54 protein-coding genes and 5 pseudogenes (1 of these 59 running past the window's edge) are annotated in these 57,671 nt (G+C 41.1%); 28 read left to right on the top strand and 31 right to left on the bottom strand.

Annotated elements, in window-relative coordinates; all coding sequences use genetic code 11:
- Window positions 1–16: 16 nt before the first annotated feature.
- The 5 genes from NSMS1_RS32290 to NSMS1_RS32275 all read left to right on the top strand — a co-directional run bounded on the left by NSMS1_RS32290 (window position 17) and on the right by NSMS1_RS32275 (window position 2,684).
- Window positions 17–955, top strand: coding sequence for a ParM/StbA family protein (locus tag NSMS1_RS32290; protein WP_224095555.1), 939 nt, complete (start codon window positions 17–19; stop codon window positions 953–955).
- A gap of 23 nt (window positions 956–978) precedes the next feature.
- Complete coding sequence (locus NSMS1_RS32285) at window positions 979–1,296, top strand: hypothetical protein (protein ID WP_224095554.1); 318 nt, start codon at window positions 979–981, stop codon at window positions 1,294–1,296.
- A gap of 30 nt (window positions 1,297–1,326) precedes the next feature.
- Window positions 1,327–1,449, top strand: coding sequence for a hypothetical protein (locus NSMS1_RS35230; RefSeq protein ID WP_263432600.1), 123 nt, complete (start codon window positions 1,327–1,329; stop codon window positions 1,447–1,449).
- Window positions 1,450–1,586: 137 nt separating this feature from the next.
- Window positions 1,587–1,952: a hypothetical protein gene (locus NSMS1_RS32280; protein WP_224095553.1), complete on the top strand. Its 366-nt coding sequence runs from the start codon at window positions 1,587–1,589 to the stop codon at window positions 1,950–1,952.
- Window positions 1,953–2,273: 321 nt separating this feature from the next.
- Entirely contained in the window at window positions 2,274–2,684 is a 411-nt protein-coding gene (locus tag NSMS1_RS32275) for a BON domain-containing protein (RefSeq protein ID WP_224095552.1), read from the top strand.
- Between the two features lie 89 nt (window positions 2,685–2,773).
- Here NSMS1_RS32275 and NSMS1_RS32270 read toward each other — a convergent pair whose 3' ends face one another.
- The 12 genes and pseudogenes from NSMS1_RS32270 to NSMS1_RS32215 form a co-directional block, all read right to left on the bottom strand.
- Window positions 2,774–2,962: a hypothetical protein gene (locus NSMS1_RS32270; protein WP_224095551.1), complete on the bottom strand. Its 189-nt coding sequence runs from the start codon at window positions 2,960–2,962 to the stop codon at window positions 2,774–2,776.
- Window positions 2,959–3,795, bottom strand: a complete 837-nt coding sequence (locus NSMS1_RS32265; RefSeq protein ID WP_224095550.1) for an alpha/beta fold hydrolase — start codon at window positions 3,793–3,795, stop codon at window positions 2,959–2,961. Before NSMS1_RS32265 ends, NSMS1_RS32270 begins: the two co-directional genes overlap by 4 nt.
- Before the next feature lie 692 nt (window positions 3,796–4,487).
- Entirely contained in the window at window positions 4,488–5,189 is a 702-nt protein-coding gene (locus NSMS1_RS32260; RefSeq protein ID WP_224095549.1) for a hypothetical protein, read from the bottom strand.
- A 220-nt stretch (window positions 5,190–5,409) separates the two neighbouring features.
- A complete protein-coding gene (locus NSMS1_RS32255) occupies window positions 5,410–6,228 on the bottom strand; it encodes a hypothetical protein (RefSeq protein ID WP_224095548.1) in 819 nt (272 codons plus the stop codon).
- Window positions 6,229–6,282: 54 nt separating this feature from the next.
- Window positions 6,283–6,957, bottom strand: coding sequence for a hypothetical protein (locus tag NSMS1_RS32250; RefSeq protein WP_224095547.1), 675 nt, complete (start codon window positions 6,955–6,957; stop codon window positions 6,283–6,285).
- A 117-nt stretch (window positions 6,958–7,074) separates the two neighbouring features.
- Complete coding sequence (locus NSMS1_RS32245) at window positions 7,075–7,416, bottom strand: hypothetical protein (protein ID WP_224095546.1); 342 nt, start codon at window positions 7,414–7,416, stop codon at window positions 7,075–7,077.
- 71 nt (window positions 7,417–7,487) lie between these two features.
- Window positions 7,488–8,840 carry a hypothetical protein gene (locus NSMS1_RS32240; protein ID WP_224095545.1) on the bottom strand — a complete coding sequence of 451 codons (1,353 nt, stop codon included), beginning with the start codon at window positions 8,838–8,840 and terminating at the stop codon, window positions 7,488–7,490.
- A gap of 137 nt (window positions 8,841–8,977) precedes the next feature.
- Window positions 8,978–9,356 (bottom strand): annotated as a pseudogene (locus tag NSMS1_RS32235) (hypothetical protein); the annotation flags it as partial.
- A gap of 21 nt (window positions 9,357–9,377) precedes the next feature.
- Window positions 9,378–9,992, bottom strand: a complete 615-nt coding sequence (locus tag NSMS1_RS32230) for a hypothetical protein (RefSeq protein WP_224095544.1) — start codon at window positions 9,990–9,992, stop codon at window positions 9,378–9,380.
- 40 nt (window positions 9,993–10,032) lie between these two features.
- Entirely contained in the window at window positions 10,033–11,073 is a 1,041-nt protein-coding gene (locus NSMS1_RS32225; RefSeq protein WP_224095704.1) for a tyrosine-type recombinase/integrase, read from the bottom strand.
- Window positions 11,074–11,560: 487 nt separating this feature from the next.
- Window positions 11,561–12,433, bottom strand: a complete 873-nt coding sequence (locus NSMS1_RS32220; RefSeq protein ID WP_224095543.1) for a hypothetical protein — start codon at window positions 12,431–12,433, stop codon at window positions 11,561–11,563.
- A 139-nt stretch (window positions 12,434–12,572) separates the two neighbouring features.
- A protein-coding gene (locus tag NSMS1_RS32215; RefSeq protein WP_263432530.1) for an IS630 family transposase occupies window positions 12,573–13,528 on the bottom strand; the annotation gives its coding sequence in 2 pieces (ribosomal slippage) (window positions 12,573–13,186 and window positions 13,186–13,528; 957 coding nt in all).
- Between the two features lie 238 nt (window positions 13,529–13,766).
- Here NSMS1_RS32215 and NSMS1_RS32210 point away from each other — a divergent pair.
- Window positions 13,767–15,134, top strand: coding sequence for a serine hydrolase (locus tag NSMS1_RS32210; protein WP_224095542.1), 1,368 nt, complete (start codon window positions 13,767–13,769; stop codon window positions 15,132–15,134).
- A 243-nt stretch (window positions 15,135–15,377) separates the two neighbouring features.
- Here NSMS1_RS32210 and NSMS1_RS32205 read toward each other — a convergent pair whose 3' ends face one another.
- A complete protein-coding gene (locus NSMS1_RS32205) occupies window positions 15,378–16,310 on the bottom strand; it encodes an SRPBCC family protein (protein ID WP_224095703.1) in 933 nt (310 codons plus the stop codon).
- On the opposite strand from NSMS1_RS32205, the gene NSMS1_RS32200 reads away from it, so the two are divergent.
- Window positions 16,245–16,394, top strand: coding sequence for a hypothetical protein (locus NSMS1_RS32200; RefSeq protein ID WP_224095708.1), 150 nt, complete (start codon window positions 16,245–16,247; stop codon window positions 16,392–16,394). The genes NSMS1_RS32205 and NSMS1_RS32200 overlap by 66 nt on opposite strands.
- Here the strand turns inward: NSMS1_RS32200 and NSMS1_RS32195 are convergent.
- Window positions 16,382–16,726 carry an ArsR/SmtB family transcription factor gene (locus tag NSMS1_RS32195; RefSeq protein ID WP_224095702.1) on the bottom strand — a complete coding sequence of 115 codons (345 nt, stop codon included), beginning with the start codon at window positions 16,724–16,726 and terminating at the stop codon, window positions 16,382–16,384. The genes NSMS1_RS32200 and NSMS1_RS32195 overlap by 13 nt on opposite strands.
- A 1,214-nt stretch (window positions 16,727–17,940) precedes the next feature.
- Here NSMS1_RS32195 and NSMS1_RS32190 point away from each other — a divergent pair.
- The 9 genes from NSMS1_RS32190 to pglX (NSMS1_RS32150) all read left to right on the top strand — a co-directional run bounded on the left by NSMS1_RS32190 (window position 17,941) and on the right by pglX (NSMS1_RS32150) (window position 31,047).
- A protein-coding gene (locus NSMS1_RS32190) for a transposase (RefSeq protein ID WP_224095446.1) occupies window positions 17,941–19,435 on the top strand; the annotation gives its coding sequence in 2 pieces (ribosomal slippage) (window positions 17,941–18,627 and window positions 18,629–19,435; 1,494 coding nt in all).
- Between the two features lie 402 nt (window positions 19,436–19,837).
- Window positions 19,838–20,767, top strand: coding sequence for a hypothetical protein (locus tag NSMS1_RS32185; RefSeq protein WP_224095541.1), 930 nt, complete (start codon window positions 19,838–19,840; stop codon window positions 20,765–20,767).
- Between the two features lie 424 nt (window positions 20,768–21,191).
- On the top strand, window positions 21,192–21,329 hold the full coding sequence (locus tag NSMS1_RS32180; RefSeq protein ID WP_224095540.1) for a hypothetical protein: 138 nt from the start codon (window positions 21,192–21,194) through the stop codon (window positions 21,327–21,329).
- Window positions 21,330–21,664: 335 nt separating this feature from the next.
- Window positions 21,665–22,258: a DUF1788 domain-containing protein gene (locus NSMS1_RS32175; protein ID WP_224095539.1), complete on the top strand. Its 594-nt coding sequence runs from the start codon at window positions 21,665–21,667 to the stop codon at window positions 22,256–22,258.
- On the top strand, window positions 22,255–25,791 hold the full coding sequence (brxC, locus tag NSMS1_RS32170) for a BREX system P-loop protein BrxC (RefSeq protein ID WP_224095538.1): 3,537 nt from the start codon (window positions 22,255–22,257) through the stop codon (window positions 25,789–25,791). Before NSMS1_RS32175 ends, brxC begins: the two co-directional genes overlap by 4 nt.
- Before the next feature lie 64 nt (window positions 25,792–25,855).
- Window positions 25,856–26,314: a BREX-1 system adenine-specific DNA-methyltransferase PglX gene (locus tag NSMS1_RS32165; RefSeq protein WP_224095537.1), complete on the top strand. Its 459-nt coding sequence runs from the start codon at window positions 25,856–25,858 to the stop codon at window positions 26,312–26,314.
- Window positions 26,315–26,737: 423 nt separating this feature from the next.
- Window positions 26,738–28,192 carry a BREX-1 system adenine-specific DNA-methyltransferase PglX gene (pglX, locus tag NSMS1_RS32160; protein ID WP_224095536.1) on the top strand — a complete coding sequence of 485 codons (1,455 nt, stop codon included), beginning with the start codon at window positions 26,738–26,740 and terminating at the stop codon, window positions 28,190–28,192.
- Window positions 28,193–28,264: 72 nt separating this feature from the next.
- Window positions 28,265–29,190, top strand: a protein-coding gene (locus NSMS1_RS32155) for an IS630 family transposase (RefSeq protein ID WP_224095535.1) whose coding sequence is annotated in 2 segments (ribosomal slippage) — window positions 28,265–29,054 and window positions 29,054–29,190 — 927 coding nt in all. Because the reading frame shifts where the segments join, the coding sequence is not laid out codon by codon here.
- A 129-nt stretch (window positions 29,191–29,319) separates the two neighbouring features.
- On the top strand, window positions 29,320–31,047 hold the full coding sequence (gene pglX / locus NSMS1_RS32150) for a BREX-1 system adenine-specific DNA-methyltransferase PglX (protein WP_317986624.1): 1,728 nt from the start codon (window positions 29,320–29,322) through the stop codon (window positions 31,045–31,047).
- A 65-nt stretch (window positions 31,048–31,112) separates the two neighbouring features.
- On the opposite strand, the gene NSMS1_RS32145 is transcribed toward pglX (NSMS1_RS32150), so the two are convergent.
- Window positions 31,113–31,481: a clan AA aspartic protease gene (locus tag NSMS1_RS32145; protein ID WP_224095534.1), complete on the bottom strand. Its 369-nt coding sequence runs from the start codon at window positions 31,479–31,481 to the stop codon at window positions 31,113–31,115.
- Window positions 31,478–31,750: a hypothetical protein gene (locus NSMS1_RS32140; protein ID WP_224095533.1), complete on the bottom strand. Its 273-nt coding sequence runs from the start codon at window positions 31,748–31,750 to the stop codon at window positions 31,478–31,480. The genes NSMS1_RS32145 and NSMS1_RS32140 overlap by 4 nt, the downstream gene beginning before the upstream one ends.
- Window positions 31,751–32,065: 315 nt before the next feature.
- Here NSMS1_RS32140 and pglZ point away from each other — a divergent pair, with 315 nt between their 5' ends.
- Window positions 32,066–34,630 carry a BREX-1 system phosphatase PglZ type A gene (gene pglZ / locus NSMS1_RS32135; protein ID WP_224095532.1) on the top strand — a complete coding sequence of 855 codons (2,565 nt, stop codon included), beginning with the start codon at window positions 32,066–32,068 and terminating at the stop codon, window positions 34,628–34,630.
- A 45-nt stretch (window positions 34,631–34,675) separates the two neighbouring features.
- Entirely contained in the window at window positions 34,676–36,694 is a 2,019-nt protein-coding gene (gene brxL / locus NSMS1_RS32130; protein WP_224095531.1) for a protease Lon-related BREX system protein BrxL, read from the top strand.
- Here brxL and NSMS1_RS32125 read toward each other — a convergent pair.
- Window positions 36,691–37,293 carry a BrxA family protein gene (locus NSMS1_RS32125; RefSeq protein ID WP_224095530.1) on the bottom strand — a complete coding sequence of 201 codons (603 nt, stop codon included), beginning with the start codon at window positions 37,291–37,293 and terminating at the stop codon, window positions 36,691–36,693. The genes brxL and NSMS1_RS32125 overlap by 4 nt on opposite strands.
- 517 nt (window positions 37,294–37,810) lie before the next feature.
- On the opposite strand from NSMS1_RS32125, the gene NSMS1_RS32120 reads away from it, so the two are divergent.
- The 6 genes and pseudogenes from NSMS1_RS32120 (at window position 37,811) to NSMS1_RS32095 (ending at window position 44,767) form a co-directional block, all read left to right on the top strand.
- A complete protein-coding gene (locus NSMS1_RS32120) occupies window positions 37,811–38,587 on the top strand; it encodes a hypothetical protein (RefSeq protein WP_224095529.1) in 777 nt (258 codons plus the stop codon).
- A gap of 82 nt (window positions 38,588–38,669) precedes the next feature.
- Complete coding sequence (locus NSMS1_RS32115; RefSeq protein WP_224095528.1) at window positions 38,670–40,916, top strand: ATP-dependent RecD-like DNA helicase; 2,247 nt, start codon at window positions 38,670–38,672, stop codon at window positions 40,914–40,916.
- Window positions 40,917–41,299: 383 nt separating this feature from the next.
- Entirely contained in the window at window positions 41,300–42,127 is an 828-nt protein-coding gene (locus NSMS1_RS32110) for a formylglycine-generating enzyme family protein (RefSeq protein WP_224095527.1), read from the top strand.
- Between the two features lie 282 nt (window positions 42,128–42,409).
- Complete coding sequence (locus tag NSMS1_RS32105) at window positions 42,410–42,613, top strand: hypothetical protein (protein ID WP_224095526.1); 204 nt, start codon at window positions 42,410–42,412, stop codon at window positions 42,611–42,613.
- 288 nt (window positions 42,614–42,901) lie between these two features.
- A pseudogene (locus tag NSMS1_RS32100) lies at window positions 42,902–43,975 on the top strand (transposase); the annotation flags it as partial.
- Between the two features lie 18 nt (window positions 43,976–43,993).
- On the top strand, window positions 43,994–44,767 hold the full coding sequence (locus tag NSMS1_RS32095; RefSeq protein WP_224087847.1) for a pentapeptide repeat-containing protein: 774 nt from the start codon (window positions 43,994–43,996) through the stop codon (window positions 44,765–44,767).
- Window positions 44,768–45,189: 422 nt separating this feature from the next.
- Here the strand turns inward: NSMS1_RS32095 and NSMS1_RS32090 are convergent, their stop codons facing one another.
- Window positions 45,190–45,426: a hypothetical protein gene (locus NSMS1_RS32090; protein ID WP_224095525.1), complete on the bottom strand. Its 237-nt coding sequence runs from the start codon at window positions 45,424–45,426 to the stop codon at window positions 45,190–45,192.
- Between the two features lie 35 nt (window positions 45,427–45,461).
- Between NSMS1_RS32090 and NSMS1_RS32085 the strand changes: the two are divergent.
- Window positions 45,462–45,720 (top strand): annotated as a pseudogene (locus NSMS1_RS32085) (transposase family protein); the annotation flags it as partial.
- Between the two features lie 163 nt (window positions 45,721–45,883).
- Window positions 45,884–46,106 (top strand): annotated as a pseudogene (locus tag NSMS1_RS32080) (ATP-binding domain-containing protein); the annotation flags it as partial.
- 333 nt (window positions 46,107–46,439) lie between these two features.
- On the opposite strand, the gene NSMS1_RS32075 reads toward NSMS1_RS32080, so the two are convergent.
- Entirely contained in the window at window positions 46,440–47,228 is a 789-nt protein-coding gene (locus tag NSMS1_RS32075) for a DeoR/GlpR family DNA-binding transcription regulator (protein WP_224095699.1), read from the bottom strand.
- A 335-nt stretch (window positions 47,229–47,563) separates the two neighbouring features.
- Between NSMS1_RS32075 and NSMS1_RS32070 the strand changes: the two genes are divergently transcribed.
- Window positions 47,564–49,477 (top strand): transketolase C-terminal domain-containing protein, encoded by a 1,914-nt coding sequence (locus tag NSMS1_RS32070; RefSeq protein WP_224095478.1) that lies wholly within the window; start codon window positions 47,564–47,566, stop codon window positions 49,475–49,477.
- Between the two features lie 718 nt (window positions 49,478–50,195).
- On the opposite strand, the gene NSMS1_RS32065 is transcribed toward NSMS1_RS32070, so the two are convergent.
- From NSMS1_RS32065 to NSMS1_RS32020, 10 genes are all read right to left on the bottom strand, one after another.
- Complete coding sequence (locus tag NSMS1_RS32065; RefSeq protein WP_224095524.1) at window positions 50,196–50,570, bottom strand: hypothetical protein; 375 nt, start codon at window positions 50,568–50,570, stop codon at window positions 50,196–50,198.
- Window positions 50,571–50,615: 45 nt separating this feature from the next.
- Window positions 50,616–50,849: a hypothetical protein gene (locus NSMS1_RS32060; RefSeq protein WP_224095523.1), complete on the bottom strand. Its 234-nt coding sequence runs from the start codon at window positions 50,847–50,849 to the stop codon at window positions 50,616–50,618.
- Window positions 50,850–50,872: 23 nt separating this feature from the next.
- A complete protein-coding gene (locus NSMS1_RS32055) occupies window positions 50,873–51,043 on the bottom strand; it encodes a hypothetical protein (RefSeq protein WP_224095522.1) in 171 nt (56 codons plus the stop codon).
- A gap of 338 nt (window positions 51,044–51,381) precedes the next feature.
- Window positions 51,382–51,996, bottom strand: coding sequence for a Uma2 family endonuclease (locus NSMS1_RS32050; protein ID WP_224095521.1), 615 nt, complete (start codon window positions 51,994–51,996; stop codon window positions 51,382–51,384).
- A gap of 64 nt (window positions 51,997–52,060) precedes the next feature.
- Window positions 52,061–53,527, bottom strand: a complete 1,467-nt coding sequence (locus tag NSMS1_RS32045; RefSeq protein WP_224095520.1) for a hypothetical protein — start codon at window positions 53,525–53,527, stop codon at window positions 52,061–52,063.
- Between the two features lie 13 nt (window positions 53,528–53,540).
- Window positions 53,541–53,879: a hypothetical protein gene (locus NSMS1_RS32040; RefSeq protein ID WP_224095519.1), complete on the bottom strand. Its 339-nt coding sequence runs from the start codon at window positions 53,877–53,879 to the stop codon at window positions 53,541–53,543.
- A gap of 85 nt (window positions 53,880–53,964) precedes the next feature.
- Window positions 53,965–54,594, bottom strand: coding sequence for a hypothetical protein (locus tag NSMS1_RS32035; protein ID WP_224095518.1), 630 nt, complete (start codon window positions 54,592–54,594; stop codon window positions 53,965–53,967).
- Entirely contained in the window at window positions 54,591–54,791 is a 201-nt protein-coding gene (locus NSMS1_RS32030; protein WP_224095517.1) for a hypothetical protein, read from the bottom strand. Before NSMS1_RS32030 ends, NSMS1_RS32035 begins: the two co-directional genes overlap by 4 nt.
- A 29-nt stretch (window positions 54,792–54,820) precedes the next feature.
- On the bottom strand, window positions 54,821–54,967 hold the full coding sequence (locus NSMS1_RS32025; RefSeq protein ID WP_224095516.1) for a hypothetical protein: 147 nt from the start codon (window positions 54,965–54,967) through the stop codon (window positions 54,821–54,823).
- A gap of 47 nt (window positions 54,968–55,014) precedes the next feature.
- Window positions 55,015–55,167, bottom strand: a complete 153-nt coding sequence (locus NSMS1_RS32020; RefSeq protein ID WP_224095515.1) for a hypothetical protein — start codon at window positions 55,165–55,167, stop codon at window positions 55,015–55,017.
- Between the two features lie 163 nt (window positions 55,168–55,330).
- On the opposite strand from NSMS1_RS32020, the gene NSMS1_RS32015 reads away from it, so the two are divergent.
- The gene (locus NSMS1_RS32015) at window positions 55,331–55,483 is read left to right on the top strand and encodes a hypothetical protein (protein ID WP_224095514.1); all 153 of its coding nucleotides are present in this window, start codon (window positions 55,331–55,333) and stop codon (window positions 55,481–55,483) included.
- On the opposite strand, the pseudogene NSMS1_RS32010 reads toward NSMS1_RS32015, so the two are convergent.
- Both NSMS1_RS32010 and NSMS1_RS32005 read right to left on the bottom strand, forming a co-directional pair.
- Window positions 55,461–56,797: pseudogene (locus NSMS1_RS32010) on the bottom strand (transposase). The gene NSMS1_RS32015 and the pseudogene NSMS1_RS32010 overlap by 23 nt on opposite strands.
- A 295-nt stretch (window positions 56,798–57,092) precedes the next feature.
- On the bottom strand, window positions 57,093–57,671 hold the 3' portion of the coding sequence (locus tag NSMS1_RS32005) for a hypothetical protein (RefSeq protein ID WP_224095513.1). It continues 138 nt past the right edge of the window; 579 of the gene's 717 nt are visible here — the last part of the coding sequence; its start codon lies off the right edge, out of view — the gene reads right to left on this strand; it ends in the stop codon at window positions 57,093–57,095.

Here is a 57,671-nt window from a genome sequence, read left to right as displayed (position 1 = left end):
ATCGTATTTAACATTCATGACCAGTATTCACGGTTTACAAAAAATCTTCCCCGCAGGTTTTGACAATGGCTATGGAAATCTGAAACTTCTGGTTGAGGGCTTTGATGTCGTCCGCATCCCCAGCTATATCTCTACAGCCGACATGGAAGATGTACCAGGAAGAGTTGAGTTTGAAGGCAAGGCTTACACTGTTGGCGAATCAGCTTTCCGTGCTGGAACACATTTTGAACGCAACACCGACAGCAACGAAAACAAAGTCAAGAATGCACTGACGACTTTGCTGGGAGCATTAGCACATCTGCCACACCGCAAAGCATGGCATTTGAAGATGGTGGTCAGCTTACACGATGTTGGTCTAGCAGAAGAATTGAAACAAATACTTAATGGAGAATATCAGCCGATACTAGCGGGTAAACCATCCGAGGTTAAGGTGGAAGTGCTGAAGGTGATACCTGAAGGAATGGGAGCATTATTCGGACAGCCACTACCCAAAAAGTTAACTGTACTGGACTTTGGCAACGGTACAACTTTGTTTTCGCGTTACAACCAAGGAAAGCGGGAAGTACATACCCCCTACCCAACAGGAGTAGAAGTTCTCATTGACGATATTGCCCAAAAGATGAAGCATCTCAATGGGGGTAAGGTAGGAGATCCAGCCAAGATTCGCTACTGCTTGGAGATGGGGCATACCAAGTATAGTCGTGATATCGACATTAAAGAGATTTACATCTCATGTTTGAAAGACTGGTACGAAAAATATTTAAAGAAGGCTGTGAATCTGGCACTTGATGCCAAGCACTCTGGAGATGAACTCTGGGCAATAGGTGGTGGTTGTCTGTTACCGGGATTTACAAAGCTGCTAGAGAAAAACGGTTTCAAAGTTTTGGACAATCCGGTAGAGGCCAATGCCGTAGGGCTTCTAGAAATGGCGAAAACCATTGCCAGCAAGAACTAGTAAGCCCAGTGTGAGGAAAGACAATGCTTGATGATCATGACAAAGCACCAGAGAGAGTTCGCATCCGAGACAGCTACCGCAAACGTATATTTCTTGAATCGCAAAACCTGGACAAAAGTTACTTGGAAACGCTGTACTTCATTATTGATTGCTACTTTGCCTTAAAGAAAGGCGCATTTCCTATGCAACTAGGAGGCGTACAAACACAAGTTTCCTCCCATCTAACGCTCAACCAACACCAACCACAAGTGCAACAGCCAGAACCAGAGCCAGTTAACGTGACACCCCAAACACCAGAAAAACCCGATGAAGATATATTTACACTGGATTTTGATTTGTGAGTGATGGTCAGGCTAGTTGGTGGGTAATGTGTGGTAAAAGCTAGTGTCTGCACGATGGGATTATGCCAGCCAGGAGCGATCGCTACGTCTATACTGATGCGATGGGCTTACGCCTCGCCTTCTTGCGATGGCATAACCGCCCAGCGTAGCTGATCGCCGACAGTAGCAGAATCTTTCTGCCGTCCCGGTCATTGCGTGAGTCGCACCAAGCCCTTACAAGTCGGGGCATTATTTTGAATCAATCTCTGTGTTAAGTACGACAGCAATTTGAAATATTTTAGGTCAAAACCATGACACAAAACGGCGGCTCTAACAGACTAGAACGACTCGAAGCAATGCTGACAAATCATGCCGAAATGTTAAATCAGCTAACCCCTCTGATAGCGCAAGTGGCACAAATTGCAACTACTACATCAGAAACATTGAGCCGTCACAATGAAGTGCTGACACAGCTTGAGGAACAAACTCGGCAAAATGCCATACAGCAAGCCACTAATACTCAAGCTCTCGCCCAGTTAACCGAAGATGTTGCCAGTTTGGCTGATGTGGTAACAAATGCGATAGAAATTCTTGAGAGTGATCGGGAAGCTTTCAGAGAAGAAATCCGGCGTATTTGGGAATATCTTTTAAAGTCAAACGGTCATGGTGGCGTATAGGTGCTGGGGTGCGATCTAAAGTGGTACGTTCGCCTGAAGGCAGGGCAGAGCATCGTTGCATCTACTTTTTTAGTTTCTACCTGTAGACATTGGTGTACAAATGTTGTGATAAATAAAAAACCCTTTCTTTGAGTAGAAGTTATTAACAGTAGTGGCAGTTATCCTAAAAAGAAATACTCGCTTATAAAAGATGAAGCTTTAGGTATTGCAACGATTCCCAATTCATTGCCTTATCACTGTAAGAATTTGCGGTTTGGAAAATAAAAAATCAACAGCGAAAGCGAGTATAAGGGTACAAACTACGCTAAGTAGGTAACAGTCATGAGTTGGCTAAAAAGAGTTTGTGAAGAAGAAACTATCAGCTTAATAAAGACAATGGACTCTGGGCAATCGGAAACGTGCATGAGTCCTGGGCTGACTGGTGAGTACGATCTCTCACGGCGCGAGAAGGCAGGAGAGCGTCAACCTCCTCCACCTCCTGAATATATGGGGCTTGAGGGTGAATACGATCAACTCGGTTTAGCTAAACGTGTAGCTGAAGCTTTCGAGCAAGCACCACATATCAATGAAATTGAAACTCTACAAATTGGTCAAGATGGTAGCACTATTGTCCTCAAGGGTTCTGTGCCAAGCCAGGAAATCCTAAATCATCTCGAAGATATAGCTGCCAAAGTAGATGGCACTAAGCAAGTTGACACGACCCAGGTTACGATTGCCGCCTCCTCAGCTTAGACGGTGCGTGTTGCCTTAATCCTTAGCTGAATGCCATAAATTCGGTGCTTTCACCCCAATGTCGTCAAACCCTCAAAAAACGACATGGGCTAGGCGATCGCAGTTTCCCCCCAGCCGCCCCAACTTCCTTGCTCGACCGAGCAAGGAAGTTGCACGTAAGCTATTGCCCCGTCCCCGCACCGCAAGAGTTGAGCCGTGTTGCGACAACGAGTTCGTCTTTCAACACGGCTCATCGACTTGTTAGCTGGCTGACAACCGTTAACCAATTCAAAAATCACGATAGAAACTCTAGAACTAGCTGATTAAATTTTTGTGGATGCTCAATCGGACTCCAATGACCGCACTCCTCAATAATCTCCAACTGAGCATGAGAAATAATCTTAACGGCATTCTGAGCATGGGTTACAGGAACCATCGGATCTTGTCTGCCCCAAATAATTAGGGTCGGAGCCTCGATAGTATGCAATCTGTCAGCAATTGACTGATAGAATTGCCCCCAGATATTAAAATTTGAACGACCTAGATTTAATGTTGCTTCTGCTGCTCCTGGAAGCGTTGCCATTTGATAAAACTCTTCGACAATTTCATCAGTGATTAGTTTTGAGTCGTACACTGCCTGTTTACACAACATCGCTACACCTGATTTGCTTGGTGAACTAAACAACTTAGCTAAACCAGGAATTGTGGTAACTCGAAGCAGAAAATTAAGTTCTTTCCCTAGACCCGCACTGCCAACCAGAATTAGTCGCTCAACTAATTGTGGGAAGTTCAACGTTAAAGTGAGTGCTACTCCACCGCCCGCAGAAGTTCCAATCAAATTTGCCTTGGGTATCTCTAAAACCTTCATAAAATCTCGCGTGAACTGAGCCATGAAGTCAAAGGTGTAATGAGCAGCATCGGGTTTATCGGAACGACCTGCACCCACCATATCAAACGCATAAACGCGATGATGTTTGGCTAATTCAAGGATATTGTACTTCCACAACTCAATGTAGCCGCCACCACCATGAAGCAAAATGACCGTGCTGCCTTTTTCTCCCGCTTGCCAATATCGGATATTTACAGAGCCGACTTTGACATACTGATCTTGCAATTGTTCAGCTTGATTCATCTCAACCTTACCAAACTGTAACTTAGACTTCAAATTTCAACTTTTAGCGATCTCTTCAAAATTATCTTAGGCTCAAACATGGGGTCATCGTGCCAAAACGGGAAAACTGTACGTTAAGGAATATATCCTTACCGCCAAATCGTTATTATAACTGGGTTATAGCCTCAGTCCCCTGAAAATTTTCAATTATGGATCTAAATCAGGCTCCAAAACCAACTTGCCCATAAACGATGCTTGGATGCTGTGAATTTGGGTACGGTAGAATCAACTTTTCAGACTACTCCATGTCAAGAACTTGTCCATAAATGATTGTTATCTTGAGGTAAATGGCTACAGCATAGATTCAGTAAGTAATTCAACCTTGTTTATGCTTTCTACAAAGTACAGAAATTTTACATTTTGTGACGGATATTTCGGTAACAGCCAGTTTTATTGATTTGGTTAGTTTTGTAGAAAGGCTGCATGATAAATTTCTACTAAGTTTGAAAATACTGTGTTTTGTTGTTGTTGTTTACTTTGTAGAAAGTAAAAATACACCCCAAGATAATGGTTATTTTTGGACATGATCAACGCCGCTTCAGAGCTTCAAACCTTAAAAATCATAAATTTTTCAATATACAAGCGTACAATTTTCCCCTTTTGGCACGATGACCCCTTTTTCCCCATTATCCATTACCCATTCCTACTGGGGTTTAAGTTGCTGGATGATAAAAACCTGTTTCTTCGTTAAATTCCCACCCCATGCTCGAACTATCCTTGCCCTTGCACCATGCCACAAAAAGCGGTGGTGGCAACTTTACTGTCTGTTCACGCAGAGTTTCCACGTTAACACCAAGGCGAGAAGCCAAACCAACTTCTGTTAAGGGCTTCATCCGGGGAGTAGAAGCTTGAGCATATGAGCTTCTACCATATGATTTACCGCGCTGCTTCGGTTGATTGTTCAGGTAGATTTGAATTTTTCTAATCGCATCAGCCAACTGTTCTATACGGGAGGCCATTGATTCAAATTTTTGCTCTAATTCATTCTGTTGAGGATGAGATTGTATTTCGATACTAGTTGACTTATTTTCAATTTGAGTTTCAATCTCGTCAAGTCGAGAGTAAATGGTTGATATCGCTTCTGAATCACCATTACTGGGATTGTCAGTTAGATTGTGGCGTAAGTATTCCTCAACAATCTCTTTTATCCTAGAGTCCAGCCCGTTGTTATCCAAATCATGATGAGCAACTTGATCAAGGTTATCAAAGGAACCGTCAAGGTACAACTGGATAAAACGAGTCAGTGTCGCTGTGGCTGTTGTTCCCTGAGACTGACAGCGAAGAATAAAACGCTCCCACATCTTTTGGTCGCAGTTGAAAGATGCTAATTTCTTCCCCTTGCCAGTGTTGCTCATGTCGTTTGTCTAGGTAGCTTTTGGCTTACTAATAAAAGCTCTTAAGTTACTTACCTTTATAGCCACCTTGACAATATCATTATCTGTAGAGCAATTGTAATATCAGGCGATGGCGCAAGCGCTCATAGCGTAGCTGATCGCTTTATTAGCGGGCGGTTCCGCAATCGCCTACAAAATTCGCCCTCAATACCAGTAAACGCAGCAAACAATTCTTCACCTTTCACACGGTTTTCTTTTTAGGCTTGGGTTTTGGGCTATCACCCTGAGCTGGAGTATTTTTGTTTTGTTGTCGTTTTTGCTTGCTTACCTGTACTTTATCTCCCTTACGAGCGCTCAGAAACCGAGGAGCATTTTCACTAGGTAAACCCAACATTGATTCAAAATGAAACACATTCTCTTGCGGTGAAAATTTGGCTTTCACTTGCACAAAATATCTTTTACCTTGTTCTTCTTTTGGCAAATTAGGGTTAAATCGAAAGGGAGGAACCACTGGTTCATGCCAAATTACAGGCAGGTGTGCTGCTTTCATAAAATTTACTCTCTGCTCAGAATCGGCTGATTTTATATAATCAAGTCGTTCTTGATTCAGATTTTTAAATATACTAATACAGGGAACTTTCGACACTCTAATAAACTGCCATAGTCCTAAGAGCTTAAATTCTAAATCTTGGCACTCTGAAAACATCCCTTTGTCAGAATTTTCTGATTTAAAATTAACTAATTCAAAATCAATGATGTGTGGCTGTTGGCGACGAGGAAAGTGCGTTGCTTTAGGATATACCATTAATGTTTGAAATGTCGTGCCTGTATTCTTCATCCGATATTTCAAAGCGGTGAATAGTTGATGATTCTTGCGCTGGCATCTTAACTTGTACTCGCGCCCTTGAATGGTGATGGTAGCCAGCAAATTACCTGTGATGTTAACCTCTCCACTGATCACACCGATCGCTTGGAAAAAATTACTATTCTCTGATTTTTGGCTAGACTGTTCTTGGCTGTTGTGAGTTTGAGTGTCGATAGATTGCATCTGATCAGTCATGGGTTTTTATTTCAGTGTAGCGTCGGTAATATGTGAAGCACGATGACATCTTTATCAAACTCCAGAACCATCTTTCATCACCCAAATTTTGTCATTATCATAAAATTCCCCCCGTTGTTCTAGTGTAAACCCACCGAGCAGCAAACCCAGCCACACCTCCACCATCGGCATTTTCAACTTGCGTTGCAGTTTCGGCAGAGGAATTTCATCTTTTACCTGCACCAGATATTGAGCGATCGCACTCCGCCACTTATCAACATCCTCATCCCCTGCAAGACGATGCACGTCCTCTACAGTCTGAATCTCCAGCATCGCCAGCACATTCTCTTTCTCCACAGGTGCGGCTACTGAATCATCTCTAGTAATAGGATGAGTGAACTGATGCGGCCCATGTGGTCTAAAGCTTTGCGTTGGTGGTTCTTCGATTAAGTCATCCAAGTCAAGCTGCATGGTTGTTCTCACCAAACCAGCAAAGATATCTGTGCTGATGACTGGCCCATCAGTATCCGTTTGTGCGCGGACATCCTCTAACAACAATTGGGCGCGGGTTTTGAGGATATCCGCGATTTGGGAGAAAGCGGCGGCGGCGATCGCTAATTGTGCTTCTACTGATAAATCCTCTAACTCAGTGTCTAAACATGACCACACCGCAGCGAGTGAAGAGGTGGGTGGCGCTTCGGATATTTCATCAAGAATGTCCCAGATTGTCATCTGTCGGTATGCGGTCATACTTGGGGGTGCAATGGGCAGGGTCTTACTGGGCAGTGAGTAGGACTGATTTCAAACAATTCTTTATATTGGTAAAGCGTAACATTATATCTCACCGTTCGCGTAATAGAATTTGACTTACGAGGAATTATCCACAAGATTGCTATAAATATCAGGTGAAAGCCCAAGTAAACTAATGATTTCCTGCTGTAGAGGGTTTAAAGGAGGAACATAACCAAAACGCTGACCACGGGCTTCAATAATCGTCAAAGTGATATTAGAAAAAGCACGTAACAACCGTTCAGCAGTAGGTTGGGCAGTTCGTTTGTTTGGATGTTCGGGATAAAGTCCAGCAAGAGAGTTGACTGACTGTACAGTCAGTTGTCGTCTGACAACAAACTCAATGATTGTCAGCAAACGGAGGGCGAGACTCAGTAAATTAATCAGACCTGTAACTTGGTCATCACGTTGCACAAACATTGGGGCAATCGAAAGTGACGCACCCTTAAGGCGATGAAAACCACGTTCAGCAATCCATTCGTCTCTATAAGTCAGAACACCTTGTTCGAGAGATAAGTGACTCTTTGGAGCATTGCTGACAAAAGCCCTCCAGCCAAAAGTTTTTGAGCTTGGGCAATAGCACTTTCATTGCGGATAACGGTCTGGATTTGATACCTAATTTTGTGTGTAATTTGCTTGGGGCGGGATGTGGGACGACCTCGACCAATGTAGGTTTGTTCAACAGTTTCCTGGCACTCATAATCGAAACTCAGTAAGCCTTCGACTCGATGAAGGCGCAGAATTTGTGTTGCTTTTTGTAATAAAACCTGTAGGTCGTTGATTTGTCGTTTACCGCGACCTTTTTGTGGAGTTAACGCCATCAACTTCTGCTGTGCGTTGTGAAGTCGTGTCTCTAATCCTTGAATTTGTTGTTTTGCAAGTGTCTGTGAATGAATCACAAACACCCTTTCTTGCCAGCATAGTAATGGCAATTGTTCATCAACCACCTCGACATGACGACACACCTCATAGCCAGTGGCGATAGTAGTTTCAAGGACATCTAAGTCTTGGCTGGTTTCACTGTTGTGATGAACACTGGTTCGCTTGATATCCACAAGTGGAAATTTACCAGCAACAGCATCATCTATCCAGCCAGCAAGAAGTTCTGGAGTTTTACCAACTAAGGATAATGGGCATAGGTAGTAATCTCCCTGAATATGTATGTTGCAGCGTGTTGATAGTGAACTCATTTTACAGTCACCAACAAACAACAACCCTTTTTTGTTCAACGTGGCAGCAATTTGTTGGTAGGCGGGAATGTACAACCCATCATCTGCTTGTTCTCCAGATACCACCTGGGTGACAAGGGGCATCCCCAATGGGTCAATCATCCCCATCATTAGTTTTACCTGTGGCAGGTTCGGGTCATCCTTGCTGTGTCCAAATTGGAATAAACCTGACTCGCTGATTAAATGGTGTCCACTGATTGTTGTTGCATCTAAACGTACTTGCTCCACCCCTAATTCATAGGCTCGGATGGTGTTTTGCGTGAGAAACCGTTCTATTTGTGACCAAGTTTCGGGCTTGCTTAATCGCTTCAACAGTATTCCTAAACGGTCATCGGTAAAGTCTGTTTCTCTAATTTTGATTGAGCATACTTGCTCTATGGTGTAGCGTCTTTGTTCTACCCATTCTCGAACACGTACTTTTCGGTGGTCGCCCTGTGAGATGATATATGATAACCAAATGCAAGCTACCCATCCCCAATCCAGTCCTTCTTGTTTCCAGTGACGTGGCAGATGTTGGTTGAGGATTTCTGGTAGTCCCATTTTTTTCATCACCTCTAGCAGCAGAACAATATCGTCGATTCGTTCTGAGATTATTTGTTGGGGTAAATGTGCCATTTCTCACACTTACCATTAAACCGTTACACCCTACACAACTTTCTGGCACAAGGGATGCCGACAATGATCTCCTGCTTAGATACTCTCCCTTATTTCATCTATTTCACCAAACTCATCCTCGATTGCGCGAACGGTGAGTTATATTCTTTAGCAAACGCCTGTAACACCTTGTCAGTGTACGCCCGGATTTTCCCAGCCGTCAGTCCAAAACAGTGAATCGGCTCTAGGCGGCATATTGGTTTTGCCCCAGCCACAACTCAGCACCCAAGGCGTGTAAGGGTTTATCGCCAGGGTCTTTGTACAAGTACAACACGGCGAAATATGTTTCTGGTGGTGCAATAGCGATCGCCTCAATTTGTGCCGAATCATCTTTAGTTCTGTTGCGGTAGAACGAACGGCGATTGTGACAGACTTTCGGATTCCAGCAGCGATCGCCTTCTGCCCATGCAGCACTTTTGCTTTTGAGGTTGGTAGCTTCGCACATAGTTGGCATTTGGGGTCTAACGGCTTGGGCATCTGTGGTTTTCTCCCTTGCCTTTAGTTACTCAATATACCAACCAAAATTTCTATTAATTCTGGTAATTCTTCTGGTACTCGATATAACTTCAAATCTTCTGTTATCTGTTTTTCTTGACGATTATATCTAGCAAAACGCCAATCTTCACCAGTGGTTACTGCTCCATAAAGAATCGGTTTATCCAAATCTATCCACTCAGATAAAGCTATCAATTCTACTGCTAATTGTGTAAATCCTCTGCTTAAATCCGCCTGTTTTGCTTCAATCACTAACAAGCCTTTACCTTTATCAATGTAATAATCTAGGTTGCCCTTTAATTGATCACTCACATTAATTGCATACTCAATACTCAACTGGGTTTGTGCTATTTCACATACTTCCAATAATATTGGTGCAATAATTGCTTGTTTACGCGCATCTTCACTGAGTAGCTTGACTCGTCTAAGATTGCGTTCAATTAGCTGCTGCAATTGCTGGGTCTGCTTATCTAAAGATTCTGTTTTTGGTAATTGCAAACGCTCACGTCCATAACTACAACCCAATTCAGCCAGTATATCTTCTGGAGAAAATGGCAAGTCAAAATACTTACTGAATGTATAACTCTGTCCTGGTTGAATGATTCTTGGACGACTCATAATTTCAAGGATAACAAGTTAGTTGCTCTTTCATTTTTGCTTACGACTCCTTTTCTGGCTCCTCCCCTATTGCACGATAATAAGCAGCGATCGCCGCCTCTTGCTCACTACGCAAAGTATAACGCCGGAACGCCTTCTCGCTTTGATGCCCGGTCAATTTCCGCGCATGGCTGGGGTCAACGCCCAACAGCAATAAGTCTGTGGCGTATGTATGACGGAACTGGTGGGGGTGTAAATCTTCAATGCCAGCTAGTTCACCAATTTTTTCTACCGCAAAATAAATGCCATGATAGCTCAAGCGATCGCCTTTGTATGAAGCATGGTGTGAAATCATCAACGGAGTGAGGCTATTGAGTTCTTTACCCTGTTCGCTGCGCGATCGCAAATATTCTTCCAGGACTTCACGGCTTTCTTTTCGCAATGGTACTAATCGTGGTTCATTCGTTTTAGTATCAGGCAAGAACAGCAGCTTGCCATCAAAAGAACCAACATTTAGCTGTACAATTTCTCCGGCGCGGAGTCCGTGACTAAGTATGTGGACAAGTGCTGTATCGCGCCCTTTTGTCTCTCCCAACAATTCTAAAGCTGACCACACTCGCTCCATCTGTTCATCAGTTAAACTTTGGGCTGGTGGCAGTGGTACTTTTTCTAGCTTTATCCCCAGTGTGGGATTAGTAGCGATTATATCTGGATACGTGTAGCACATCCAATTAAAAAAGCTTTTGAGTGCAGCAACCCCCGCATTGATACTCGCTTTTGACAGGGGTTTTCCTGCATCAGTTTTCACTTCATCCCGCAGATATTCCTTGTACAGTCCCAGGTGACGTGGGCGTAGTTCGTGATAGTGCAGTTGCGTCCATCCCAAGAATCGCTTTAGTTCGCGTTCGTACAATTTCCGACTATTAGGTGCGAGGTTGGTGCTACGAAGAAACTCCAGCACCTTGATCCAGCGTATATCTGTGGGTAAAGATATTTTTCTTTCCCTGCTTCTAGATTTTCCTTCTACAGTTGATGGCGCTTGATCCTGAATGTGGATCAACTTGATTGGCGGTAGGTTGTCAAGCTGAGGATTGTTTACCATGTCAAGTGCGATCGCCCTTTGTTGCACTGTGGAACTAATACCCAAGCATTGTACGTGACTGAAGGTAAAATCTGTTTACCTCATCGCCAAAATGCTGATAAATCTTGATGTTCACCCGAACTGTTAGAAATATTTACAAAGTTTGGTTAAGTTAACTGTCCGTATTAAGCCGCCATAATCGGACAGTTCATCGGTGGAGAATAATCAGTTAATTTGGTATTTTCAGGTTTTAGAGGTAGAGCAAAAGTTTATCCCTTGATAATAGTAATAGATTTAAAAAAGTTCTGAGCTATTTACTGATGATAATGAGCATAAGTAAGAAATAGTAATAATAAAGATTTTGATGAACAAGCCAAAATGTTTAATTAATAAGATTTGTAGGAGCAAATTCTGTGCATTGCTGTTGCACGGTTGTGCCTACCAGAGAGACAACTGAGAACACGGAAATTGGGACACATTGTAAAGTACGGATGTTAGTGGGAATTACTCACTGATCTAATTGCTCCAGTTTCCACGGCTGCTGTCTCCACCCTAATCTCCGTCTTGCTTCGGAAGTATTTACTCTTGGCATATGGATTTCTACAAGCTCTACGGTTTCTCGAACTAATGCTTCAAGTTCATTGACACAAAAAGAAGCTGGGTGACGAAACAAGCCTTCGAGACGAGAGGCAAGATTAACAGGAGCAATCTTCATTTGCTCAATAAATCTGCTCATCCGCTTGAATTGAAAAGTTGAGTAATACAAGCGATTCAATCCAGACAGTACACCTAGAAGATTTTGTGCTAATTCAACCAGGATTTGGTAGTACCAGAGTGTCGTATCCCTATTTGCCAGCTTGGACTGTATTCCCCAAATTGGAAAAAACTTGAGATAATGCTCGACCATCTTTTGTGCGAGTCCATCTGGATAATTCGCAATTTTAGCTTTCCACTGCTCAATGAGTGTTTCGCCATACAATGGGATTGCGACCAGTGTCCCTGACATCCCTTTGATGATCGGAGATTGAATATCAAACTCCTCCAAGACAGATGAAATTTCTTTTTCCCATTGTGCGATCGTCGCATGAGCAAACTGACATTCAACTCCGTTGACAAAGAAAGTTTCACCAAATGCACCCTGTTTTGGATCGCCCAAAATTTCGATTAACTCTGCACCATGATTTTGCTGACGACAGAGGAGCAACTCTTGTAAAGATGGCAACTCATCATAATACAGCATCACATCGCAATCGGAGTATTCATCACACAACCCTTCTGCAACCGAGCCTGTAACCATTACAGCTTTTGTTTTTGGGTAAGCGATATACGGTTTGATATTGCGTTTTATTAATTCCAACAAGTATTGAGTTTTATCAGTCATGGATTATTGCCACTTTGGTAAAGATATACATCCATGTATTAGATAGTGGGATTTACTGTGAATAATATAGATACTTTAATTATCGTAAAGTAAAAGATTATTTTTTAAATTCAATTCCAAAACTGACTTATAGCGTTTCTCAGTCTGGTGAAGTACAGTAACAAGAATGGGTAAACCAATTATAAATATCATTTAACGAAACTTGATTAAAAGCACTTTCAATTGCTTTTGCTAAGTCTGGATAACTTCTAGCTCCAATAGAACGTAGTAAATTTTTAATTTTTGACCAACAGTTTTCAATTGGTGAAAAATCCGGCGAATATGGTGGCAAATAAATCAATTTAGCTCCAGCAGCTTCGATTAATTTCTCAATATCTCCACCTTTATGAATTGAACAATTATCCATGATTACACAAGCGCCTTCCCACAGAAGAGGAACTAATTTTTGAGAAATATAAGCCTCAAATGTCAGCCCGTCAGATGCTCCTAAAATACTATATTGACTAATCACGCCTTTAAGAGCAATCGCTCCAATTATGGAAACATTTTTACAGCGTTTTTGAGGTCGTGACCCATGCGCTCTTTTACCTTTTTTAGAACGGGCGGAGTGTCTTATTAAAGATAGATTAGCTCCGGCTTCGTCAAGAAAGACAAGGTTTTCCTCTGGTATCCCATGAAGTTGAAGCCAGAACTGTACCCTTAATAATTGAACTCTTTCAGTTTCTTTTTCGTCAGCGTGCAATGTTTTTTTTTAAGGCTTATTTCTCTCCTCTGTAACATCCTGTCTACCGTAGATATACCAACTGTTATTCCTGTTTTTTCTTTGAGAATGAAGCGGATTTCTGATAAAGTCGAATCATTCTTAGCTTCGACTATTTCTTCCAGAATCTTAATTTGTTCTTCGTTGAGCTTTGGAGGAGTTTGTTTTGTCCTAACTTTAGGAGCGATACTTGCTGTTTCTCTATATTGCTTTAGTAATTTCTCAATAAAACCTAAACTGACACAAAATTTGTTTGCTAATTGACGTTGTGATATTCCACCTGACAAGTATGTATCAAATATTTTTTGGCGAAAGTCCAGGGAATATGGTTTCATTTTTACCCTTGAGTAGATACACTGATTTATTTTAATTACTGTACTTCATTAGACTGGTAAACGCTATATATAAATTTATTGAGATAGCTAATACCGACCAAGGAAGTTGCTCAGTTGCGGTTGTCTGTGTTGAGATTACACGCTCTGGCTCAAAGGTGTACTGCGCTTTTTATCAGGTTTCTAGATATCTGTGAAAAGTTAGATATAATTTTTGAGTCATAATCGAGCATGAGTGTTCATGAACGAGCAACCAAGCCAGTCACCGTCTAGTAATCATACTATTGCCGACGAGATGAGAGCTTATCTTCAAGCATGTCTGGCAAATGGCTACTTCATGGGAGCAGTATTGGTAGCCCGTGCAGGTGAAGTACTGTTGAGTGCAGGCTACGGCATGGCTAACCTGGAACATGATGTTCCAAATACACCATTGACAAAGTTCCGCATTGGTTCGATTACCAAGCAGTTCACCGCCACAGCAATTTTGCAACTTCAGGAGCAAGGTTTGCTATCGGTGCATCAAAAGATTTCAACTTATCTGCCCGACTACCCTAATGGCGAACAAATCACCATCCATCAACTCCTCAACCACACTTGTGGGATTCCTAGCTTCACTGAGCTTGATAACTTCTTTCAGATAACGAAAATCAAAGTTACCTTGGATGATTTGATTGCCCGGTTTAGTAGTGAACCACTAAAGTTTACGCCAGGTGAACGCTACTGCTACACCAACTCTGGCTACGTGCTACTCACCAAGATTATTGAAACAGTCTCCGGTCAGGTCTACGCCGATTATCTGCAACAGAGGATTCTTGAGCCTTTAGGAATGGTTGACTCAGGCTATGATCGGCAAGAGGTGATTTTATCCCATCGAGCATCGGGCTATGTTTTCTCTGGTGTTACCTATGAAAATGCAGATTTTGTCGATATGTCATGGCCATCGGGTGCTGGAGGAATGTACTCAACCATTGAAGACCTTTATAAGTGGGAACAAGGGCTTTATACCGATGCAGTATTGAGTGCTAAATCCAGAGAAATGATGTTCACACCACAGGTCGTGATTCTGGAAAAAGAGGATGGCAAAGGTTTTTATCACGGTTATGGCGGAATTATCTGTACCCACTTGGAACGTAAACTTCTGTATACTGGTGGCGGGATTGATGGCTTCAGCACTCGCATTGCTAGATATCCAGATGAGCAAATTTCTATTATTGTGCTGACTAACATTGACGCAGCAGTAGTAACACCAGTTGTACCTATTGCCAATGATTTAGCTGCTATTTTGTTTGGTAAACCTTACGATTTGCCTCAGCAACGACAAGTGATTGAACTTGACCCTGCCATTTATGATGCCTACATAGGGCAATATGAGCTAGAGTCAGGATTGGTCATGACCGTTACAAAACAGTCCAATCGCATCTTTACTCAATGGGTTGGAGGAGAACCAGTTGAAATGTTTCCTGAATCCTCAACTAAGTTTTTTTTGAAAGTGATCAACGCTCAACGCACATTCTTAATAGATGAGACAGGCAACGCATCAAGTGTAATTCTACATCAAGGTGAACTAGATCGCGGTGGTGGAGAGCGTATGGCATCTAGAGTCAATTAGAGCTAGGTCTTCATAGAAGTTTATACCAGGGCTAATACCAATTCGCAATTCGCAATTCGCAATGAGCTAAACGCCCCGCTACCGCTAACGCAATTTAAGAAATTAGATGCAGCAAGGCTTTCAAGGTTTACATCTGTATCATATTTTTCGTGAAATGGTATAAGATTCTTCCTCACCGATTGTACGGTACGGGTGCAGATCGAAACGCCGTGATTGAGCAAAAACAATTAGTTCATCACTTTATCAGATTGATTGCAGAATTTCTTCGAGACGGTTAAGAGTCTGGTTCATCCCCACTTCCATACCAGATTGCAGATGTCCATCACGCTGCTCCCCAGACGAATGCTGAATGTGAATGTGCAGCGTCGTTTTTCCATCATTTTCAGTTAAAGTTAACGTATTGAGGTGGTCGCTATCCGCAACTCCTTCATAGCGTTCAGTGGCAACTAATCGTTCTGGTGGCACAATCTCACGGTACTCTCCTGAAAAGGCATGTTCGATGCCATTGCCAGAATCATATAAGACATAGCGCCAACTACCACCGGCACGTAAGTCAATTTCACACAGGGTCATTGTCATACTGCTACAGCCTCCAAACCAACGTTTTACGTGAAATGGTTGCGTCCATGCCTCAAACACGAGTTGGCGTGGGGCATTAAACACACGCTCAACAACAATTTCTCTGTCTGATGGCAATGTCAACGTTAACCTGTGACCTTGATTTACCACTATCTTTGCTAAAAACTCCTCCAGGCAATCGAAGCTAGAGTTCCATCCCGCGATAACACCCATCTGTTCATGCTTGCGACGATCATCGGCAGACTGATGCACAATCACCATAGTGAGTTTGGTCTTGCCTTGTTCTTCTGAAAAAATCGTTGTTGTCACCATTGTTTGTGGTAAGTCAACGTTGATTACTTTTTCAAAGCCTTCATCAAATTCGTCAGTGGCGACAATCCGCTCTTGGGGTACAACTTCCTGAAAAATTCCTTTACATGGGTACTGTGTGCCGTCTGCTCCAATCATGACAAAATGCCATTGTCCACCCGGACGTAAATCCATCTCTATCACGCGCGTTGTAAAACCTTTTGGCCCCCACCATTGCTCCACATGTTTTGGATCAGTCCACACCTTCCATACCAATTCTCTTGGCGCATTGAAAACACGGGTGATCACAATCTCGCGTTCATTTTGGGAGTCGCTTTGTTGGGACATTTTGTTTCTCCTTGGGATAGAGCGATCGCCTGTTATGATTGGTGATCGCTTTTGTTTTCGGATGCTTGCAACTGTTGTAGATACTCGTCGAGACGATCCAAATTTTGCTCCCAGAATTGGCGATATTGTTCAATCCAATCGGCTGCCTCCTTCAGATGTTCTGCCTCTAATCGGCAGGGTCGCCACTGAGCATCTCGACCTCTTGTGATCAATCCAGCACGCTCTAGCACTTTGAGATGTTTAGAAATGGCGGGTAGGCTCATTTCAAAAGGTTGGGCTAGTTCTGTTACCGATGCTTCGCCCTGAGCTAGATGAGCCAAGATTGCCCGTCGAGTTGGATCGGCAAGCGCAGCAAAGGTAATACTCAATTGATCAATGGACATTCAAATTTGGATGTATTTAACCTTTTAGTTAATTAACTATTAGGTTAAATGTACTAGTCCTAATTGTCAAGATTTAATCTCAATTTATTTTCTCAAGCTTGTTAAATCTTTCAAGAGTAATAGTTTTTCCTCTTTTGATTCTCAATAGTTTCAGTTTAATGACAATAAATCATCACAAAACATGAATTATTGAATACGCAGCGATCATGCTAATCAATCTTCAAATTGTATTATTTATGTGACATATGCTACAAATCTCGCCAATAAAAAATAAGATACCCTTATCTTTTATCCGATATAAACTACGATTAAAACCAGGAATTTTTGACAACCGCAATTTTCAGACATCTAGTGTCCGTTGCTGACTTATTGAAATAACTCAAAGTCTTTACGGGGAATGTAGGGGATATGCGTGAGCGTTTACCTATAGTTCTAGCCCATACCTTATATTAACTGTTCACTAGCATTAGTCTCTGCATTTCGGTTAATCGTTTACAAAACGTATTAATCTGTACGCTTTGCCTTGCTTGAGTTCGCATCTAGGTAAAGTTCACTTATCGTCTAGGTAAGTTACGACTGCAAACATGGTGGCAGTTTTTGGCTACGTTCTGGTGAGCGCGACAGAATTAACATTTTATCGTTTAGAGGTTTGTTTTACTCAGCTTGATGTATGAATTGAGTCAGTAAAATGTTTATTATCCGTAGTATATAGGTATTGTCTAGGTAAATAAATTTGTTTTTAGATAACGTCTTAAGCTTGTTTTACCTAGACAAATTTTTAATTTAATAAACTGTATATTTTTAAGCTAACTAACTTAGCTGAAATTTCTTCTCTAGGTAATATCTAGGTAATGTCTAGGTCACTCGGCTTTTTGGGTCTTTTGCAATTAGAGTTATGCTCTAGCTCCTCAAATTCCAGTTTTAAAGAATTACTGTCCCTTCACTCATAAAAACGAGCCTCATTATCTACCCGAATTTTTCAGTTAAATCGTGAAATACTTAAACAGCCAGCATCTTCAACTATAATTTGAGCAAGCTTATACGCTAGCGTGGTAAAACTTACTAGAGAAGAGCGGAAATGCTGTAATCTTGACCTTGTAGCGAAATAATGGCGCAAAAACTTGGCAAGAAAAAGTCTAAAACCAGAGGCAACATCGTTTAAAGTACTCGATTGTATTCAAAAAAAATGCCCATCGTGCGGTCAAGCAATGTGGAATGAATACAATAATCCTCGACATATAAGAACGTTAAATGGGGTAGTAGAATTACAGCTAAAAATTCGTCGATGTCAAAATAAGTCATGTTTCTTGTACAAAAAAGTGTATCGACCAGAGCAAGAAGGTTCTTTAGCTCTACCACAAAACGAATTTGGTTTGGATGTGATTGCTTATATAGGAGCATTACGCTATCAGGAACATAGAAGCGTTCCCCAAATACACGCTCACCTTGAATTAAAAGGTATATGTATAAGTCAACGAACGGTCACGCACTTAATTGACAGATATGACGAGTTACTTTCTTTATGGTTAAAAGACCACACTAGGTTAAAAGCCATAATGGCTAATCAAGGACGGGTAATATTAGCGATCGACGGGATGCAGCCAGAAATTGGACATGAGGTATTATGGGTAATTCGAGATTGCTTATCTGGAGAAATCTTACTTGCTAAAACCTTATTATCATCAAGAAATGAAGATTTAGTGACGCTATTACTAGAAGTAACTAATAGCCTAAATGTACCAATTGATGGAGTTGTTAGTGATGGGCAACAATCAATTCGCAAAGCTGTTGGGTTAGCATTACCTAGTATTGCTCATGGTTTATGTCATTACCATTACCTGAAAGAAGCTATTAAACCCATATATGAGGCGGATAGACATGCAAAAAAGGAATTGAAAAAAAAAAGTTAGAGGATTACGAGAAATTGAACGTAGTGTTACCAATGAAGATCAGGATTTGGTGACTATTATTGAAGATTATTGCTCGGCAGTCCGTAGTTCTATAACCAATGATGGTCATCCACCCTTAGAAGCATCAGGGTTAAAGTTACAAGAAAATTTGACTTTGATAGAACAAAGCTTAGAACGGATGGAAAAAAGAAGTGCTTTACCACCACCTTTAGTCAATCTAAAACACCTTCTAGCTAAGGGATTATCTGCGACTGCATCTTTATTTTCACCTGTGAGGGTTGCATATGGGTGGGTTGATAAAGCTAGTAATATTCTCAATAATAAAATAGGTCTTGATGCTGCTGGTGTCAAACAAAGTTATCAGCAACTGTTAACTCAAATGTCCCAACAAAAGCAGAAAGCTGGCACATTGAACACCGCAATCGATAACTTTATAAAAACCACCAATAACTACTGGTCTGGACTTTTTCATTGTTACGAAATTGAAGATTTTCCTAGAACTAATAATGACTTAGAACACGCTTTTGGTATGCTACGTCATCATCAACGTCGTTGTACTGGTCGTAAGGTTGCTCCCTCATCCCTTGTTATTCGTGGCTCTGTCAAACTTGCTTGTGCCATTGCTACTAAACTTCGTTCTTTTACCGCATCTGATTTAGCACAAGTTGATATCGTTACTTGGCTCGAATTACGCTCTCAATTGCAAAAACACCACAAAGCCAGAATTGAACAGTATCGATTTCGCCGAGACCCCAAGGGTTACTTGGCTAATTTAGAGAGTCGTCTTCTCTAGTAAGTTTTACCACACTAGCTTATACGAGCTATCCGGGCGTAACCGCCTGCATAGAGCAATCGCTTGAATGCGGGGCGTAAGCCCATCGCTCTATGAAATAATGGGAAAACTCAGTAGTCTATGGAGACTTTTTCAAGAAAAGGCGTTTAATTATTTAAATTTTGAGAAGTCAGTTTTTAGAGAAAAGGCATTTAATTATTTAAAAGTTTCCAAAGGACATAAGAACAGCAAAAAGCGTAACATCCATGATGTATAAGCTTGAGAGCCTCTTTCACCGCTTGACAGTAATTACTTAAAATTGACAAATAATTGTTTAATGGACAGTAAGGCTTACTTGTCGCAGGCAAATCTAGATGTTACATTTTTAACAGCCAAATTTATAAACTTACTTGTAAACTTTTTATGCAAGTTATCAAGTATCAATATGCGATTAATTCAGATGGAGAAACAGTAAATGCTGCCACTCTAATTGCAAATGCACAAGTGAGAAGGCAAATATATAAGTGTATTTCATGCAGTAATATTCTGATCCCAGTTTTAGGAGAAAAAAACAGAAAACATTTTCGCCATAAACCAGATATTGAGGTTCAATGTTCTCCCGAAACTTATTTACATAAGTTAGCGAAGAATACATTTTACGATATATATAATAATTGCCTTAGAGAAAATTCACCTTTTTTGATAAAGATTTTAACTATAATTAGGTGCAAGTTTAATCAGCAATTTCTAAATGTTTGCAAACCTATAAATAATATTCAAAGTTTTGATTTAACTCAATATTTTAAGAATGTAAAATTAGAATCGAAAGATGATTCCTTTATACCAGATTTACTACTGACTAACGAGAAAGGAGATAAAATATATGTTGAAATAGCTGTAAACCATAAATCTAGTCTAAATAAGATTTATTCAAAAAGCCGGATTATTGAGATAGATATTAAATCTGAAGAGGATATTGAGATTATTAAAACAAAGCTATTAATAGAAAGCAGGAAGGTAAAATTTTTCAATTTTAGAAGAGAACAGATAAAAAATCTATGCACTGGACAATGTTTTCAGGCATCTGTAAAGAATAGTAAAAATACAGAAACTGATATAGATGATCTTAAGCAAAGTAAGAATAAAGACCTTCTAAAAGAGTTAGCAGCATCTCTACCAAAAGACAACTGCTTTCTTTGTCGGCATCACAGAAAGAATGTTCGCAAAGATGTAGTAGATACTGTAGTATATTGCACAATTCGTAAAAAAACTTGCAAACCACATGTAGCTAAGAATTGTATATATTATCAGCCAAATAGTAAATCTGCTGATGACATTGAGAAAAAATTATGAATATTTGCTCTATTTTGTTGCTGTTGCTGGGTATAATTATATTCTTGGTAATGAGATTGAGTTATTGCGTCTCCAATGATGTTAATTTAGTACAGCCAGAGTCCTGATAAGACATTACTTCAAAGAAACGACAATAGCGATCGCCTGCAAAAGTTACAAGGGTATTTACGTAGGTTGTTCCCAAAAATGTAAATGGTCTGTTTCTTTAGAATCACTAATCTAATGCTGGCTTTGACGCATTTCTGTAACGCATATCAAAAATGTTCAAAGTCTGTGATATAGATCAGTGGTATAGCACAGATATATTGTATATAATAGTTCAACTAATAAATTGTATAGTTAAAAATTCTTAGTTGTTGACGGTTGACATGAACTGTCAGCTATTAACCACCAATGACAAACTGTCAATAGATTAACTACTACTATGCTGCCATCAGCCTTTAAAACCTGTATTTCCAGAGAAGAAATATTCGCAGGAGAACTATCTGCTGATTTGTTTGCCGTCAAGCTACGGCTAGTTGTAGACTATACTTTTGCCATACTTTACAAAGAGTCGCATTAATTTCTTTCAAATACACTTTTTTTAATCGGTTCTGTTCTGCGGTCACTTTTTACTTTAAAAACGGTCACTTTATCTTTTAAGTGACATATATGCTCAATTAAGTTCAGATATCGTTGAAATAAACGTTTATTATATGTGTTATAAAACTAAATGGGCGTAAGCAGAAGTATTTAATTTTAGTTAAACAGTATTGTTGTCAATTACGTATATTTACTATCTAATATGTGACAATCCATCGGTTATCCTTAACGAAAAATATTAAGGATGTATTTTAATATATATATATGAAGCAGCACCCTAACACAACAAATTTAGCTATGAGTTAATAGGCAATAATGGTCACATTGACTATTAACCAACGCCTAGATGCACTACTACCGAAGCTGCAAGATGCACGCTTACTCAGTAACCGTGGTATTGGTAACGAAATTGGCTTTTATATTTTTGATTATGATGCGGAATATGAACCACTGGTACAGCGATACATTGAGCGCCTGAAGTCGCAATTAATAAGTCCGCCCAGTGAAATTATTTTGCTAGAAATTGACCTTTATAAGACTATCCTCGACATTCTGGAAGAACGACGGGTACTATCAAGGGCTTTTGAGTTGGAAGCAGCTAAGGGAAACGCTGCTCTAGCAAAAACTATTGCCCCCCTTGTTCGACCTGACCAGGTTATTGGCTACATCCAGAAGAAACTTACAGGGAATGAACAGCTTTTGCTAATGACAGGAGTTGGCGCTAGCTGGACGCTTTTGCGATCGCACAGTATTTTAAACAACCTACATCCAGTGCTAGACAAAATTCCCTTAGTCATGTTCTTCCCTGGCTCTTATGATGGGCATGAACTACGCTTGTTCGACACGTTTAAAGACGACAACTACTACCGAGCTTTTCCTCTAATTCCCCACCAAGAACACCACCTATGAATATCGCTGAACTCTTCCACAAAAACATCCACCGCAACATCAATGGCGTAATTAAAGTAGGACAGCAGGACAGCGAAAATATCCGTCAGGAATTGGAAGAGTATGTTGTTACCTACGAATTAGATAAACACTTTCGTACTTTCTTTGATCGCTACACTAGTGCTTTGGTCAATCCTACTGACAAAATGGGGGTATGGATTTCAGGGTTCTTTGGTTCAGGGAAGTCGCACTTTTTAAAGATTCTTTCTTACCTATTAGCTAATCGCCAATTAGGAAATAATTGTGCTTTAGATTACTTTGATGCAAAGCGTATACCAGATCCAATGTTGCTTGCCAAAATAGAGCAGACAGCACGTAGTTCTTGTGATGTCATTCTATTTAACATTGACTCTAAAGCTGATGCTAATAATAAAAACGATAAAGAAAGCATTACTAAAGTCTTCCAAAAAGTCTTTGATGAGCATTTAGGCTACTTTGGAACAGTTCCAGCTATTGCTGAGTTTGAACGTCAACTAGATCGCCAAGGCAAGTATGAAGCTTTTCAACAAGCTTTTTTGGCAGAAACGGGGATGGAATGGAAAGAAAACCGCGATGCTTGGGGCTTTTATCAAGATGCGATCGCTACTGCATTACAAACTAGCACAGGTATGAGTGCAGAGGCGGCTAACCGATTGCTGGATTTAGGTGAGCAGAACTATACCTTAAGCCCAGAGAAGTTGGCTGGCATGGTAAAGCAGTATCTTGACACTAAAGGGTCGAAGCATCATCTGGTGTTTATGGTGGATGAAGTAGGGCAGTATATTGGTGAAGACAGCAAACTGATGCTGAACCTCCAGACTGTTGTTGAAGATTTGGGTACTCACTGTCAGGGACGAGCTTGGGTAGTAGTGACATCTCAAGAGGCAATGGATGAGATTACCAAAAACAAGATTAAAGGTGAGGATTTTTCCAAAATTATCGGTCGCTTTTATCGCCCATTGAATCTGTCTTCTGCTAATACAGATGAAGTAATCAAGTTGCGACTGCTGGGTAAAACGGATGCTGCACGGAATGGGTTAGAAGCTTTGTATAACCATAAAGTCGCTATCCTGAAAAACCAAATAGCCTTTACCCAGGATAGTGCAGATATGCCGGGATATAGCAATGCCCAAGATTTTATTGCTGCTTATCCCTTTGTCCCTTACCAGTTCAACCTGTTACAGAAGGTTTTTACTCAAATTCGCATCATGGGTTCTGCGGGTAAGCACTTAGCATCGGGAGAGCGATCGCTATTAGATGCTTTTCAGGTAGCTGCTCAAGCAGTAGCAGAACAAGCCCTTGGTGTACTAGTTCCGTTCCACACTTTTTATATGGCAGTGGAAGGTTTTTTAGACGGTATCATCAGTCAGGTAATTATTCAGGCGGCGCAAAATCCCCAATTACAGCCTTTTGATATTGACCTGTTAAAAACTCTGTTTATGGTCAAATATCTTAAGGAAATTCGGGCAAATTTAGATAACTTGACTACTTTAAGCCTCAATAATATTGACCAAGACAAGCTGACATTGCGGCAGCAAGTAGAAGCGGCGTTAGGGCGGTTGGAACGGCAAACCCTCATTCAGCGCAATGGCGATGAATATATTTTCCTGACCCATGAAGAACAGGACATTGGCAGGGAAATTAAAAATACTCAAGTTGATTCAGCAAAAGTCCTTAAAGAACTGCAACAACTTATCTGGGATTCTATTTTTACTGATAAAGAACTACGATATAGCCAGCGTCATAGATATCCATTTAACCGTAAGCTGGATGAACAAACTTTTGGGCAACAAACTAATGACCTAACTCTACATATTGTTACCCCCTATGCCGAAACTTATGCTGCCATGCAGGAAGATTCTTTCTGCATTGGAACTACTGGTTCTGGTTATGAAGTCTTAGTCCGGCTACCTGATAACCAACGCCTGCTGGATGACCTCAACACCTTAGTTAAAACAGACGAGTATTTACGGTTGAAAAATAGCGGCAACCTCAGTCCTAGCATACAGAGAATTTTAATTGCACGGGGAGACGAAAATAGCAAGCGTCGTCAGGATTTGAAAGTTATTTTGGAGGATCTGATTAGCAGTGCGGATGTATTTGCCTATGGGAGCAAGCTAGAAATCCGTAACCGAGACGCTAGAAATGTGCTAACTGAGGGACTGAATTACTTAGTAAGCAATGTGTACCAGAAACTTGGTTATGTGACGAGCGGTTTTGAAAACGAAGACCAAGTGACCAATGCTTTAACTCGTGACACTCAAGAACAGGATATCACCGGACAACCTGCCAACGCTGCTGCTCACAGTGAAATGCGAACTTGGTTAATGGAAGAAGCCCGTGTTCACCGCCAAGTCAGTATTCGAGCATTGATAGATAAATTTGGCAGTCGTCCCTATGGTTGGTCGGAATTTGATACTTTGGGGGTCATGGCGGAACTAGCCAATAAAGGTGTACTAGAACTGAGACACGCCCAAGCTAATGTTAATTTGTGCGAAAAGGGTCTGATTACTCAGTTGCGATCGCGCAAAGGAATGGATCAATATACTGTGCGGCTTGCTGATGTAATTGATCCAGCAAGTTTGAAGTTTGCTAAAGATATGGCCAGCGACTTACTTAATGGCAAATTGTCTAGCGATCCACAGCTACTTTTTGAATATTATAGAGATGCTTTCAATGAGCGTTGTAAAGATTTAGAAGGCTGGTTGACGCAAGCTGAAACTGGGCTACCCTTTGCTGAATTACTGCGTACTAACTTAGCTATCTTGCGTGACCTCTTAGCAAATAAGGGTGTGGCTGAGTTTTTCCGTACATTTCTCCAGCGACGGGATGAAATAGAAGAACATATCGAGGATGTGCAGAAATTGCGATCATTCTTCAAAACTCAAGTTAACTTATTCCAGCAAGCCCGCAATGACTTGAAAGCTTTAGAACCAGAACTGCGACATATCAGCGACCCTGATTTACTCAAGCGGGTAGATTCAGTTAAACAAATTTTGGCGATGTCTGACCCAACTGCCAAGATTCCAGAATTAGCAATGCTGCTCAAACCTGTTAAGGATAAGGTGCAGGAAACGTTAACAAATCAAATCTACCAAGTGCAGACTAAGAGTCAGACAATGCGGGAGAAATTAGCTGAGTATGTAACTTCTGCTCATCAAGACATTTCTGCCCAGCTAGACCTGACAAGTATTACCCAAGATATCGAGCAAGTTATCGCCTTTGTCCCCACGAGCATCGATTCTGCGATCGCACGTCAAAGTGAACTAGAAAACATCCTCCCACAATTGCTGCAAAAAGTAGATCAGCAAGCCAATGAAATCATCCAGCGTCAATTGAACAATGGTAGTAATGGCAAAGCTACCTGTGTAAAACCCATCGTATCGGTGCAAGTAGCTAGAGTTGCGCCTAAACCCCTACTAGAAACACTACAAGATGTGGATGTTTATATAGAGGCGTTGCGGAAAACGCTATTGGATGAGATCCAACAAAATAATCGCGTTCGTCTTGAGTAATGTTACTTAGTTTTACCAATCATTTCCTTACTGTTATTGCATCACCTCATTCCCTCATCAGCTTATGAACCGCACTGCTATCAAAAACTTTGCTATTTGGGCGCGTCGTTACTTAAGAGAACAAGTTAAAGCCCGTGCTGCCCAATTTGGTATTACTCACAAAAGCATTACAGAACCTCAGACAGTGGCGGGGGGACTGCTGGTAGCTGGTCAAACGCTAAACACCACAGAAGCAAGGCAGTATCATCAATTGCGGAAGCGTTTAGAAGATTTAACGCTAACTTCAAGCCAACCCCAGGCGATAGATGCGTTAATAGATGAAATTGCCTACACCTGGTTTAACCGCTTCGCAGCCTTGCGGTTTATGGAAGTGAATGGATATATCGGGCGGGTGTTGAGTAATAGCGACCCCAATTTGGTAGACCCTGATTTGTTACGGGATTGTGATTTGAACGATAATTTAGCCAAACGGTCACGAAATACTTCACTCTGTACTAGGACAACATATAGTTCAAAGCTATAAATGGAGTTCAAAAAACTCAAAACTTAATTACAGCAAGGAACATAGTCAAATAGTTCATTTGTACCGTACCGTAATGAGAGAGAAATAAAAATTCAGATTTCAGGCGATCGCTTTATCACTCAATTTTTGGCGAAACATATTTTTGAACCATATTGTGGACATTTTGAATTATATTTTGACCGAAAGTTTAAAATTTTCGACTAAATTAGTGTGTCTTGCTCGGCATTTTTTACCACATCTAAAAATAAAACTTTTGGTCGTATTATGGTTCACATTTAAAACACGCGGACATAATTTGATTCATAAAGCTAAGTTATTGATTGGCTCAAAAGCTTGAAATTACGTTAACTTTTAGTCACGTTATGGTTCAAAATTTGGTCACGCAGGGGGTAAAATCACAGGGATGCTAGTTCTATTGCCGAAATGGGAGATTTACCTGGGCTTGATTTGGATACACTCAATGAGTGGCGTAGTTTTGCCAATCGTGATCCTAATCCCGATGAGTTTCTCTACCGTCGATTGCTGTTAGCTCAGTCTAAAGCCTTAGCCGAAGGGATTCCAGCACTGTTTGACCCTCGCCAGAACTATCAAGCGCTATTTTTGCCAGGGAACTTGTTAAATCAAGATTCGATTGTACGGCGGTTGGTGAAGGAGATACCGGAGGAGGACTGGCAGACCATTGAGGTTGTAGGGTGGTTATACCAGTTTTATATTTCGGAACGCAAGGATGAGGTAATTGGGGCAAAGTCTAAGGTTGCAGCCGCAGATATTCCCGCAGCGACGCAATTGTTTACCCCTCACTGGATTGTTCGGTATATGGTGGAGAACAGTCTAGGGCGGTTGTGGTTAGAGTCTCACCCGGAATCACGCTTACGTGAATATATGCCCTACTTTTTGGAAAATCCTAACGATAATAGTCAGGGTGAAAAACCGTCAGCTTTAACGCCTCAAGAGTTGACTGTGATAGACCCTGCTTGTGGTAGCGGTCATATATTAGTTTATGCGTTTGATTTGCTGTTTGAAATTTACAAAGAGCAAGGTTATTTAGAACGAGATATTCCGGCGCTGATTTTGACGCACAATTTGTATGGTTTAGATATTGATGAACGTGCAGCACAGTTAGCGAGTTTTGCCGTGTTGATGAAAGCACGCGCGAAAAATTCGCGTATTTTGCGGAAACCCCTGGCTTTGAATATTACGGCGGTGCGTCCTACCCATAGTCAGACTTTACCACCTGCTACAGAATTAAATGCTGAAGATTGGCAACCGTTAGTTGATGCTTTTAAGGATGCAGAGAATTTAGGAAGTTTAATTACTCCATCACCTTTTGATAGTGAAAAGTTGCAATGGCAATTGGATAATTTAGAGGCGAGTGAGTCGCTATTTCGAGAGTATGTTCCAGCTTTGCGGGGATTATTATTGCAGGCGGAGTTTTTGAGAAATAAGTATTGGGTTGTGGTTGCCAATCCGCCTTATATGGGCGACGGTTCGTTTAATGATGTGGTTAAAAAATTTATAAATAACAACTATAAAGCTGGCAAAGGTGATTTATATGCTTGTTATATTCTGAAAAATATTGAATTGTGTGTGGCTAACGGTTCATTGGCAATGTTAACCATACCTAACTGGATGTTTTTGTCCAGCTTTGAGGATTTGCGTAAATCCATTCTAGAAACAACATTTTTAGAAAGTTTAGTGCATAATGGTAGAGGTGTTTTTGGCTCAGACTTTGGTAGTTGTTCGTTTGTTATTCGTAAAAAAGTTTATCAGGATGGATTAGGTGTATTTAAGAGATTATTTGATAAACAGGGAAGTGTGGCGAGTAATGAGGAACTAGAACAAAGGTATTTCAATAACAGTAATTATTATACTAAGTAGAACAAGGTGAAAAAAACCAAAGTGTGTAAAGATAAGTAAATACATAAATGTGTCTACCAAGGTAACAGGGATATGGGCAGCCGTTTAAGGGTATTTCTGACTCCTAAGCAAGATAAAATTTTGTTCAACCTGAGAACGGCAGATGTACCCCAGAAAGTGAAAGACCGAGCCGAAGTGATCAGATTAAGCGCACATGGTTGGTACGTAGAGAAGATAGCAGATCACTTTGACTGGACTGCCCAAACAGTAAGAGAAGTTTTGCATAGATGGGAAAAACAAGGTCTAGAAGGACTGTGGGAGAAAGCAGGGCGGGGAGGAAAATCAAGGTGGGCAGAAGCTGACATGGCGTTCTTAGAAAAATGCTTGGAGCAAGAACCACGTACATATAATAGTGTTCAATTAGCCCAAAAATTAGAGCAAGAACGCTCCGTGAAATTGAGTCCTGACTGGTTAAGGCAGGTACTCAAAAAAAAGGGGGTCATTTGGAAGCGAACTAGAAAAAGCCACAAAGGAAAGCAAGACAAAGTATTGCAGCAAATCAAACAGGCAGACTTAGAGATGTTGGAATTATCTGCTGCTGCTGGAGAAATCGATTTAAAGTATATGGATGAATCAGGGTTTTGTGCCTGGAGTGAACCCAGTTACAGTTACTACTTCCGAGGTCAGCAAAAACGCCTGGAGCAGAGTAAGCGTCGGGGTCGAAGGTTAAGTATTATTGGGTTTCTTCAACCCCTAATTAGTTTTGTGTACGGTCTAGTGATTGGTGGCGTTTCACGCAAATCCTATATTCAAATGATGGAGCTTGAAGCACTTGAAGCCCAAAAAGCAGGTCGTATCAGAGTCATCGTTCAGGACAACGCCTGATACATCGGTGCAAAGAAGTTCAGCAATTATGGACAAAGTGGGAAGAGATGGGTTTGTACATCTTCTTTTTACCTAAATATTGCTCAGAGATGAATCCAATTGAATTGGAGTGGCAACACCTGAAAAAAAAATGAACTAGCTTCTCAAAGTTTTGAGGATGAATTAGACCTTGCCTATGCTGTCATTGATGGAGTTCAAAATAGAGGAGAAAAGGGAAACTACAGTACGCAACGTGTAAAATTTAACTCTTATTCTTCTGCTTAATTCTTTGTTACATACTTATAAATTTTCTCCACGACTTACTTAACCCTGCTGATTTTGCAAAGATTCCGGGGAGTGCGATCGCTTATTGGACGAGTCAAAAAATATTAAATATTTTTGAAAAATCTACACCTCTTGGAAAAATTACTCATCCAGTAGTGGGACTTCAAACGGGTAATAATGATCAGTTTTTACGTTTATGGTTTGAAATAAAAATACAGAAAATTGGATTTGGAATAGAAAATAGGGACAATGCAAATAAATCAGATTTTAAGTGGTTTCCTTATCACAAAGGTGGGGAATATAGGAAATGGTATGGCAATCTAGAGTTTGTAGTGAATTGGGAAAAAGATGGTTTAGAAATTCGTAGTTTTGGAACTAATGGTGGCGGTAAACAACGCTCACGTCCACAAAATACTGATAAATATTTTAAATCGGGTATTACTTGGTCTTTCATTAGTTCTTCATATTTCGGAGTTAGGTGTTCAGGTAAAGGATTTATTTTTGATGTCGGTGGCTCATCTGTATTTCCTAGTGAAGATATTAGTAATTCATTTACAGGATTTCTATGTAGCAATGTTGCATTTGAGTTTATGAAAATCATGAATCCCACACTAAACTTTCAAGTAGGCAATGTTGCTAGTTTACCTGTCATTGAAGCTGTTAAAAAACCTATTAATTATGATTTAACAGAAGAAGCTATTAACATAAGTCGTCAAGACTGGGACAACTTTGAAACTTCCTGGGACTTCCAAACCCACCCCCTATTACGCCACAATATCAAACACCTCAGCGAAGCCTTCACCATCTGGCAAAGCAAATCAGAAACCGCCTTCCGCGAACTCCAACGCCTAGAAGAAGAAAACAACCGCTACTGGATAAAAGCATACGGCTTACAAGACGAACTCACCCCAGAAGTACCCGACGAGCAAATCACCATCCGCCGCGCCGACTTAAACAGAGATATCCGTTCCCTCATCTCCTACACCGTCGGCTGTATCATGGGACGCTATAGCCTAGACAAACCCGGACTCATCCACGCGGGACAAACATTTGACCCATCCCTACACCAAACATTCCCCGCCAGCAGTGATGCAATAATTCCCATCACAGACCAAGCTTACTTCGATAACGACATCGTTACCCGCTTCATAGAATTTCTGCGTGTCGCCTACAGCCCTGACACCCTCACCGAAAACCTCAACTTCATCGCCAACGCCCTCACCCTCAAAAACGGCGAAACCACCCAAGAACGTATCCGCCGTTATTTCCTGCAAGAATTTATTTCCGACCACATCCAAACTTATAAAAAACGCCCTATTTACTGGCTGTTTACCAGTGGCAAAAAACGAGCTTTTGGCGCATTAGTCTACCTACACCGTTACAACGAAGACACTCTCGCCCGTATCCGCACCGATTACGTTTTAGAATTGCAAGTCAAACTAGACGGTGAAATTACCCGCGCACAACAACAGCTAGACAACGCCACTTCCAGCACCGCCAAAAAAGCAGCCACAAACCGCCTCAAAGACCTGCAAGCCCAACAGTTAGAACTACGAGATTATCAAGCCAAACTGCAAACCCAAGCCGATGCGCGAATCAAACTTGACCTTGATGATGGCGTAGCGTACAACTATACCCGCTTTAAGGACTTGGTATATGAAGGTACAGATTTGAAAATGGCTGATTTAGAGAAAGCATCGCAGTGGAAAAGGGAACTGTTGAAGTGATGAAAGCGGATGATTTTGTTTCACGCAGATGCTAAGAGAGTGAGAGTTTGAAATATAGTTAAAAACTACAAAATCTCATCTATCAACACTGTACCTCCCTCACAAAAGTCTATGCTGAGGTGATAATCTTCGAGAAGTGCAGTACCAATCAGTGGACGACGACCCATTGCTAAAACTGGAATTTCGCGTTCTAGGCTATTCCATATAATCGTAACTTGATGAACATTCGTTAAAATATGAGAATTATCAGCAAGATTCGCTCTAATTGAAGCAATATAGATTAAACCAAGGTCAGCAACTACAGTCGGTGGCAAAGTTAAGAAGCCCTCAAATCCTGTATCAACTACACACTCAACTTCTATTTCTGAACCTTCACTAGAACGAAGAACAACACTTATACGTGCCTGAAGACCAACAACTATTCCGTGTCTCACCGTGCTGTCCTGACCAATGTACCACCTACGGCATAAACAGCATCATAACCAATTCGCTCCGTCCAAATGACTGCATCAGGTTGTTTTGCTTGCAAGCGATGACAAGCTACAAGTAAATCATTATCGATTTCGTAATCACCAGTGTTGATATTAATTGAGATAATTCTGCCAATATTTTCTGCTGTCTCAACTTGAACACGAATTATTTTTTGATAAATTTCACCGCCACGTCTTGCAATTTCTTCTTTACTAATTTCCGAGTTAGGCATATTAGCAACCTCCTCATTTAACTTTCTATCTTTCTTTGTATATAGTAAATCATGTTGCTTCTACCCCCTGACTTCCCAGGCTGTAGCAAATTCTGTAAAACCTGGCTTATAGCGTCTCCTAATCTGCTGAGGTACAAATTTATCTGCGTGCATCTGCGTTTAATTATTTTTATCTCTATCTCACTAAGCTAAAAAAAGCTATATCTGGCGCTGGCACAGTGAAACTTTGAGTAATAGTTTAATTTTAAAGTGTGTGCCATATTAGGTGGCAATTGGATTCTAAAACACACTTTATTATCCTTGTGCCTCGCCAGTATGAACACTACTCGTATCCAAAACACGTTAGAAACCCTCTTCCAAGATTCTGCCCGTTGGTTACACCCAGGACGGCGGATTGTATTTTGGTACGACCCTGACCAACAATTTACCAGCAGCTTCAATGAACTCCAACTCGAAGGTGTAAAAAAGCTTGAACTTGCTGATACTCCCTTCACAGTAAAATATCACCTGCTAGTTGAGCAACCCACACAAGATTTTCTCCTGTACGCTCCCTTTCCTGAACCTGCACCTCAAGAAAACTGGCTTCTAGATATTCAAAAAAGCGGCTTAACCTTCTCCGCCGACCCCGCCGCCCTGATTTATGCTGATTTAGGGTTGCGACAACGGCGACTAGAGGTAGTCATCAGAGAAAACATAAAATTCTTTAAAAGTCGCAAGCGAACAGAAGCCCTGCAAGCAATGGGTATTTCTCCCGACAGCGACGAAAGAGGATTACTCCTGGCTATGCTTTCCGTTCTCGCAAGCTTAAAAGTACCCGATGCAGGTACACTCATTCGGCGGGTGTTGCTGGGAGGTTTATTAGAGTCAGATAATGCTCTCTGGTCTGATATTGAGCGTTTTGTATCTCCAGAAGCTTTCTGGGAGGTAGTTCAAGAACACACTGACTTTCCCAAGCAAAACCCCAGCTTAAATAAATTATTTGTGCAGTTACTCATAACTCATTTTGCTCAATCACTGCATGGTGCTATCCCATCTGCGCTACTAAACCAAGTCATCACTCCTAAACAACGAGCTTACTCCTTCATCGACCAGTGGATGCGTGACCAGCAAGATTCCCCAGGCTGGAAAACCCTTAGCAATGAAGTAGCAGAACAATTACATATATTTGATGCTTTAGACAATTTAGAGCCAGAAGTTTTATTTGAAGCAGCCAGTTTCGAGGTTGTAGACCAAGTATTAATTCGTGCTTGCGTTAAAACGCTCAGGGCGCAAATGTGGCAACCAACAGTGGAATTTACCCACTGGCGAACTTGGTTAAAAGCTCGCCACACCCTGATTTGGTTTCCAAAATATGAAAAAATTTATCAAGCGTTGGAAGCTGCGATCGCACTCTTAGAATTTAAGCAGCAATACATAGCAGGATTCCGCCAGCCAGCCCCGTCATTATTTAAAGCTTACGCCAGCAATCTACACTCCTTTGACAAAGCTTACCGCCACTTTATTGTGCAGAGCGATGATGCTCAAGGCGACATCCTCAAAGCCTTAATTGATGACGTTGAAAATTTATATACTCAATGGTTTTTAGATGAAATAGGGGAAGCTTGGTCAGATACCCTTGGTAAAACTTGGGAGTTGCAAGGCATTCCATCTCAAACTAGATTCTTTGGCAGGCACGTTTTCCCAATTTTAGAACGGAGCGATCGCGAAAAAGCTTTTGTAATTATCTCCGATGCCTTACGCTACGAAGTTGCCAGCGAACTCCAAGAAGTAATTGAGAAAGAAATGCGGGGTGAAGCGACTTTAGAGGCGCAATTAGGAGTTTTACCCAGTGTGACGCGGTTGGGGATGGCAGCGCTGCTTCCTGGCTCAAAATTAGAATTAATCCCAGGTGATGATGATGTCTGCCTTGATGGACTTAGTACCAAGGGTACGCTGGCAAGGCAAAAGGTATTAACCGAAAATAGCCATGTTGATGCTACGGTAATTAATGCCAAAGACCTCTTAGCAATGACTACAGACGAAGGGAGGATAGCAGTGCAACCCTATCGCCTGATTTATATTTATCACAATGTCATTGATGCGACGGGTGATAAACCCGCTAACGAACGCCAAGTATTATCAGCTTGCAGTACAGCAATTAATGAACTGCTACGGCTGGTAAAAAGAATCTGCAATTCTATCAACGGTACAAACGTTATTATCACTGCTGACCACGGTTTCTTGTATCAACGTCGCCCAATTCAAGAAGCAGACAAACGACCCCTACCAAATGATGAAACTATTTTGGAAAGCAAACGCCGCTATTTACTGGCACGAGAACAGATAAATGACCCAACCTTGCTACACTTCAGCTTGCCCTACATAGAAAATAAGATGATTGCCATTGTACCCCGTGGCAGTTTACGCTTTGCCGTTCAGGGAGCAGGAGCGCAGTTTGTCCACGGTGGCGCATCCCTTCAGGAAGTGTGTGTACCTGTCCTGACCTATCATCACCAACGGGCAGTAAAAGGTGACGAAGGCCCTGCCCGGAAAGTAGGTGTACAGGTCAGTGCAAGAGTCCGCAGAGTAACGAATAATCGTTTTAGCTTGACATTAGTACAAACTGAAGCAGTTGAGGGAAGATGGCGATCGCGTCAAGTTACAGTCGCCTTGTACGATCCCCAAACATATACACCCATAACAGACGTAAGAGGAGCAAACTTAAGTAGCACTAGCCGACATCCCAGCGAGAGAGAAATTAGCTTGAGGTTGACAGTGGCTATCGCTAGTCCTCCTAGTAATGCCTATTTAATAGTCAAGGATGCCGATGACGAAAGTGAATTGCTACGAGAAAATTGGGCAGTTAGTTTAGGAATCGCTAATGACTTTGGAGATTTCTAAGCCAATATTGATACTAATCTCTTGCCCCCTGCCCCGTGTTCTAAAATGGACGACCTCAACCAAAAGCTAAACAGCGTTTACCCTGGTAAAGTAGTACGGAAAGACCTAACTAAACGTATCAAAGAAGGTGCTAATGTACCTGTTTATGTACTTGAGTACCTGTTGGGGATGTACTGCGCGACCGATGACGAAACCACTATTGAAGAGGGTGTTGTTCGTGTAAAAAACATCCTAGCTCAGAATTACGTTCGTCCCGATGAAGCAGAACAAGTTAAATCCAAAATTCGGGAATTGGGGCGATTCACTATCATTGACCAAGTAACAGTAACTCTCAATGAAAGGGATGACATTTACCAAGGTAGTTTAACGAACTTGGGTATTAAGGGCATAGTCATTGACCCGGAAATCGTCAAACCCAACCCAAAACTTTTGGGCAGTGGTATATGGTGCATCCTACAACTTGAATACGAAGCAGGTACAAAACCCAGCCCATTCATCGTGGGAAGCCTCAAACCAATCCAAATGCCTAACGTGGAGATGGAAGAACTGTTCGCAGGTCGTCCAGCTTTTACCCGCAATGAATGGATTGATTTAATAATTAGGTCAACAGGACTAGAACCCACTAACTTCAGTGAAGAAGTGAAGTGGCATTTACTAGCGCGTATAGTACCCCTTTGCGAGAATAACTACAACTGCTGTGAACTTGGCCCACGTTCCACAGGTAAATCCCACATTTATAAAGAAGTTTCCCCTAACTCAATTCTTGTTTCCGGTGGTAAAACCACAGTAGCCAACCTTTTCTACAATATGTCTACCCGTCGTGTGGGGCTGGTAGGTTTATTTGATGTGGTTGCCTTTGATGAAGTCGCAGGCATTAGCTTTCATGATAATGATGGTGTGCAAATCATGAAAGACTACATGGCATCAGGTTCCTTTGCACGAGGTAAGGCTGAGATTAGTGCCAATGCTTCTATGGTCTTTGTGGGCAACGTTAATCAAAGCGTGGAATCTTTGGTGAAAACCTCTCACTTACTTGCACCTTTCCCCGAAGCCATGATTGACACTGCCTTTTTCGACCGCTTTCATGCTTATATTCCTGGTTGGGAAATTCCCAAGTTTAGCCCAGAAAATTTTACCAACGAGTACGGTTTTATCGTTGATTATTTAGCTGAGTGGCTGCGGGAAATGCGGAAACGCAGTTTTGCTGATGCAATCGACTCCTTGTTTCGATTGGGCAATAACCTCAAGCAACGAGATGTGCAAGCTGTCCGCAAAACTGTATCTGGTCTACTAAAGCTGCTTTTTCCAGATGGTTCATTTAGTAAAGAAGATGTACGTGAAGCCCTAGTCTATGCACTACGGGTGCGACGACGGGTCAAGGAACAGCTCAAAAAAATTGGCGGTATGGAATTTTACGATGTACATTTCAGCTACATCGACCTAGAAACTTTAGAAGAGCATTTTGTTTCAGTCCCAGAACAAGGCGGGTCAAGCTTGATTACTCAAGATGTGCTAACTCCTGGTCACTTACACTTTGTCAGTAATGCAGATAGTGGCATAATTAGCACATTTAAACTTGAACTACAAGCAATACCCGGTAGTGGAAAGTTAGTACGTACTGGCGTAGCAAATACTGGCAAGATAAAAGATAGTCTAAATATTGCCATGAATTACTTCAAAGCTAACGCTCAACGAGTTAGTAGTAGTATTCACCCTGGCAATTGGGACTTTTTACTACAGTTAATTGATTTACAAGGGGCTGGGATACCAGAAGAAAGTGGATTAGCATTATTCGTTTCTTTATGCTCTGCGTCCCTGAAACGGAGTGTCCAGACACAATTTGCTATATTTGGTGAAATGACTTTAGGCGGTACAATTACTCCAGTAAGCAACTTAGCGGGTAGCTTACAAGTAGCCTTTGATGCTGGAGCAAAACGCATACTTTTACCAATGGCCAGCGCTGTGGATTTAGCCAGTGTTCCACCAGAGCTATTTGCTAAATTCCAAACATCTTTTTACGCTGACCCAGTAGACGCAGTATTTAAAGCCCTAGCCGTCGATTAAACATCAAGCATTAAAGTCAAATAATGACCTAACCCATCAGCAAGAAGTTGATGGCGAAGGGGTGATGGTACTGGAACAGCACGAATTTGATAATTCCCTCGTGGTGAAGTTGGCTGCAACAAACCCGCATTTAGCAATACATTTACAGTATTGCTAGCAGCTTTTTTATAGGTAGAATCAGCCCATGCAGCTACAGTGGGATTCTGATCTCGCTTCCCTTCAAAGAAGGTTCGCAAGTCAGCAAGTGTCAGTACATAATCATAACGTTTCAACTTGTCCAGCAGGACTTCGGCAATAAGTTCACGCAGTAAGCGATGTTCTCGCAAAATCAGAAATAGGATAGTGAGTCGGCGAATATCAGGATTGCCTGTGGCTACTAATGTAATGTACGCCTCTGGTACTTGATGAAGGCGCTTAAGTATACTTTGTAGCGCACGCTCACGAGATACTTGGGAGCGTATTTGAAATAAATCTTCTACTAATACCCGTTGCCGAATATCCTTCTGGGTTAAACCTTGGTGCATCAGTTTAGCAACTGTCACGGTTTCAGTCAGAACAAAAGCATTGTTAGTACGAGCAGCATAAGCTGTAGCGATCATAGTGGGGATAAAAATACACTATAAGCAAGAAACAAAACTGTCTCAAACAGACGGTAAGCCATTGTAGCCTAATAATTTCTTTAGGCAAGGTTTTTAAGCAAAAAAGCCTAGAACTAATTAGTACAAGTTTCAAAATCAAAAAATTTCCTTATCTATTATCTTTTTTATCAAACACAAATATCATTACTTATGACTTCAATGTTTCTTTTTCTAATTGCCCTTCTAAATTTTAATAAATCTCGTCTCACCAGACTGAAATTACAAACCTTATCTTAAAATGCGATTGCCCTTAAATCATCTCAACCTCTTGATATTCCTCTGACTTGATCTAAAGTTTATTAATAGCGTTGAGTTGTATTCTGGCTTGCATTTCACTGATAAACTAAACTTGTGTTACTTATTGCTCCAGTTGGGTACTATAACAGTATTGCTTTTACAACGAATATTACTAACTGTATTTTTACTGTTAATAGTCAAATCTAATATATATAGACAAAATTAATAATTAAATGATTATATGACTGAACCAATAATGCTTTTCCTTGACATCAATGGTGTGATTGAGTTACAAGAAGAGGGAAAATCACCAGAGCAGATTTACAAGCGTGAGACAGGAACTCCTACCCCTGGAGCTAAAGAATTTTTGCAGGTAATAGATAATTGCCCTTGGATTCATCCTGTATGGATTTCTTCTTGGGGATGGTCTTCACAAGCATGGAATAAGTGGTCACAAACACGCCTTTGGGATGTTGCTTATTCTTGCGATAAGGATGAAAAAAAAGCTCATAAGCTTTTTCCTGGTGCTAGTAGTAAGTATTTAGATGTACGCTGGTATAGTCGAGACTGGCAGTATCGTATTGTTTGGATTGAAGATTTATTTGGTTTGACGAACGATACTTTAAGTTGGACTCAAAATAATTCTAAAGTGAAAATAATTGATACTGCGGGAACTCCTAAACAGTGGCGCAAAGGGCATAAGAAAGGAATCCGCTACTGGAACATTGAACAAATATGTGACACTTTAGATATTCATGGAGCGAATCGAGAAGTATTGTTGAACCATATTAAATATCCTTTTGTGGATTCAACAGAAGTTAAGACTGAAAATATAACAACTGATTTGAGTGATAGTAAAGGACTAATATCAAGTCAAATTCTTGCTTCAACAACTAATTCAACAGTTAAATTAGGAGAAAAAATCTCATTCTTAGACGAAGAAATCGAAAAAGACCAAGGCTTAGTTATATCAGCAGTTCGCAAACTGTTGAAACTTTTTCAAAATGCTAAAAAATGATTTTTGGAGATTAGATAGTATTTATGTACTAAAATAAAATCACCTATAAGTTTATAATGATGTGCGGCATTTTTAACACTCAATGTCCACTCTACCCACAGCACAACAAACCCAAGCACAACCCCACTACGAAACCATCACTGGGGTAGTCGAGCGCCTGACGTTCCACTCAGAGGAATCAGGTTACACTGTCGCACGTCTAACTCGCTCCCGCAGTACCGACCTCACCAGCATCGTCGGTAGCTTCGCCAATATTCAGCCGGGGCAAACACTACAACTGACTGGTTTCTGGAAAGACCATCCACAGTACGGCCCACAATTTAATGTCACTAACTACCACGAAACTAAACCCGCTACACTCACTGGAATTGAGAAATATCTTGGCAGTGGACTAATCAAAGGAGTCGGGCCAGTTACAGCAAGACGCATAGTTGCACATTTCGGGTTAGAAACCCTGGATATCATCGAAAACCAAATCGACCGACTCATCGAAGTACAAGGCATTGCCAAAAAGCGGATCAAGCTGATCAAGAATGCCTGGGAGACGCAAAAGGCAATCAAGGAAGTAATGGTGTTTCTGCAAACCCACGGCGTTTCTACAACATACGCCGTAAAAATATATAAACAATACCAAGATAAAGCGATCGCCACCGTCACCGCGAACCCGTACCAGCTTGCGACCGACATCTACGGCATCGGCTTTCTCACCGCCGACAAGATTGCGCGAAATCTCGGCGTACCCTCAAGCTCAGAATTTCGTTACAGCGCCGGAATCATCCACGCATTGAGTGAAGCTGCTGAGGATGGTCATTGTTACTTGCCACAGCCAGAACTAATAGAAAAAGTCATCAAACTACTAACAACAGATGACCATCAGCCAACCGAAGATGCGATCGCTGACATTATCAAAGATATGGGCGCAAGGGAGGAGTTGGTTAGGGAATACGTGAGAGACAGCTACGGCGAGAAGTTATTACTCTGCTACAAACCAACTTTCTTCCACACAGAACAAAACCTTGCACAGTTGATATCTCGGCGGTTACGCCAACAAGTCAAACAAGATATCCCCCGTGTCCGTGCATGGCTAGACCGCTTCATGTCCAGCCGTAAGATTGAGCTATCGCCCCAACAGCAGAAAGCGGTGGAGATGGCGGCTTATTCTCCGGTCATGGTTCTGACTGGTGGCCCTGGCGTTGGGAAAACTTTTACTACCCATACCATAGTCAGTTTGTGGAAAGCGATGGGCAAAAACATTGCCCTAGCTGCACCAACAGGAAGGGCAGCGCAGAGATTATCAGAGATGACCGGGCTTGAGGCAAAGACGATACATCGCTTGCTGGAGTTCGACCCCAAGACTATGGGTTTCAAGCGAGATAACGAAAATCCTCTACCCTTTAGTGCCATTATTGCTGATGAAGCTTCGATGCTCGACCTGTTTCTGGCACATTCCCTGGTGAAAGCTGTGGCTGGTGGAGCGCAACTATTATTAGTCGGTGATATTGACCAACTACCATCTGTTGGCCCTGGTAAAGTGCTGGCAGATTTGATTACTTCGCTGCAAGTGCCAGTAGTCAAGCTAACGCAAGTATTTAGGCAAGCCCAACAAAGTGCGATTGTGACAGCAGCGCACCAAATCAACCAGGGAGATTATCCAAATATAGAACCAATCTCAGATAATCCACAGTCAGATTGTCTCTGGCACGGAGGCGGACACACTCCAGAGCATGGGGTACAGGCTATATGCGAGTTGGTGGGTGAGTATATCCCCCGGCTGGGCTTTAATCCAGCTACGGATGTGCAAGTGCTATCTCCGATGTCGCGGGGGTTGGTGGGTACTCGGAATTTGAATGCTGTTTTGCAGCAGCTGATCAATCCGCCTGCGCCCGGAAAGGTGGAGATTAACCGAGGCGGGATGATTCTGCGGGAGGGCGATCGCGTTATACAACAGATGAATGACTATGACCGCGAGGTTTTTAACGGGGATTTGGGGACTATCGTTGATATTGATACGGAGGAGCAAGAGGTGACGGTTGAGTATGGTGGACGGGCTGTGGTTTATGACTACGCTGACTTGAATGAGATTACTTTAGCCTTCAGTATCTCAGCGCATAAAAGCCAGGGGAGTGAGTACCCTGTGGTGATACTTCCTTTATATATGCAGCACTATGTCATGCTTTCGCGTAATTTGTTTTATACAGGGTTAACAAGAGCGAGGAAATTAGCGATTGTCGTTGGTTCGGTGAAAGCGATCGTTCTAGCTGTGAGAACCACAGATGACCAGCAGCGCTACACAAGGTTGTGGCAGAGGTTGTTACAGCCAGTTGGGTGAGCCGTCTATAATTCGCTTTCCTCAGAGAATTAAATCCTAGAAAAGTCAAAATTATTTACAAAATTATATTGCTGCAATCACTTATACAAATCATTGAGGGATCATATTGTTTAGGCTGTTATTGTGGGGTTAATAGATGTATAGTGTTTTTGTATTTCTTTTTGTAATTTACGTCTGATGTGAATTATTCAAATCAATAAAATATCGAGCATTCTACGTCTTGTAGAGACGTTGTATACAACATCTCTACAACGATAAATCAAGGGTTTTTACGTCTAATCCACATAATGCGTAATTTGCAAAATAGCTATTTTTCTGTGGAGTTTCAAGTAAGAACTATGGAAACTAATGTGCAGGTTATAAAATCCCAGCGAAAAAATATAGTGTATCAAACTAAAGGAAAAGCTAAAAAACATCTTCGTTCATTTTCCTTAAATGCGGAGATTAAAAGTTTTCAAGAAGTTTTAGCTAGTGACGTAAGCTTGGAAATGGTAGAAATTCCTGCTGGTAGTTTCATGATGGGTTCATCAGCCGAGGAATTAAACAGTAAAAATGATGAACGTCCTCAACATCAAGTGAATATTCAATCTTTCTTTATGAGTAAAAATGCAATTACTCAAAAGCAATGGCAACAAGTTGCGGTTTTTTCCCCTCCAGTGACTAAAACATTAATCTCTAGACCCTCCTTTTTTAAAGGATATGAGCATCCTGTAGAACAGATTTCTTGGTATGATGCCAATGAATTTTGTGCTAGACTTTCCAAATTAACAACCAGAAACTATCGTTTACCTAGCGAAGCCGAATGGGAATATGCTTGCCGTGCTGGTACAGAAACATCTTTTTACTTCGGGCAGATAATAACAAATCAATTAGCCAACTATAGCCGTAAACATATTTCTAGTAATCAAAAGTTTAATGGGCAGACAAGTCCTGTGGGTAGTTTCCCTGCTAATGCTTTCGGTTTGCATGATATGCACGGTCAGGTTTGGGAATGGTGTATCGATACTTGGCATGACACCTACGACGATGCACCAACAGATAACATTGCTTGGGTAAACAGCAATCAATTTCGGGTAGTACGGGGTGGTTCTTGGTACTCTGACTCTGTTATGTGTCGGTCTGCCTACCGTCATCGATGCAACCCAAAAAATAAGTACGAAGATATTGGTTTTCGCGTTGTCTGTGATGATGTAAAAGTAAACTCTCCTTAACATTAGAATCACAATTTGTTTCCATCTGCCCCTGGTGCAAGAGTCAAATTTAGCTGTAGCAGTAAGCTATAAAAAACTAAGTTCGAGAAAAGTGATCGCCTTCCCCAACTATCATTAGGGTTTGCTAAACTTCAATCTATCGTTTATAGGCTCACTTCCCCAATTTTTATATTTCTGACTCACCCTGATTTTTTATTTTCCTCTGCTTAGAGTGACAAATGAGGGTTAAGAACATCGGGAGCCGGATACACAGAAATGGGTATGTCCGGATCTAATTGAGAGGTGCAGAGCTTAATAGTTCCCCTGGACTCAACCAATGAAAGGCATTCTCAAAGGTCAACCACCTTATTGTCCCAGCTAGAAACACTTGAAGCACAACGCGATCACATTTTATTGGATCTGAAGTTAGGTAAGCAAGCGGCTGGATACAAAGTGGCACTTAAAGCTCTCAATCGTTTCATTGCTGAACTAACAACAAGAGCATAAGCCTTTCTCAATTCGCCAACAAAGTCATGATTTACACGAACCACTTCTCTTTTTCCACATCCCGTGAAAAGTCAGAGTTATTTAATGCTTAAATAAATAGCTTGACATTAACAACATATTTGCTATATAGTTACGGGTGGAAATTGTATAGCATATATGCAACATTAATGTCTCATAAGCAAATTTAATTTATCTGGAAGGCTGAGTTGGCAGATGTAGATAAAATTTGTAAAAGATTATATCTATCCCAATACCTGTGCCAAAAAAAGAGGATGAAGAGATAGGGCTGAAGTTGTAATAAGTAAATCAGGGAAACAAACTTATGAGCTGGATAGATTTTTTTCTAGCCTGTACAACAAACCTATATTAGGACTATCTTTTTTTACATTGTCATTAGTAAGTGTTGAGCAAAAGCACTCATTTCCGATTCAGATAGAACAGGTCATAAAGAGTGATATAGAAAAAAGTAGCCCATTAGCAATCAAAGAAATAAAACCGCAAGAGAAACGTCGGCGTGGGCGACCAAAAGGCAGTAAAAACAAGAATAAAACGGAGGTAATATTAACATCTGAATTACTACGGATTCAGAAAATGATTAATTCGCTTTTCAAGCTATTAGGTGATTTTATTCCCCTTGCTTACTTAGTATTAGATGGACACTTTGGTAACAATAATGCTTTACAAATGGTTCGGCAAGTTAAGTTGCACATAATTTCTAAATTGCTCCATGATTCAGCGTTATATTTCCCTTATGAAAATCCTAAATCCAGTAAACTTTCTCGTCGTAAATACGGTGATAAGATTGACTATCGTAACATACCTGACAAGTATTTATGTAAAAGCAGCATAGAGGATAAAATCCAAACTGATGTTTATCAATGCACTCTCCTTCACAAGGAATTTTCCCAAGCACTGAATATAGTTATTTTGGTAAAAACCAATCTTAACACTAATGCTCGTAGTCATGTAATTCTATTTTCTAGTGACCTAAAATTGTCATCTGAGAAAATAATTGACTACTACAACCTGTGCTTTCAAATTGAGTTTAACTTCCGTGATGCCAAGCAATTTTGGGGATTGGAAGACTTTATGAACTTCGGTCAAACTGCAGTGACTAATGCTTCTAATCTAGCATTCTTCATGGTTAATTTATCCCACCATCTTCTCGCTGATTTTCGTCACCACAATCCCGATTCCGGCATTATTGACCTTAAGGCTCATTATCGTGGCTTTCGATATGTCTATGAAATTTTAAAAATGCTTCCTCAAACCCCTGAGCCTATTTTATTAAATCAGATTTTTGCCAAGCTTACTTCTTTAGGACGTATTCATCCCGTTTCCACAGGTGTTGAACCCTATTAAATTGGCTAAGGTATTGTTATGCTAAATAGCATTGTTAATATTTATCGTACAGTCGTCAAAAATATACAATACAACAACCAAATAGTAGAATTTATCGGTGAAATACTTTCAACTTGTAAACAAATAAACGCCTATGGAGATACTCTGGTCAGCAATCGACGATTAAAAACATTGCTCAAGCATTTACAGTATCGAACAGGAAAAACTAGGCTAAATACTATTTATGAGTTAGAGCAAATAGCTCATAATTATCCTCAATATCACTGGCTAATTATGGAGATACTCTGCAAGTTTATATATGCTCATGCTGCTAGCACTTCTTCATCACCGTTAGATAGTTGCTCAACATTATTGATTCAAAGCGCTTTAGATGTGATTGCAAGGAGAAATATCCAACATGACACAGAAAATCAACAATTAGATTTGTGTCATATCGACATCCGAGGAGCAAATCTCAGGGAAGCAAACCTAGAAAACGCTAATCTCTATCGTATTAACCTTTGTGGCGCAAACTTATCTCAAGCTAATCTCTGCGGGACAGTTCTCATCGCCGCCGACCTTTCTGGTGCAAACTTAGCGGGGGCAAATTTATCATATTCAATTCTCAGTGCTGCAAACCTAACTGGTGCAAACCTTTCGAGAACTAATTTGACTGGAGCAAATTTATATTTAGCTAGTTTGCAAGAAGCTATTCTATATGAGACAAAACTGAATGGAGCCAATTTAAGAGAAGTAAAATTCACGACTAGCGATAATAGTAATAATCATCCTATAAGCACCCAGCATTTATAGGATTAGCATTTGATTTTTGAAAAATCCCGTACATCTGAAGAGACAGAAAATCAAAAGTAGTATTTTGAATAAACCACTCAAACATCCACTTTAGATGAAAGAATTTTGGAATTAAAGCACATCTATAGGACTTACGCATTGACAAAATAGACAAACAATGAAGAGACAAGAATCGGGATAAAACAGGCGATCGCTAGGACAACATCTTCTGGAGCGGGACGCTACGCAAATGACTTCAAGGGGCGACAATCGAGCTAAAGTGCTTGCTGTATAAGTGTTATAGCCCTTAAACCTCGCTGATAATATGCCTGCTTATTGCGAACGGAACCGACCAGTTCCTCAACCCATGCTTGGCATTCATGCCAAGCAACTATCCAATTTTGACCCTTCGGGTTTGCAGTCGCCTACGGAGGGAAACCCTCCTACAGCGCTGTCTCACCATATAAACCTATCCAGAAATTACTGTGACGCTTCTCATTTCTATTTTTTTCTTCTTGGTGACAAATATAAGAATCAAGTTTTTGAAATTTAGTTCTTTGCCCGTGTAACCAAGCACTGCTTATAGCTAAAGCAATTAATAATATTATTCGTACAAGCCTATCAGGACTGGCTTGAGAACCTTCTAGATTGTAGCCGCCCGTTTTACAATCTTTGAACATTGCTTCAATGCCAAAACGTTGACTATATATTTTGTAAGGGTTTTCAAGGTGGCGAAAACATTACTACTCCTCACAAAAGAAAACCGCGCACGAGAATTAACTCAGCAGCAAAAGGATGAAAATAAAGCTTTATCTAGTAATCGGATATTCATTGAACATTTGATTCGTCTGCTCAAAATATTTCGGATTGCTCGAGAGAGATTTCGCTTAAAGCTTGAAACGTATGAGCAGATTATTTTAACAGTCTGTGGGTTAGTTAGGTTAAGGATTGGTAGCTTAATCCTGCCAACTTAGCTACTACGAGTAGTCAGAAAATTTAAAAAAGGAGAAGTTAACTTTTATGCCTCTAAACTAACAGTAATTATCTCAAACCTTGATTATTACGTTTTTACGCAAATATCAAAGTTTTGTCTCAAAGCTTTGAACAGTCTGGCTTTGAAGTTTTCGGACAAGTCTAATTCATAAGTCGCAGGGAAGCGAGTTTCCTGTAGTGATATTTCCTTTGTACATGCAGCACTATGTCATGCTTTCGCGGAATTTGTTCTATACAGCTCTAACCCGCGCTAGGAAATTAGCAATTGTCGTTGGTTCGGTGAAAGCGATCAGCTACGCTGGGCGGTTACGCCATCGCTCTGGCTGTGCGAACTACGGATGACCAGCAGCGATATACACGGTTGTGACAGAAGTTGTTGCAGCCGATAGCGTTGTAGTTGCGATGCTTACACAGGCTACACCTACGCACAGAGCAGACAAGAGCGGACAGGTAGGGGCGATCAAGCAACAAAGCCAATATTGATATGCTCATCAGGCTAAAACCCTTACATCTAAAGCCTTTCACGATGTTAGACAGAATGTCTGTCTAACATCCAAAATCCCACTTTACCCAACCCACGGTTTAGAGCCGTTTCGATGCAGTTCCACCGCAATGTAAAAAGCTTTCCATTTTTGAGGGCAGTGCTTGACTTCGGGAAAATCTTTGACACAGGGGTTAGCTCTTTGGTGCGGATCGCGGATTAAAGATCATCTTTGCCAGTATTATCACTTTGTTGATCTTGGACGAGCGTTAAACCTAAAGCTTTATAAGTAGTTAGCATCTTATCAGATACTGTTGGTGCAGTTACCAGATAAGTTAGTGCATGAATTGACTCGACTACATAAGGAGCAGCTGTGTCTAACTTCTCTGCTGTCGCTAATCCAACTACTTCCGCAGCGCCAGCAATCATTGCTCGTTTAACATAGGCTTCTTCTAAATTCGGCACACTGATACCAACTTCTGGATGTAGGCTACATACGCCCAACATACACAAATCTGCACGAATCATCCGCAATGCCTCGATTGTTGCTACACCAACGTTCACTAAAGCCTTTTTATAGAGTTGTCCGCCCAACATTACAACTTGAATATGGGGATGCTCTGCTAATGCAACAGCGATTGGCGGACTATTTGTGACGATTGTCGCTTGTAAATCTAAAGGTAAATGACGGGCCACTTGGAGAGTTGTCGTACCGCCATTTAAAATTACCACTTGCCCAGTACGAATCAATTTTGCAGCAGCACGGGCAATCGCTTCTTTTTCTTTTGGTGCTTGTTTTTGCCGATCTGCATAACTGGCGATCGCCGGAGAAACCAAAAGCGCTCCGCCATGAACGCGCTGCAAGAAACCAGATTCGGCTAATTCCCGCAAATCCCGACGAATCGTATCCTCAGAAACCTTTAGCACAGCACTAAGTTCTGATGACAGCACCTTTTTATCACGATGCAAAATTTCTAAGATGAATTGTCGTCGCTCTGCTGTTAGCATAGAAGGCTTTTCGGGAAATTGCGTATTTGCCATTGAAATTGCGCGTTTGTGAGTTTATACTTATAGATATGCGGATTACTGCCTACTTGTCGTCGGCTTTAAATAAATTCAAGCACATTCGTGCAGAAGGAGAGTCTAACGATCTTAGCCGATCCCTGGTATTAAGGGAAGCGTTTAAGCTACATGATTCCTCATAGACGACGCACTCATAAAAAGGATAAAACAACTGAAACAAAAACACATTTAATTTGTGCAAGCGCTGATGAAGATTGTTGATAGTCATCAATCATCTGTCATCAATAATCAATCAACATTTCAAATTAAAGACATAAAACATGACACTTACTAATACGCAATTTCCCATTGATCTGAGTGCTTATAAACCTCTAGTTCTCAACCCCAAAAATGCAACGCTTACAAATGAGCAAAGAGAAATTCTTAAAGGAAACATTCAACTGTGCCGCGATGCGATCATCCTCTTTACAGCCACTGGTGCTGCCAGAGGAGTAGGCGGTCACACAGGTGGCCCTTACGATACAGTACCAGAAGTGATGATTCTCGACGCATTCTTCCGGGGAGCATCCCAGAGATTTGTGCCGATCTTTTTTGATGAAGCAGGGCATAGAGCTGCAACCCAGTACTTGATGGCAACCCTACATGGTGAGTTAAATGCCGAGCAACTTCTACACTATCGTCAGGCACATTTCGACTTACCAGGACATCCCGAACTAGGGCTAACTCCTGGTGTGAAGTTTAGTTCTGGACGACTGGGGCATATATGGCCCTACGTTAATGGTGTAACCTTAGCAAATCCTGGCAAAGTCGTTTTCTGTCTTGGTTCTGATGGCTCGCAGCAAGAAGGTAACGACGCGGAAGCTGCCCGTTTGGCAGTTGCTCAACATCTCAATGTCAAGCTAATTATTGATGATAACGATGTTACCATTGCCGGACATCCATCCAAATATCTACCTGGTTTCACAGTTGCCAAAACTTTAGCAGGTCATGGGTTGAAAATACTAGAAGGAGACGGCGAAGACTTAGACGATTTATATCATCGTATGAGCGAAGCAGTAAATACTCAAGGGCCGATTGCTGTGATCAACAAACGCCCTATGTGTCCGGGTATTGAAGGGTTAGAAGGCTCCACTCATGGTCACGATGTGATCTCGGTAGACTTGGCAATTAAATATCTCGAATCACGCAAACATACAGATGCTGTTGAATATCTGAAAAACATTCAAAAACCCAAACAGACCTATACTTTTATTGGTTCTAGCGAAAAATGGGGTGCTAACCGCAATGTGTTTGGTGAAGCAGTGGTTGATGTTTTAAGTCGAATGAGTCAAGAAGAACGCAAGCAAAACGTATTGGTGATTGACAGCGATTTAGAAGGTTCTTGCGGACTTAAGAAAATTCACGATACATACCCCGAAATATTTATTTCCTCTGGAATTATGGAACGGGGGAACTTCTCTGCTGCTGCTGGGTTTGGTATGGATAAAGGAAAGCAAGGAATTTTTGCAACTTTTAGTGCTTTCTTAGAAATGTGCATTTCCGAAATTACGATGGCAAGGCTAAACTACTCAAATGTTCTTTGTCACTTTTCCCATGCAGGTATAGATGACATGGCAGATAACACATGCCATTTCGGTTTGAACAATATGTTTGCTGACAACGGCTTGGATGATGGCTACGCAACACAGCTGTTCTTTCCCGCAGATACTAATCAGATGAAAGCTTGTGTAGAAGCTGTGTTCTTTGAGCCGGGACTACGATTCATTTTCTCCACTCGTTCTAAAGTACCGAATATTCTTGACAGCAACGGTAAAGATTTGTTTGGTAATGGGTATAAATTTGTTCCTGGTAAAGATGAGGTGATTCGAGAAGGAACGCAAGGCTATATCATCAGTTTTGGTGATGCTCTCTATCGTAGCCTTGATGCAGTCGAACGTCTCAAACACTCAGGGCTAGATGTAGGTTTGATTAATAAACCAACCTTAAATGTTATTGATGAAGAAGCGATCGCTAAAGTCGGTAAAGCTCCTTTTGTCCTTGTAGTAGAAGCGTTCAATCGTCGAACTGGATTAGGTAGCCGTTTTGGTTCCTGGCTGTTAGAGCGTGGGTTTACTCCCAAATACGCTCATCTTGGGACTCATAAAGAAGGTTGCGGCGGTTTATGGGAACAGTATCCACATCAAGGTATCGATCCAGTGAGTATTATGAACAAGGTTAAAGACTTAGTTAGATAACACAACCCAAGTACAAATATTTTCTGTTGAGACTAAAGTCCTTAAAGGGGAACAAAAAGGGCTAGGATACTGATGAAATTAGCTTCATAGCCCTTTTCCCTTGCTGATAATACTTAGAGTTTGCTACAACTGAAGAGATCAATTGCGCTCATACGCAAATGGCGTGCTTGTTACTAACTCCATTGCTCTAAGTAGCATTTGTCGGTTAACAGATTATTTGACGCTCTAACAAATTAATGTCGCTTTATCAGAAACTGCTAAAGTCAAGTTGGCTCAATAGACTTGTCCGAAATATTAACTTAGAAAAAGAAAAATGGTAAAACGTTAAATTGAGTGTCTACTATTTTTCAGACTTATTTATGGTTTTTGATTATATCCAAAAGTATCTATTAAGAACAAAACAAATTTTGGGGATTACAGGTTTGTGCTTTGTGCGGTTGCGTATAAGTAGATGGTTACACCATTGCCCAATTCCAGCTAGTGGCATAAATCTAAAACCCTTGTAGCAAAAGCCTTTGACGATGCTCGACAGACATTCTGTCGAGTATCTAAGTTCTAATAACACCAACAGTGGCGATGGCGCAAGCGACCGCCTACGGCGATCGCCCTGGAGTTAGACCTGTCTCCTTCGAGGATTTACCAAATTCGTAAGCTGGTGCGTGAACGAGAAAAAGCTAAATTGTAATGATTAATTCAAATTGTGAAAACTCTGTTTCCCTTATTGCCTTGGCAGGACATAAGTACGACGTTCTTTCTCTCCAGAAAATGATGCTGACATTAACCGTAATTGCGTAAAGTATTCGATATCATCAGTCCCAGTTCGAGAGACAAATTTACCCTTGAGAGTAATTTTTGTATCGCTTTGTTGAACTATTTCAACACTTGGTTGAACTTCCTTAATGATTTCAATAAAGCCGTGCATCTCAACTTCATAAGTGACGAAATCAGGGCAGTTTGTCAACTCATTATAACCATACGGATGAATCCCACAAATTAATCGCTGTCTTCCGTATGTGCCGCCGTGGTAATTGTGGCATCCTACGCAAGCGAGGGGTCTAGATAGTTGTTCCTGTACATCAAAATGTTGACTCATGCGATCGCCCCGCCACATCAAATGAATTTATATTCTAAATTACCCTCAAATAACTTCACCAAGAACGATTACATCTAGAGATGTCAGAAAATCAACTTCTGTAATACAACGTGGTTCTGGGACTACCAGTAACCATTGTCTCGCACAAATAAAATCTGTCTGTTCATATGATATTTTTCCCATATCGGTATGATACCCACACTCGATAATTTGACCCTCACGAAATAGTATCTTACCTGTTTTCTCACACTCAATATCTCTGAGAATTTTTCCCTTCATTATTTTGAAACCCTCAACAATAATTATTTCTTATTCTGTTCCTGCCTCAAAATCTGAGCTTCGTACTTTCGGATATTCCGCAAAATTTCTTCACGCTGGGGATGCCCTTGTAGATGCTGTTCAAGGGAAGCTATTTCGTCAATTACTAAAGGCTGTTTACTGGAAATATTGGTAGCTACATCTGTTAGGTTCATGATGTTTATACTTGTTAAGTATATATATTTTGCTAACTAGAGAGACTGCAAATAACTTAAAAATTCCTTCCCTTCATCCACAGTTAGAAAAACTCGTGCGCGTTTGTTGAAAGTTTGCGTTAGATAATCTTTGATATTCTCCTGTGTCCAGCCTAATCGCTGTATCTGGGCTTCAATATGAGCGAATATTTCACTCCTGATGAGTATTATTTGAGGATGAATTATTTTGACCCATATTTGTTAACTTATGATCAACCACCAAAACCGTCTTAAGTGCTGATGATGTATCACGAGCATTAGAGACAGGAAACTCATAGCAATAAGCTTATATGTATTGTTTAGCTCGTTAAACTAGAGTCAAATATTTGCTTTGACGTTAGTTGTAAGTTTGGAAAGACTGAAGAAATTAACTGTTCATCATTTTGAAATAGTTGCCTATGATACTCATCTTCTACTAAAGTACAAATTGTAATTGTTGGTTGTTTAGGTTTACCAATATATTCTCTACCACCAATACCCAAATAATCAATAATCCAATATTCGCTTACTCCTAGCAAAGCATAATCTTCAACTTTTCGTGCGTAATCATTTTGCCAATTCGTACTGACCACTTCAGCTATTAATTTAATCGATTTCCCTGATGTAATTACAGGTTCTTGTTGCCATAATGGTTCATTAGTTAGTTGCCTTTGATCTAAGACAATTACATCAGGGCGAAAGGCTGTGTTCGTACTTAACAATTTGATTAAGCATCTGTGGGGAATAAAATAAGCCAATTCCTGGCGATCTATTTCCACATTTAACTTGCGCCCAACAAAGGCTAATACTTGCTCATGAGGCCCAGTAGGTTCCATTTCGACTAGTTCACCATCAATTAGCTCATGGCGATCGCTATCCCCGTATTGGGTAATAAATTCATCAACAGTCAAAAGTTTTGAAGCAAATTGAACCATTGCGATGTCGTTGCTATGAGCGGATAGACTTTATTCTAGCGTTAGCAGTAGTTGAGTTTGGGAACTAATCATCAAACTTGTATTTGAGCGGCGAATCCTTAAGTAATTTCTCAATCCCAACTCGCACTAGATGGGCTTGCGTGCCTGATAATTTCAACTCGTTGTGGATAAATTCATCCAGTGAGGATGCCGTAGTACGTTCCAAAAGTGCTAGTACCCGTTGAGATTGACTTTGGGATGTTTCAGTTGCATCTAAATCTGCTGCTTGAGAGGAATCATTAGTCTTTGGTTGATCCAGAAATCTCTTGTTGTCCCGGTCGTAGCCAGAGAAGTTTTGTAGCAACTGCATAGGGAACCATTCGTTCACCCCGCCGTAATATACTGCTCGACCCACAGGTGATTGTGCCGCAATCTCCATCACTTGCGTTGATGTAATCTTGCGATCGCCCGGAATCAACTGCGTGGCAATCATGGCATTGTAAGCTGGGACATTATATGGGTGAACCAAGGCGACAGATGTTAATTGCGATCGCAGTCCGCCAGAAATACCCAAATCGTCAGTGTGGGGGTTTTGTACGACAATCCAGAAGTGCCAACCAGAACTATCACCACAAGAACAGTAGGAAACGATTTTGTCCTTGAGCCAACCAATTTCATTCTTAGTATTCTTGAATTTGGAACAAACAGCCGTCCCTTCATCTAGAATGATCAGCTTGTCCCCGGTGATAAGTTGAAACTCGGCAAAGCAGTCTTTGACCCACTTAACAGCCTCGGCGGGTGACATCTCTAGAATCTTGGCACGTTTTAGAGTGTCAACGCGACCTTTGAAATAACCAGTTTCTTTCTCATCGCCCTTTGGGTCAATGTAAAAGATATGTATGCCTCTATGCGATCGCTTAATTGCATCAATTGCATTACTAATGGTGATGCCCTTGCCCGAACCAGGAACACCAACCCACAGCATATTTGTTACTTTCTTGGCAATATGCCCGATGAGGTCATACTGCACTTGAGGCGTTTTGGTGTAGGTGGAGATTTCCGTATTAACAGAGGGAGTTAGGGTAGGCTCATGACTAGAAACTACTGTCCCCAATGATGGGTTAGAGATAGAAGGCAGTTCAGTTTTTGGGATTATAGTAACAGTCTTGTCCTCTACTGGTTGATTCACAACAGAAGGTAATTCAACGAACCTTGCTGGTGGAATACCAATATTTTGATGTTGTGTGACTTGTTGAATTGACGTTACTTGTTGGTAATTTACTCGTGGGTCAATTGTCACTTGTGCTAAATGCCCAGACAATTGATCACGGGTTGGGAACTGCCCACGCAACTGAATGAACCAATCCAACAACCAACGGTAAGCGTAAAACCTTTTGCCAGGATCAACGATGCTTAAGTATTCACACACCACATGAGATGATTGCTTGAGCATGGCGAACTCATATTTCTCCATCGGCTCCAGATGAAGCATCAAGTCAGCCAATTCATTCTTGTTAGAGAAATACTCCTCACGCTCTACACTGTCACCCATTGCCGAGATGAACTCAAAAAGTTCCCCTGATAAAAGGAATCGGTGCAAATTGATGGGTATCGTTGAGGTCTTGCACCACTGACCAGAGATACCCGACTCCAGCAACCGCCGCACCGATAGGAGCAAGTGGGGAAGTGGCATAACAAACCGCACCAGTGGCCGCCGTCGCTAAAGTAATGAACTTGGCTAAATTCATGCCACTACGCTCATTTCTAGCGCGGATTAACAACTGGTCTTGACGTTCTTGCAACCAAGAAGCGGTGTTCCCAGCTTCCAAATACTCAATGCTGGGATAATCGTCACGCAACAGTGCGGTTTCTTTTGTGCCTAGAATTGGTATAGGTTGCTGCATCTTCGCACCTCTTACTTAGTTAATTTCCAAATGTTGTAGCCAATTTCACCCGCCATCATTGAGGCACAATTATACGCAAAACAACCTAAAATTGTGCCTGGGTCAGTGTAGCGGAAGGGCCAGCGACCAACAAACGTTGTGGTGATGTCCAGTACCCAGAAAAATAGTGCGATCGCTCCCCTGCATTACGTTCTTTCATACCAGCGCGTTTGTAGTCACCCCATAAAGCCACAGTCAGGTCGATATTTCCGGTGGGTTTGCTACCTAAAGCATATTGCTTAGATTCCTCAAACTCATTCTTGGCTTGGATTGGGTCTTTACCCCGCAAAGTTCGGGCTTCCATCACCTGAACTAACGCAGAGATGCCAAAACTAATCCAGAATAAGGGATTAAATGGTAGTTGCAACCACCCGAACCAGCCGATCCATTCAGTTTCAAACCACGGTAGGAGAGGTTTTCCTTGAAATAAAACTTGCCAAACGCTGTCAGTAGAAAGCAGTGTGCCAATCCAAAAGCCAATTGCACCGACTAATTTATATCCTGGTGTGCCTGGGGTGATGAATTGAGCAACAATGTGTGAGACAAACACAACTGGTAGTGATACTAGCTCAACAATCCATCGGGCTAAAAGTTCTAAATACTCACCCAACCCCCGTTGTGGTTTATTTTGCTCTTTTGGTTGTGGGTTAGGAGTAGTTGGCGTGGGATTGCTCATAATTTAATTTCCAGCGTCAGAATATAGTGGGGAATCATTGCAAGCTCCTCTGACTCGGTATTTCCATTTCCATTGACGTTCTTCGATTCGCCCAATGCACCAGCCTGTCGAGTCGTAAACAAAACCAGTTCATCCTCTAAATAACCTGTAGTGTTGGGTCTAGGATTACGTTTAGGAGTATCCAAATAATTTTGCATTCGCAATTTTTTAAAACTAGGGCTAACTCCTAACTCGTTAATTTTTGAGATGTTGCTGCCCTTTCTTCGGCTTTAATCCGCTCTAGTTCTTCGGATTGTTGAATTGTTGTAGCCGTGTTGTAAGTGTTGAATTGCGCTGGCAGTTTAGATAACCAAGGACTAGCTATTAAACCCATTCCAAATAATCCTAGTAGCGCTTGTTTTGGTATTTCATAGTGCAAACCTACGCTGGTTCGTACTGTTCTAAAATTTTGCAAAAGTTGTCAATTGTATTAGCAACTGGCGTTTGTTCAATCACTTCCTCAACTACCTTTGGGGGTTCTGGTTCTATTTGTGGAGTCTCAAAGCCGATTGCATCTAGAATTTGTCTTTCCATATTTATTAGTACATTAATTTTGTTAGTTGCTTAACTACCCAAATCACCCACCAAAACACTATAGAAAACAGCATTAACAGTCTGAGCAACCAATTAATCATGTAACGTAGAGGGGTTTTCCAAAACAACCACAGATGAATAATCTCATGAGCTAAATCAGACAGTGGCACAATATCACGCACTGGAATTTCGCACTCTAGATTGTCGTAAGTTAGATGGTGTGCGTGATTGGATTTGTGCCAGGGAAGAAGTACACAATGAAAGAGCGTTAATTGTTCAATACCTTAGCCAATTTACGAGGGTTCAACGCCTGTAGAAACGTTATGAATACGTCCCAAAGAAGTAAGTTTGGCAAAAATCTGAGTTAATAAAATAGGCTCAGGTATTTCGGGAAGCATTTTTAAAATTTCACGGACATATCGAAAACCACGATAGTGAGCCTTAAGGTCAAGGATGCCGGAGTCGGGATTAAGGAGACGAAAATCCGCGAGAAGATGATGGGATAAGTTGACCATAAAGAATGCTAGATTAGCAGCATTAGTTACAGCAGTTTGACTTAAGTTCATAAAATCTTCCAATCCCCAAAATTGCTTGGCATCTCGAAAATTGAATTCGATCTGAAAGCGTAGCTTGTAGTAGTCAATTATTTTTTCAGATGACAATTTTAGATCACTAGAAAATAGAATTACATGACTACGAGCATGAGTTTTAAGATTGGTTTTGACGAGAATAACTACATTTAGAGATTGGGCAAATTCTTTGTGAAGTAATGTAACTTGATAAACGTCAGTTTGGATATCATCATCAACGGTACTTTGACATAAATACTTCTTAGGTATGTTGTTGTAGTCAATTTTGTCTCCGTATTTACGACGAGAGCGACTATTGGGGTCAGGGTGTTGATAAGGTATATATAATGCTGAATCAGAGCGAAGCTTAGAAATTATATGCAAGTTAACTTGACGAGCCATCTGCAAGGCATTATTATTCCCAAAGTGTCCATCCAATACTAAGTAAGTAAGGGGAATAAATTTAGCTAATAACTTAAATAGCGACTTAATCATCTTCTGAATTCTGAGTAATTCAGATGTGAGAACTACCTGGGTTTTATTCTTGTTTTACTTCCCTTTGGTCGCCCACGCCCACGTTTTTCTTGCGGTTTTATTTCTTTGGTTGGTGACGAGCTACTTTTTTCTATATCGCTCTTTATCACCTGTTCTATCTGAATCGGAAACGAGTGCCTTTGCTCAACACTGACTAATGATAATGTAAAAAAATAGCCCTGATATGGGTTTACCAGCCAGGCTAGAAAAAAATCTATCCAGTCCATAAGTTTGTTTTCCTGATTTACTTATCACAACTTCATCTCCCGCTAGCAAATATATCTCATTCGGACGAAATAAATGCTTGTGAAAGAATAACCAAAACAATGTCGCCCAAGGTATTACCGTATGAAAGAATCTCAACATCGTTCGATAACTGCCACCACTACCTGTCCAACGAGAAATTCCCAACATCGTCACTCGCCACTCATTGCTAACATGGCCAGGATTATCTGGTTCAATTGCCGCATCGTCGTAGCGTTTATCTGCGGCAGGAGGCATTGCAGGAGTGATAAGATATCGGGCATGGGTTGATTGTGGCTTTTGAGTTGTCGTTTGGGAAGACAATAACTCTACTACATCAGCCCCTCTCTTCACCCTCTTATTTTGGCTAAGGTATTGTTGTTGGCACTGTTTTGATTTGACTTTCCACTGCGGCGAATGGATGTAACTGAGATACTCATGGGAGTATTTGCGTTTGCTCATCTGCTGTTACCTGCGTTGGTGTTGAAGCTTGCAATACACGAATGCCTACAGACAAACCAACACAACTTATGAAGAAAACTATTGAGATGGCCCATTTGTACTTCTCCCAAAACTTACTCATGCTGTAGCTTGATTTTTTTGGGGTTTGAATAAATGCAGGGTTAGCGATCGCAAATCCTGTATAGTCTTGGGTTGCACTGACTTTTTTGCTTCGACTGGTAAACCTACCTCCTCAAAAAACTTCAATGGGTCAAACTCAGGTGTAGAAGTTTCGGTCAAGGTTTGAACTTCACTTTTAAGCTGTTGGGGAGTTTTTAAACCGTACTCAGAGATGATTTTCTCCTTGGTTTGAGGATCTTTAATGATTTGGTAGATGAGCGAAATTTCTTCGACACCTGCTTGTGTACGCTCTTGCAACAGTTGAACATCTAGTCCCTGTGAAATGTCGTCAAACAACTGTGTTTTGAAGTTGTGAACGGCAAACGCTTGAGCAACAGTTGTCCCCGCCGCAATCTCTAAGAATGCTTTGAATGTCTCCTGTGTAATTCCTTGTGCTTGTAATTGTTGCACGGCTGTATTTATCGCCTGGGATTGTAAATTCGTCAGGCTGCCTCCAGCACCCAATAGTTTGGCTTGGTCTATCACTGTCTCGGCTAGGTTAAATAACCTCTCCAAGCGATCGCTCACCTCCACATC

The organism is Nostoc sp. MS1 (assembly GCF_019976755.1).
GTDB lineage: Bacteria > Cyanobacteriota > Cyanobacteriia > Cyanobacteriales > Nostocaceae > Trichormus.
This window is presented reverse-complemented; position numbering and strand designations above follow the sequence as displayed.

Excerpts from the sequence above, each read along its gene's own strand:
- NSMS1_RS32185 (WP_224095541.1), top strand. The coding sequence starts at position 19,838 with ATGCAAGTTATCAAGTATCAATATGCGATTAATTCAGATGGAGAAACA.
- NSMS1_RS32280 (WP_224095553.1), top strand. The coding sequence starts at position 1,587 with ATGACACAAAACGGCGGCTCTAACAGACTAGAACGACTCGAAGCAATG.
- NSMS1_RS32030 (WP_224095517.1), bottom strand. The coding sequence starts at position 54,791 with ATGCAAAATTATTTGGATACTCCTAAACGTAATCCTAGACCCAACACT.
- NSMS1_RS32115 (WP_224095528.1), top strand. The coding sequence starts at position 38,670 with ATGTCCACTCTACCCACAGCACAACAAACCCAAGCACAACCCCACTAC.
- NSMS1_RS32180 (WP_224095540.1), top strand. The coding sequence starts at position 21,192 with ATGCTGCCATCAGCCTTTAAAACCTGTATTTCCAGAGAAGAAATATTC.
- NSMS1_RS32225 (WP_224095704.1), bottom strand. The coding sequence starts at position 11,073 with ATGGTAAACAATCCTCAGCTTGACAACCTACCGCCAATCAAGTTGATC.
- NSMS1_RS32040 (WP_224095519.1), bottom strand. The coding sequence starts at position 53,879 with ATGCAGCAACCTATACCAATTCTAGGCACAAAAGAAACCGCACTGTTG.
- NSMS1_RS32035 (WP_224095518.1), bottom strand. The coding sequence starts at position 54,594 with ATGAGCAATCCCACGCCAACTACTCCTAACCCACAACCAAAAGAGCAA.
- NSMS1_RS32260 (WP_224095549.1), bottom strand. The coding sequence starts at position 5,189 with ATGAGCAACACTGGCAAGGGGAAGAAATTAGCATCTTTCAACTGCGAC.
- NSMS1_RS32265 (WP_224095550.1), bottom strand. The coding sequence starts at position 3,795 with ATGAATCAAGCTGAACAATTGCAAGATCAGTATGTCAAAGTCGGCTCT.
- NSMS1_RS32175 (WP_224095539.1), top strand. The coding sequence starts at position 21,665 with ATGGTCACATTGACTATTAACCAACGCCTAGATGCACTACTACCGAAG.
- NSMS1_RS32255 (WP_224095548.1), bottom strand. The coding sequence starts at position 6,228 with ATGACTGATCAGATGCAATCTATCGACACTCAAACTCACAACAGCCAA.
- NSMS1_RS32095 (WP_224087847.1), top strand. The coding sequence starts at position 43,994 with ATGCTAAATAGCATTGTTAATATTTATCGTACAGTCGTCAAAAATATA.
- NSMS1_RS32020 (WP_224095515.1), bottom strand. The coding sequence starts at position 55,167 with ATGGAAAGACAAATTCTAGATGCAATCGGCTTTGAGACTCCACAAATA.
- brxC (WP_224095538.1), top strand. The coding sequence starts at position 22,255 with ATGAATATCGCTGAACTCTTCCACAAAAACATCCACCGCAACATCAAT.
- NSMS1_RS32140 (WP_224095533.1), bottom strand. The coding sequence starts at position 31,750 with ATGCCTAACTCGGAAATTAGTAAAGAAGAAATTGCAAGACGTGGCGGT.
- NSMS1_RS32045 (WP_224095520.1), bottom strand. The coding sequence starts at position 53,527 with ATGGGTGACAGTGTAGAGCGTGAGGAGTATTTCTCTAACAAGAATGAA.
- NSMS1_RS32090 (WP_224095525.1), bottom strand. The coding sequence starts at position 45,426 with ATGTTCAAAGATTGTAAAACGGGCGGCTACAATCTAGAAGGTTCTCAA.
- NSMS1_RS32060 (WP_224095523.1), bottom strand. The coding sequence starts at position 50,849 with ATGAAGGGAAAAATTCTCAGAGATATTGAGTGTGAGAAAACAGGTAAG.
- NSMS1_RS32025 (WP_224095516.1), bottom strand. The coding sequence starts at position 54,967 with ATGGGTTTAATAGCTAGTCCTTGGTTATCTAAACTGCCAGCGCAATTC.
- NSMS1_RS32210 (WP_224095542.1), top strand. The coding sequence starts at position 13,767 with ATGAACGAGCAACCAAGCCAGTCACCGTCTAGTAATCATACTATTGCC.
- NSMS1_RS32070 (WP_224095478.1), top strand. The coding sequence starts at position 47,564 with ATGACACTTACTAATACGCAATTTCCCATTGATCTGAGTGCTTATAAA.
- NSMS1_RS32065 (WP_224095524.1), bottom strand. The coding sequence starts at position 50,570 with ATGAGTCAACATTTTGATGTACAGGAACAACTATCTAGACCCCTCGCT.
- NSMS1_RS32050 (WP_224095521.1), bottom strand. The coding sequence starts at position 51,996 with ATGGTTCAATTTGCTTCAAAACTTTTGACTGTTGATGAATTTATTACC.
- NSMS1_RS32220 (WP_224095543.1), bottom strand. The coding sequence starts at position 12,433 with ATGACTGATAAAACTCAATACTTGTTGGAATTAATAAAACGCAATATC.
- pglZ (WP_224095532.1), top strand. The coding sequence starts at position 32,066 with ATGAACACTACTCGTATCCAAAACACGTTAGAAACCCTCTTCCAAGAT.
- NSMS1_RS32230 (WP_224095544.1), bottom strand. The coding sequence starts at position 9,992 with ATGAGTCGTCCAAGAATCATTCAACCAGGACAGAGTTATACATTCAGT.
- NSMS1_RS32120 (WP_224095529.1), top strand. The coding sequence starts at position 37,811 with ATGACTGAACCAATAATGCTTTTCCTTGACATCAATGGTGTGATTGAG.
- NSMS1_RS32055 (WP_224095522.1), bottom strand. The coding sequence starts at position 51,043 with ATGAACCTAACAGATGTAGCTACCAATATTTCCAGTAAACAGCCTTTA.
- NSMS1_RS32200 (WP_224095708.1), top strand. The coding sequence starts at position 16,245 with ATGTTTTGGATCAGTCCACACCTTCCATACCAATTCTCTTGGCGCATT.
- NSMS1_RS32075 (WP_224095699.1), bottom strand. The coding sequence starts at position 47,228 with ATGCTAACAGCAGAGCGACGACAATTCATCTTAGAAATTTTGCATCGT.
- NSMS1_RS32275 (WP_224095552.1), top strand. The coding sequence starts at position 2,274 with ATGAGTTGGCTAAAAAGAGTTTGTGAAGAAGAAACTATCAGCTTAATA.
- NSMS1_RS32165 (WP_224095537.1), top strand. The coding sequence starts at position 25,856 with ATGAACCGCACTGCTATCAAAAACTTTGCTATTTGGGCGCGTCGTTAC.
- pglX (WP_224095536.1), top strand. The coding sequence starts at position 26,738 with ATGGGAGATTTACCTGGGCTTGATTTGGATACACTCAATGAGTGGCGT.
- NSMS1_RS32240 (WP_224095545.1), bottom strand. The coding sequence starts at position 8,840 with ATGGCACATTTACCCCAACAAATAATCTCAGAACGAATCGACGATATT.
- brxL (WP_224095531.1), top strand. The coding sequence starts at position 34,676 with ATGGACGACCTCAACCAAAAGCTAAACAGCGTTTACCCTGGTAAAGTA.
- NSMS1_RS32245 (WP_224095546.1), bottom strand. The coding sequence starts at position 7,416 with ATGTTTGTGCAACGTGATGACCAAGTTACAGGTCTGATTAATTTACTG.
- NSMS1_RS32125 (WP_224095530.1), bottom strand. The coding sequence starts at position 37,293 with ATGATCGCTACAGCTTATGCTGCTCGTACTAACAATGCTTTTGTTCTG.
- NSMS1_RS32290 (WP_224095555.1), top strand. The coding sequence starts at position 17 with ATGACCAGTATTCACGGTTTACAAAAAATCTTCCCCGCAGGTTTTGAC.
- NSMS1_RS32250 (WP_224095547.1), bottom strand. The coding sequence starts at position 6,957 with ATGACCGCATACCGACAGATGACAATCTGGGACATTCTTGATGAAATA.
- NSMS1_RS32285 (WP_224095554.1), top strand. The coding sequence starts at position 979 with ATGCTTGATGATCATGACAAAGCACCAGAGAGAGTTCGCATCCGAGAC.